This window comes from Limimaricola pyoseonensis (assembly GCF_900102015.1).
In the GTDB taxonomy this organism is placed as follows: Bacteria; Pseudomonadota; Alphaproteobacteria; order Rhodobacterales; family Rhodobacteraceae; genus Limimaricola; species Limimaricola pyoseonensis.
In genome coordinates this window covers 328,269-382,597 of the sequence record NZ_FNAT01000003.1, presented here as the reverse complement: position 1 = coordinate 382,597, position 54,329 = coordinate 328,269, and the positions used below count along the sequence as shown (strand labels likewise).

54 protein-coding genes and 2 tRNA genes (2 of these 56 cut by a window edge) are annotated in these 54,329 nt (G+C 70.9%); 30 read left to right on the top strand and 26 right to left on the bottom strand.

All coding sequences use genetic code 11. The features are described 5' to 3' along the window. A protein-coding gene (zapE, locus tag BLT43_RS09420) for a cell division protein ZapE (protein ID WP_090112215.1) crosses the window boundary here: on the bottom strand, positions 1 to 197 show its 5' portion. Its footprint begins 883 nt before the window's first position; only the first 197 of its 1,080 coding nucleotides appear in the window; the start codon lies at positions 195 to 197; its stop codon lies beyond the left edge, outside the window. Between the two features lie 65 nt (positions 198 to 262). Here zapE and BLT43_RS09415 point away from each other — a divergent pair, with 65 nt between their 5' ends. Next, positions 263 to 757: a GNAT family N-acetyltransferase gene (locus BLT43_RS09415; protein ID WP_090112214.1), complete on the top strand. Its 495-nt coding sequence runs from the start codon at positions 263 to 265 to the stop codon at positions 755 to 757. 96 nt (positions 758 to 853) lie between these two features. After that, the gene (locus BLT43_RS09410; protein ID WP_090112213.1) at positions 854 to 2,092 is read left to right on the top strand and encodes an MFS transporter; all 1,239 of its coding nucleotides are present in this window, start codon (positions 854 to 856) and stop codon (positions 2,090 to 2,092) included. On the opposite strand, the gene BLT43_RS09405 is transcribed toward BLT43_RS09410, so the two are convergent. Beyond that, complete coding sequence (locus BLT43_RS09405) at positions 2,089 to 2,739, bottom strand: YggS family pyridoxal phosphate-dependent enzyme (protein ID WP_090112212.1); 651 nt, start codon at positions 2,737 to 2,739, stop codon at positions 2,089 to 2,091. The genes BLT43_RS09410 and BLT43_RS09405 overlap by 4 nt on opposite strands. Positions 2,740 to 2,918: 179 nt before the next feature. On the opposite strand from BLT43_RS09405, the gene BLT43_RS09400 reads away from it, so the two are divergent. From BLT43_RS09400 to holA, 4 genes are all read left to right on the top strand, one after another. Continuing rightward, positions 2,919 to 4,007, top strand: a complete 1,089-nt coding sequence (locus BLT43_RS09400; RefSeq protein ID WP_090112211.1) for a porin — start codon at positions 2,919 to 2,921, stop codon at positions 4,005 to 4,007. A 163-nt stretch (positions 4,008 to 4,170) separates the two neighbouring features. Continuing rightward, on the top strand, positions 4,171 to 6,729 hold the full coding sequence (gene leuS / locus BLT43_RS09395; RefSeq protein ID WP_090112210.1) for a leucine--tRNA ligase: 2,559 nt from the start codon (positions 4,171 to 4,173) through the stop codon (positions 6,727 to 6,729). Further along, complete coding sequence (gene lptE / locus BLT43_RS09390) at positions 6,716 to 7,204, top strand: LPS assembly lipoprotein LptE (RefSeq protein ID WP_090112208.1); 489 nt, start codon at positions 6,716 to 6,718, stop codon at positions 7,202 to 7,204. The genes leuS and lptE overlap by 14 nt, the downstream gene beginning before the upstream one ends. Next, on the top strand, positions 7,201 to 8,223 hold the full coding sequence (gene holA / locus BLT43_RS09385) for a DNA polymerase III subunit delta (protein WP_090112206.1): 1,023 nt from the start codon (positions 7,201 to 7,203) through the stop codon (positions 8,221 to 8,223). Before lptE ends, holA begins: the two co-directional genes overlap by 4 nt. Before the next feature lie 98 nt (positions 8,224 to 8,321). On the opposite strand, the gene BLT43_RS09380 is transcribed toward holA, so the two are convergent. The 4 genes from BLT43_RS09380 to BLT43_RS09365 all read right to left on the bottom strand — a co-directional run bounded on the left by BLT43_RS09380 (position 8,322) and on the right by BLT43_RS09365 (position 12,700). Further along, positions 8,322 to 8,567: a hypothetical protein gene (locus tag BLT43_RS09380; protein WP_090112204.1), complete on the bottom strand. Its 246-nt coding sequence runs from the start codon at positions 8,565 to 8,567 to the stop codon at positions 8,322 to 8,324. 98 nt (positions 8,568 to 8,665) lie between these two features. Next, a complete protein-coding gene (locus BLT43_RS09375) occupies positions 8,666 to 9,331 on the bottom strand; it encodes a YjbF family lipoprotein (protein WP_165612578.1) in 666 nt (221 codons plus the stop codon). A 2-nt stretch (positions 9,332 to 9,333) separates the two neighbouring features. Further along, positions 9,334 to 11,451, bottom strand: a complete 2,118-nt coding sequence (locus tag BLT43_RS09370) for a YjbH domain-containing protein (protein WP_165612577.1) — start codon at positions 11,449 to 11,451, stop codon at positions 9,334 to 9,336. 73 nt (positions 11,452 to 11,524) lie between these two features. Beyond that, complete coding sequence (locus BLT43_RS09365) at positions 11,525 to 12,700, bottom strand: TIGR03862 family flavoprotein (RefSeq protein ID WP_090112200.1); 1,176 nt, start codon at positions 12,698 to 12,700, stop codon at positions 11,525 to 11,527. Between the two features lie 65 nt (positions 12,701 to 12,765). Between BLT43_RS09365 and BLT43_RS09360 the strand changes: the two genes are divergently transcribed. After that, a complete protein-coding gene (locus tag BLT43_RS09360) occupies positions 12,766 to 13,116 on the top strand; it encodes an HNH endonuclease (RefSeq protein WP_090112198.1) in 351 nt (116 codons plus the stop codon). A gap of 34 nt (positions 13,117 to 13,150) precedes the next feature. Here the strand turns inward: BLT43_RS09360 and BLT43_RS09355 are convergent, their stop codons facing one another. Next, positions 13,151 to 13,894, bottom strand: a complete 744-nt coding sequence (locus BLT43_RS09355; RefSeq protein ID WP_090112195.1) for an SDR family oxidoreductase — start codon at positions 13,892 to 13,894, stop codon at positions 13,151 to 13,153. Between the two features lie 108 nt (positions 13,895 to 14,002). On the opposite strand from BLT43_RS09355, the gene BLT43_RS09350 reads away from it, so the two are divergent. The 6 genes from BLT43_RS09350 to lpxK all read left to right on the top strand — a co-directional run bounded on the left by BLT43_RS09350 (position 14,003) and on the right by lpxK (position 20,242). Next, the gene (locus tag BLT43_RS09350) at positions 14,003 to 15,535 is read left to right on the top strand and encodes a DUF2125 domain-containing protein (protein ID WP_090112194.1); all 1,533 of its coding nucleotides are present in this window, start codon (positions 14,003 to 14,005) and stop codon (positions 15,533 to 15,535) included. Between the two features lie 75 nt (positions 15,536 to 15,610). Continuing rightward, positions 15,611 to 16,957 carry a TldD/PmbA family protein gene (locus BLT43_RS09345; protein WP_090112192.1) on the top strand — a complete coding sequence of 449 codons (1,347 nt, stop codon included), beginning with the start codon at positions 15,611 to 15,613 and terminating at the stop codon, positions 16,955 to 16,957. After that, the gene (locus BLT43_RS09340) at positions 16,944 to 17,744 is read left to right on the top strand and encodes a 3'(2'),5'-bisphosphate nucleotidase CysQ (RefSeq protein ID WP_090112190.1); all 801 of its coding nucleotides are present in this window, start codon (positions 16,944 to 16,946) and stop codon (positions 17,742 to 17,744) included. Before BLT43_RS09345 ends, BLT43_RS09340 begins: the two co-directional genes overlap by 14 nt. Positions 17,745 to 17,850: 106 nt before the next feature. Then, on the top strand, positions 17,851 to 18,096 hold the full coding sequence (locus BLT43_RS09335; RefSeq protein ID WP_090112188.1) for a DUF4170 domain-containing protein: 246 nt from the start codon (positions 17,851 to 17,853) through the stop codon (positions 18,094 to 18,096). Beyond that, the gene (locus tag BLT43_RS09330) at positions 18,093 to 19,229 is read left to right on the top strand and encodes a 3-deoxy-D-manno-octulosonic acid transferase (RefSeq protein WP_090112186.1); all 1,137 of its coding nucleotides are present in this window, start codon (positions 18,093 to 18,095) and stop codon (positions 19,227 to 19,229) included. Before BLT43_RS09335 ends, BLT43_RS09330 begins: the two co-directional genes overlap by 4 nt. Continuing rightward, the gene (gene lpxK / locus BLT43_RS09325; RefSeq protein ID WP_090112184.1) at positions 19,226 to 20,242 is read left to right on the top strand and encodes a tetraacyldisaccharide 4'-kinase; all 1,017 of its coding nucleotides are present in this window, start codon (positions 19,226 to 19,228) and stop codon (positions 20,240 to 20,242) included. Before BLT43_RS09330 ends, lpxK begins: the two co-directional genes overlap by 4 nt. Here lpxK and BLT43_RS09320 read toward each other — a convergent pair. Further along, entirely contained in the window at positions 20,217 to 20,966 is a 750-nt protein-coding gene (locus tag BLT43_RS09320) for a DsbA family protein (RefSeq protein ID WP_090112182.1), read from the bottom strand. The two genes, lpxK and BLT43_RS09320, sit on opposite strands and share 26 nt — an antisense overlap. Positions 20,967 to 20,979: 13 nt before the next feature. Beyond that, positions 20,980 to 21,489 carry a DUF721 domain-containing protein gene (locus tag BLT43_RS09315; protein ID WP_090112180.1) on the bottom strand — a complete coding sequence of 170 codons (510 nt, stop codon included), beginning with the start codon at positions 21,487 to 21,489 and terminating at the stop codon, positions 20,980 to 20,982. 65 nt (positions 21,490 to 21,554) lie between these two features. Here BLT43_RS09315 and mutY point away from each other — a divergent pair, with 65 nt between their 5' ends. Continuing rightward, positions 21,555 to 22,610, top strand: coding sequence for an A/G-specific adenine glycosylase (gene mutY, locus BLT43_RS09310; protein WP_090112374.1), 1,056 nt, complete (start codon positions 21,555 to 21,557; stop codon positions 22,608 to 22,610). Positions 22,611 to 22,620: 10 nt separating this feature from the next. Next, positions 22,621 to 23,787: an alkane 1-monooxygenase gene (locus tag BLT43_RS09305; RefSeq protein ID WP_090112178.1), complete on the top strand. Its 1,167-nt coding sequence runs from the start codon at positions 22,621 to 22,623 to the stop codon at positions 23,785 to 23,787. Here BLT43_RS09305 and BLT43_RS09300 read toward each other — a convergent pair. From BLT43_RS09300 to BLT43_RS09285, 4 genes are all read right to left on the bottom strand, one after another. Next, a complete protein-coding gene (locus BLT43_RS09300; RefSeq protein ID WP_207497481.1) occupies positions 23,780 to 24,226 on the bottom strand; it encodes a DUF6998 domain-containing protein in 447 nt (148 codons plus the stop codon). The two genes, BLT43_RS09305 and BLT43_RS09300, sit on opposite strands and share 8 nt — an antisense overlap. An 84-nt stretch (positions 24,227 to 24,310) precedes the next feature. Continuing rightward, positions 24,311 to 25,420 (bottom strand): site-specific DNA-methyltransferase, encoded by a 1,110-nt coding sequence (locus tag BLT43_RS09295; RefSeq protein ID WP_090112174.1) that lies wholly within the window; start codon positions 25,418 to 25,420, stop codon positions 24,311 to 24,313. Positions 25,421 to 25,512: 92 nt separating this feature from the next. Further along, the gene (locus BLT43_RS09290; RefSeq protein ID WP_090112172.1) at positions 25,513 to 26,142 is read right to left on the bottom strand and encodes a ribonuclease HII; all 630 of its coding nucleotides are present in this window, start codon (positions 26,140 to 26,142) and stop codon (positions 25,513 to 25,515) included. Positions 26,143 to 26,284: 142 nt separating this feature from the next. Continuing rightward, entirely contained in the window at positions 26,285 to 27,202 is a 918-nt protein-coding gene (locus BLT43_RS09285; protein ID WP_090112170.1) for a hypothetical protein, read from the bottom strand. A 178-nt stretch (positions 27,203 to 27,380) separates the two neighbouring features. On the opposite strand from BLT43_RS09285, the gene BLT43_RS09280 reads away from it, so the two are divergent. Both BLT43_RS09280 and BLT43_RS09275 read left to right on the top strand, forming a co-directional pair. After that, positions 27,381 to 27,665, top strand: coding sequence for a hypothetical protein (locus tag BLT43_RS09280; RefSeq protein ID WP_090112168.1), 285 nt, complete (start codon positions 27,381 to 27,383; stop codon positions 27,663 to 27,665). Continuing rightward, positions 27,637 to 28,341 (top strand): winged helix-turn-helix domain-containing protein, encoded by a 705-nt coding sequence (locus BLT43_RS09275; protein WP_207497479.1) that lies wholly within the window; start codon positions 27,637 to 27,639, stop codon positions 28,339 to 28,341. The genes BLT43_RS09280 and BLT43_RS09275 overlap by 29 nt, the downstream gene beginning before the upstream one ends. Positions 28,342 to 28,356: 15 nt before the next feature. Here BLT43_RS09275 and BLT43_RS09270 read toward each other — a convergent pair whose 3' ends face one another. Together BLT43_RS09270 and BLT43_RS09265 are read right to left on the bottom strand one after the other, a co-directional pair. Beyond that, positions 28,357 to 29,136 (bottom strand): Crp/Fnr family transcriptional regulator, encoded by a 780-nt coding sequence (locus BLT43_RS09270; protein WP_242652258.1) that lies wholly within the window; start codon positions 29,134 to 29,136, stop codon positions 28,357 to 28,359. A 93-nt stretch (positions 29,137 to 29,229) separates the two neighbouring features. Then, positions 29,230 to 29,306, bottom strand: a tRNA-Arg gene (locus BLT43_RS09265). A gap of 107 nt (positions 29,307 to 29,413) precedes the next feature. Here BLT43_RS09265 and BLT43_RS09260 point away from each other — a divergent pair. Together BLT43_RS09260 and BLT43_RS09255 are read left to right on the top strand one after the other, a co-directional pair. Beyond that, complete coding sequence (locus BLT43_RS09260) at positions 29,414 to 30,439, top strand: LacI family DNA-binding transcriptional regulator (RefSeq protein ID WP_090112164.1); 1,026 nt, start codon at positions 29,414 to 29,416, stop codon at positions 30,437 to 30,439. A 127-nt stretch (positions 30,440 to 30,566) separates the two neighbouring features. Then, the gene (locus BLT43_RS09255; protein WP_090112162.1) at positions 30,567 to 31,556 is read left to right on the top strand and encodes a sensor histidine kinase; all 990 of its coding nucleotides are present in this window, start codon (positions 30,567 to 30,569) and stop codon (positions 31,554 to 31,556) included. A 253-nt stretch (positions 31,557 to 31,809) separates the two neighbouring features. Here the strand turns inward: BLT43_RS09255 and uxuA are convergent, their stop codons facing one another. The 8 genes from uxuA to BLT43_RS09215 form a co-directional block, all read right to left on the bottom strand. Next, on the bottom strand, positions 31,810 to 33,012 hold the full coding sequence (gene uxuA, locus BLT43_RS09250; RefSeq protein ID WP_090112160.1) for a mannonate dehydratase: 1,203 nt from the start codon (positions 33,010 to 33,012) through the stop codon (positions 31,810 to 31,812). Position 33,013: 1 nt separating this feature from the next. Further along, positions 33,014 to 34,123: an ABC transporter ATP-binding protein gene (locus BLT43_RS09245; protein WP_090112158.1), complete on the bottom strand. Its 1,110-nt coding sequence runs from the start codon at positions 34,121 to 34,123 to the stop codon at positions 33,014 to 33,016. 29 nt (positions 34,124 to 34,152) lie between these two features. After that, positions 34,153 to 35,208, bottom strand: a complete 1,056-nt coding sequence (locus tag BLT43_RS09240; RefSeq protein ID WP_090112156.1) for a carbohydrate ABC transporter permease — start codon at positions 35,206 to 35,208, stop codon at positions 34,153 to 34,155. Continuing rightward, entirely contained in the window at positions 35,201 to 36,169 is a 969-nt protein-coding gene (locus BLT43_RS09235; RefSeq protein ID WP_090112154.1) for a carbohydrate ABC transporter permease, read from the bottom strand. Before BLT43_RS09235 ends, BLT43_RS09240 begins: the two co-directional genes overlap by 8 nt. 65 nt (positions 36,170 to 36,234) lie before the next feature. Next, the gene (locus BLT43_RS09230) at positions 36,235 to 37,506 is read right to left on the bottom strand and encodes an ABC transporter substrate-binding protein (RefSeq protein WP_090112151.1); all 1,272 of its coding nucleotides are present in this window, start codon (positions 37,504 to 37,506) and stop codon (positions 36,235 to 36,237) included. Between the two features lie 72 nt (positions 37,507 to 37,578). After that, a complete protein-coding gene (locus BLT43_RS09225; protein ID WP_090112149.1) occupies positions 37,579 to 38,661 on the bottom strand; it encodes a Gfo/Idh/MocA family protein in 1,083 nt (360 codons plus the stop codon). Beyond that, entirely contained in the window at positions 38,658 to 39,674 is a 1,017-nt protein-coding gene (locus tag BLT43_RS09220) for a Gfo/Idh/MocA family protein (RefSeq protein ID WP_090112147.1), read from the bottom strand. Before BLT43_RS09220 ends, BLT43_RS09225 begins: the two co-directional genes overlap by 4 nt. Then, positions 39,671 to 40,750: a Gfo/Idh/MocA family protein gene (locus BLT43_RS09215; protein WP_242652257.1), complete on the bottom strand. Its 1,080-nt coding sequence runs from the start codon at positions 40,748 to 40,750 to the stop codon at positions 39,671 to 39,673. The genes BLT43_RS09220 and BLT43_RS09215 overlap by 4 nt, the downstream gene beginning before the upstream one ends. Before the next feature lie 119 nt (positions 40,751 to 40,869). Between BLT43_RS09215 and BLT43_RS09210 the strand changes: the two genes are divergently transcribed. The 4 genes from BLT43_RS09210 to BLT43_RS09195 are packed head-to-tail and all read left to right on the top strand — an operon-like array spanning position 40,870 to position 45,305. Continuing rightward, positions 40,870 to 41,586, top strand: coding sequence for a GntR family transcriptional regulator (locus BLT43_RS09210; RefSeq protein ID WP_207497476.1), 717 nt, complete (start codon positions 40,870 to 40,872; stop codon positions 41,584 to 41,586). Then, a complete protein-coding gene (gene uxaC, locus BLT43_RS09205; protein WP_090112143.1) occupies positions 41,583 to 42,995 on the top strand; it encodes a glucuronate isomerase in 1,413 nt (470 codons plus the stop codon). The genes BLT43_RS09210 and uxaC overlap by 4 nt, the downstream gene beginning before the upstream one ends. Before the next feature lies 1 nt (position 42,996). Beyond that, complete coding sequence (locus tag BLT43_RS09200) at positions 42,997 to 44,346, top strand: mannitol dehydrogenase family protein (RefSeq protein WP_090112141.1); 1,350 nt, start codon at positions 42,997 to 42,999, stop codon at positions 44,344 to 44,346. Next, positions 44,343 to 45,305: a sugar kinase gene (locus tag BLT43_RS09195; RefSeq protein WP_090112139.1), complete on the top strand. Its 963-nt coding sequence runs from the start codon at positions 44,343 to 44,345 to the stop codon at positions 45,303 to 45,305. The genes BLT43_RS09200 and BLT43_RS09195 overlap by 4 nt, the downstream gene beginning before the upstream one ends. Positions 45,306 to 45,531: 226 nt before the next feature. Here BLT43_RS09195 and BLT43_RS09190 read toward each other — a convergent pair whose 3' ends face one another. Continuing rightward, positions 45,532 to 46,608, bottom strand: coding sequence for a GlxA family transcriptional regulator (locus BLT43_RS09190; protein ID WP_207497471.1), 1,077 nt, complete (start codon positions 46,606 to 46,608; stop codon positions 45,532 to 45,534). A 119-nt stretch (positions 46,609 to 46,727) separates the two neighbouring features. Between BLT43_RS09190 and BLT43_RS09185 the strand changes: the two genes are divergently transcribed. Genes BLT43_RS09185 through BLT43_RS09170 form a run of 4 tightly spaced genes read left to right on the top strand, consistent with a single transcriptional unit; the run spans position 46,728 to position 50,559 of the window. Further along, positions 46,728 to 47,720, top strand: a complete 993-nt coding sequence (locus BLT43_RS09185; RefSeq protein WP_165612576.1) for a TRAP transporter substrate-binding protein — start codon at positions 46,728 to 46,730, stop codon at positions 47,718 to 47,720. A 21-nt stretch (positions 47,721 to 47,741) separates the two neighbouring features. Continuing rightward, positions 47,742 to 48,236 (top strand): TRAP transporter small permease, encoded by a 495-nt coding sequence (locus BLT43_RS09180; protein WP_090112137.1) that lies wholly within the window; start codon positions 47,742 to 47,744, stop codon positions 48,234 to 48,236. Between the two features lie 4 nt (positions 48,237 to 48,240). Continuing rightward, a complete protein-coding gene (locus BLT43_RS09175) occupies positions 48,241 to 49,521 on the top strand; it encodes a TRAP transporter large permease (protein WP_090112136.1) in 1,281 nt (426 codons plus the stop codon). 21 nt (positions 49,522 to 49,542) lie between these two features. After that, positions 49,543 to 50,559 carry a proline racemase family protein gene (locus BLT43_RS09170; RefSeq protein WP_090112135.1) on the top strand — a complete coding sequence of 339 codons (1,017 nt, stop codon included), beginning with the start codon at positions 49,543 to 49,545 and terminating at the stop codon, positions 50,557 to 50,559. 344 nt (positions 50,560 to 50,903) lie between these two features. Here BLT43_RS09170 and BLT43_RS09165 read toward each other — a convergent pair. After that, a tRNA-Lys gene (locus BLT43_RS09165) sits at positions 50,904 to 50,979 on the bottom strand. Between the two features lie 95 nt (positions 50,980 to 51,074). Here BLT43_RS09165 and dapF point away from each other — a divergent pair. From dapF to BLT43_RS09150, 3 genes are all read left to right on the top strand, one after another. Next, positions 51,075 to 51,911 (top strand): diaminopimelate epimerase, encoded by an 837-nt coding sequence (dapF, locus tag BLT43_RS09160; RefSeq protein ID WP_242652255.1) that lies wholly within the window; start codon positions 51,075 to 51,077, stop codon positions 51,909 to 51,911. Beyond that, the gene (gene mtaB / locus BLT43_RS09155) at positions 51,911 to 53,173 is read left to right on the top strand and encodes a tRNA (N(6)-L-threonylcarbamoyladenosine(37)-C(2))-methylthiotransferase MtaB (protein ID WP_090112134.1); all 1,263 of its coding nucleotides are present in this window, start codon (positions 51,911 to 51,913) and stop codon (positions 53,171 to 53,173) included. Before dapF ends, mtaB begins: the two co-directional genes overlap by 1 nt. 183 nt (positions 53,174 to 53,356) lie before the next feature. Further along, positions 53,357 to 53,965 (top strand): glutathione S-transferase, encoded by a 609-nt coding sequence (locus BLT43_RS09150; RefSeq protein WP_090112133.1) that lies wholly within the window; start codon positions 53,357 to 53,359, stop codon positions 53,963 to 53,965. A 45-nt stretch (positions 53,966 to 54,010) separates the two neighbouring features. Here the strand turns inward: BLT43_RS09150 and BLT43_RS09145 are convergent, their stop codons facing one another. Next, positions 54,011 to 54,329: the final stretch of an outer membrane protein gene (locus BLT43_RS09145; protein ID WP_090112132.1), read on the bottom strand. It continues 329 nt past the right edge of the window; the window shows 319 of its 648 coding nt (coding positions 330-648); the start codon falls outside the window, past its right edge; it ends in the stop codon at positions 54,011 to 54,013.

The following is a 54,329-nucleotide window of genomic DNA, read 5'->3' as shown; positions in this document are numbered from 1 at the left end:
ACCCCGCCCCAGAGGTAGAGCCCCTTCACCGGCTCGGGCGGCTTGGGTTTGCGGAACCAGCCGCCGCGCTGCGGCTCGGGCTGGCGGGCGAGGTCGCGGGCGACGCGGGCGAGCGCGGGCAGCACCGCCTCCTGCGCCGGGTCGGGTTTCAGCGCGCCGGTCTCGATGCGCGCGCGGTAGGCTTGCTCGATGCTCATGGCCCAGCGACATAGCCGGGGCGCCGCGCGTTGCAAAGCCGGCCCGCCCCGGTCAGGGTCGCACCATGGAGATCCGCACCGCCCGCCCCGGCGACGCCACCGCCCTGGCAGAGCTGCACGTGGCCTGCTGGGCCGAGACCTATCCCGGCCTCGTGCCTGCTGAGGAGATCGCGCGCTACGATCGCACATTCCGGCTGCGCCAATGGGAGCAACAGATCGCGAAGGGCACGAGCCGCATAATGATCGCGCCCGGCGCCGGCTTCGCGCAGGTCGGCCCGCAGCGCGAGACGGCCTTGGCCGCGCGCGGATACGTGGCGGAGCTCTACGCGCTCTACCTCACCCGCGCAGCCCAGGGCCGGGGCCTCGGCCGCGCGCTCTTCGCCGCGGCGCTCGGCCCGGCGCCAGGTCGGCTCTCGGCGATGGTGCTGGACGGGAACGACCGCGCCTGCCGATTCTACGAGACCACAGGCGCGCGGCTGGCCGAACGCCGCCCGGAGCGGATCGGAGACGCGGAGATCACGGATCTGCTCTACCTGTGGGACGCGGCACCGGCCCCCTGACCGGCGTCGCTTTTCCCTTCAAAGACGCAAGAGCTGCCCTCTCCGCCTTCGCGGCCGGAGATTGACACTGCCGCCGCGGCAGCGCCTAGATCGCGCATGACCCGCCAGCCGCTCTTCAGCCCCGTCCTGATCGCCGGATGCATCATCGTGATGACCGGTTTCGCGATCCGCGCCTCCTTCGGGGTGTTCCAGATCCCGGTGGCCGAGGAGTTCGGCTGGCCGCGGGCCGAGTTCTCGCTCGCCATCGCGATCCAGAACCTCGCCTGGGGCTTCGGCCAGCCGATCTTCGCGGCGATGGCCGAGAAGATCGGCGACCGGAAGGCGATCGTCGCAGGCGCCGTGGCCTACGCGCTGGGGCTGGTGCTCTCGGCCGGGGCGACCACGCCGCTCGCGCACCAGATGCTCGAGGTGCTGGTGGGCTTCGGCATCGCCGGCACCGGCTTCGGGGTGATCCTCGCGGTGGTCGGCCGCGCGGCCTCGGACGACAACCGCTCGATGGCGCTGGCCGTGGCGACCGCCGCCGGCTCGGCGGGGCAGGTCTTCGGCGCGCCGCTCGCCGAGGCGCTGCTGGCGGTGATGAGCTGGCAGTCGGTCTTCCTGGTCTTCGCCGCGCTGATCCTCGCGACGCTGATGACGCTGCCGATGATGCGCTCGCCCGCCCCGGCCTCGACCGAGGAGCTGCAGGAGAGCATGGCGCAGATCCTCGGCCGCGCGGCGCGCGACCCGTCCTACGCGCTGATCTTCATCGGTTTCTTCTCCTGCGGCTACCAGCTGGCCTTCATCACCGCGCATTTCCCGGCCTTCGTGACCGAGATGTGCGCGCCGATCCTCGGCGGCGGCGTGCTGGCCTCGATGGGCGTCTCGACCACCTCGGCGCTGGGCGCGGTGGCGATCTCGCTGATCGGGCTCGCCAACATCGCCGGCACCATCGCGGCGGGCTGGGCCGGCAAGCGGTTCAGCCGCAAGTACCTGCTGGCCGGGATCTATGCCGGGCGGACGCTGGCGGCGGCGTGGTTCATCCTGACGCCGATGACGCCCGCCACGGTGATCGTCTTCTCGGTGGTGATGGGCAGCCTGTGGCTGGCCACCGTGCCGCTGACCTCCGGCCTCGTCGCGCATCTCTACGGGCTGCGCTACATGGGCACGCTCTACGGCATCGTGTTCTTCTCCCACCAGCTCGGCAGCTTCATGGGCGTCTGGCTCGGCGGCCGGATGTACGACATCTACGGCAGCTACGAGGCGGTCTGGTGGGTCGGCGTCGGGGTCGGCGCGCTCTCGGCTGTCGTGCACCTGCCGATCCGCGAGCGGCGCACGCCGATCGCCGCGGCCGCCTAGGAAGCCCGCGCGCCGAAGATCGCGGAGCCCACGCGCACATGCGTCGCGCCGCGCGCGATCGCCGTCTCGAAATCGCCGCTCATCCCCATCGACAACCCCTTCAGATCATTGCGCGCGGCGATCTCGCGCAGCAGGTCGAAATGCGGCGCCGGGTCTTCCTCGGCGGGCGGGATGCACATCAGCCCCACCACCGGCAGGTCGAGACGGCGGCACTCGGCGACGAAGCCGTCGGCCTCGTCGGGCAGCACGCCGGCCTTCTGCGGCTCAGCGCCGGTGTTGACCTGCACGAAGAGCTCGGGGCAGCGCCCCGTCTCCTGCGCCAGCCGCGCCAGCGTGGTGGCGAGCTTCATGCGGTCGAGCGAATGGATCGCATGTGCCATCTCCATCGCCGCGCGCGCCTTGTTGGTCTGCAGGGGGCCGATGATGTGGATCTCGGTGCCGGCGAAGCGCGGGGCGAGCGCGCCCCAGCGCGACTGCGCCTCCTGCACCCGGTTCTCGCCGAAGACGCGCTGGCCGGCCTCGAGCACCGGCAGCACCCGCTCCTCGGGCTGTTTCTTGGAGACCGCGATCAGCGTGATCTCCTCGGGCGCGCGGCCCGCCTCGCGGGCGGCCTGGGCAATGCGGGCGGTGATCGCGTCGAGCGACATCTGTCCTCCGGGCTTGGCTTTTCCCCTCCCTGCCATCTGTGTGACACCGTTGCATCAATTTTTGCACGGGGGCCCCGCAAAGGGGCCAAATTCCTTGTGTGTGAAGCGTCGCCTGAGCAATGAAACTGCCAATGCTGGTCTGTCTGGCATTCTCGGGAATGCAAACACGAGGGATATCCATGAAACGCATCCTGCTCGCCTCGGCCTCGATCGTGGCCTTCGCCGGCGCCGCCGCCGCCGAAGTGACCTTCGGTGGTGAAGCCACCCTGGGCTACAACGACACCGACACCGCTTCGGACGCCGACGACGATCTCGGCTTCTACTGGGATCTGGAAGTCGGCACCACGCTGACCCAGGAGCTGGACAACGGCATCACCGCCGCCGCCACCTTCGAATTCGACGTGGTCGACAACGACCTCGGCGTCGACCTCGAAGCCGACAGCTTCGTCCTGTCGCTGACCTCGGACGTGGCCGGCCTGTACTTCGGCGACACCGCCCAGGCTGCCGACAGCAAGTGGGTCAGCGCCGGCGACATGGCGCAGGACGGCTTCTCGGAGACCGACGGCGAAGACGTGATCCGCGGCGACTTCGCGGTCTACGGCATCGACACCTCGGTCTCGGCCATCGTCGACAACACCACCGAAGAAGATGACGACGGTGCCTCGGACGACGTGCTCGACCAGTACTCGATCGGCATGGACGGCAACTTCGGCCAGTTCGGCTTCGTCGTGGCCTACCAGTCCGAGGAAGACGACCTGGAAGGCGCCAGCGGCGACTTCAACCCCGAAGAGCTGCTCGGCGTCTCGGTCAGCACCGCCTTCGCCGGCGCCGATGTCCGCCTGGCCTATGCCCGCGACATGACCAACGAAGACGACTCGACCGGCATCGAAGTGGCCTACCCCGTCGGCCCCGTGACCGTCGGCGGCTACTACGTCATCGAGTCGGCTGACGGCGACGACGACACCTGGGGCGTCTCGGCCGACTACACCTCGGGCCCGATCACCGTCGCGACCTTCTACGAGCACGAGCAGGACGGCTCCGAGGACTGGGCCATCGAGGGCTCCTACGACCTCAACAACGGCCTGATCGTTCTGGCCGGCGTGTCGGACGCGGGTGACGACTACTACGTCGCCTCGACCTACGAGCTGGGTGGCGGCGCGCAGCTGCTGGCCTCCTTCGCCGAGGACGACGACGACGACTCCGAGGACGAGATCGGCGATCCGGAGTACCAGGACGGCGCGACCATCGAGGTCTCCTTCGAGTTCTGATCCTTCCCGGATCATCCACTCAGGCAAGGGCGGTCCCTCACGGGGCCGCCCTTCGCTTTTGCGCCCCCCGCCCCCCGCCCGGGTGTGGCGCGTCGCGCCGATGTGCAGTATCACCGCCGGCGGGCCCGTGCGGGGCCGCGAAACGACCATCCGAGGACCGAACATGTCGCGCTACACCGCCGCCGAGATCGAAGCCAAATGGCAGGCCGCCTGGGACGAGGCCGGCCTCTTCACCGCGCGGCGCGACGAGAGCCGCCCGAAATACTACGTGCTCGAGATGTTCCCCTACCCCTCGGGCCGCATCCACATGGGCCACGTGCGCAACTACACGATGGGCGACGTCATCGCGCGGCACCGCATCGCCACCGGCCACAACGTGCTGCACCCGATGGGCTGGGACGCCTTCGGCATGCCGGCCGAGAACGCCGCGATGGCGTCGGGCGGCCACCCGAAGGAATGGACCTACAGCAACATCGCCGACATGCGCGCGCAGATGAAGCCGCTGGGCCTGTCGATCGACTGGAGCCGCGAATTCGCCACCTGCGACCCGGAATATTACGGCCAGCAGCAGGCGCTGTTCATCGACATGCTCGAAAAGGGCCTCGTTTACCGCAAGAACGCGGTGGTGAACTGGGACCCCGTCGACATGACCGTGCTCGCCAACGAGCAGGTGATCGACGGCAAGGGCTGGCGCTCGGGCGCCGAGGTCGAGCGGCGCGAGCTGACGCAGTGGTTCTTCAAGATCTCCGAATACAGCGACGAGCTGCTCTCGGCGCTGGACGGGCTCGACGACTGGCCCGCCAAGGTCAAGCTGATGCAGGCCAACTGGATCGGCCGCTCGCGCGGGCTCGAGATGGCCTTCGGCCTGACCGAGCCGGTGCATGGCCATGACCGGATCGAGGTCTACACCACCCGCCCCGACACGCTCCTAGGCGCGAGCTTCATCGGCATCTCGCCCGACCACCCGCTGGCCCGCGCGCTCGAAAAGGAGCGCGCGGAGGTGGCCGAGTTCTGCGCCGAGGCGCGCAGGGGTGGGACCACCGAGGAGGCGCTGGAGACCGGCGAGAAGCTCGGCTTCGACACCGGCCTCACCGTGCGCCACCCCTTCGACCAGGGCCGCGACCTGCCGGTCTGGATCGCCAACTTCGTGCTGATGGATTACGGCACCGGCGCCATCTTCGGCTGCCCGGCGCATGACGCGCGCGACCTCGACTTCGCGCGCAAATACGGCCTGCCGGTCATTTCCACCTTCGCGCCGGCCAAGGATGACGGACAGCCGCTGGCCGAGGATGGCGGCCCGGCCTTCGTGCCGCCGAAGACCGAGCCCGTGATCTACATCAAGGGCTTCGCCGGCGAGACCGAGCAGACCGGCGAGGCCGCGATCGACGCCGCCATCGACTTCTGCGAGGCCAACGGCGTCGGGCGCGGCGTGACCCGCTTCCGCCTGCGCGACTGGGGCCTGTCGCGGCAGCGCTACTGGGGCTGCCCGATCCCGATCGTGCATTGCGAGAGCTGCGGTGCGGTGCCCGAGAAGAAGGAGAACCTGCCGGTCAGCCTGCCCGACGACGTCAGCTTCGACGTGCCCGGCAACCCGCTCGACCGGCACGCGACGTGGCGCGACGCCCCCTGCCCGCGCTGCGGCAAGCCGGCGCGCCGCGAGACCGACACGATGGACACCTTCGTGGACAGCTCGTGGTACTTCGCGCGCTTCACCAGCCCGCGTGCCGAGACGCCGACCGACATGGCCGAGGCCGAGTACTGGATGAACGTCGACCAGTATATCGGCGGCATCGAGCACGCGATCCTGCACCTGCTCTACTCGCGCTTCTTCGCGCGGGCGATGCAGGTCACGGGCCACCTGCCCGAGGCCGCGATCGAGCCGTTCAACGCGCTCTTCACGCAAGGCATGGTCACGCACGAGATCTACATGACCCGCGACGCGGCCGGCCGGCCGGTCTACCACTTCCCGCAGGACGTGGAGGACGGCAAGCTCAAGGCCACCGGCGAGCCGGTCGAGATCGTGCCCTCGGCCAAGATGTCGAAGTCGAAGAAGAACGTGGTCGATCCCGACGCCATCCTCGCCCAGTACGGCGCCGACACCGCGCGCTGGTTCGTGCTCTCCGACAGCCCGCCCGAGCGCGACGTCGAGTGGACCGCCGCCGGCGCCGAGGCCGCGCACAAGCACCTCGCCCGCGTCTGGCGCATCGCCGACGAGATCGCGCAGGCGACGGAGGGCGACGCGGCTCAGGACGAGGACCTGCTGCGCCAGCTGCACCGCACCATCCGCGACGTGACGCTGGGCGTGGAGAGCTTCGGCTTCAACGCCGCGATCGCCAAGCTCTACGCCTTCACCTCGGTGCTGGCGAAGTCGAAGGCCAGCCTCGAGACGCGGCGCGCGGCCGCGCGCGTGCTGGCGCAGCTGATGGCGCCGATGACGCCGCATTTGTCGGAAGAGATCTGGGCGATGCTCGGCGGCGAGGGCTTCGTCGCCTCCACCCCCTGGCCGGTGACCGAGGAGCGCTTCCTCGTCGAGGACAGCGTCACCCTGCCGATCCAGATCAACGGCAAGCGCCGCTCGGAGATCTCGGTGCCCAAGGAAATGCCGAAATCCGAGATCGAGGCGCTGGTGCTCGAGGACGCGGCGGTGGTGAAGGCGCTCGACGGCGGCAGCCCGAAGAAGCTGATCGTGGTGCCGGGCCGGATCGTCAATGTGGTGGTCTGAGGCCCCGCGCCGGGCGGTCCTGCTCGGCGCGCTGGCGCTCGGCGCCTGCGGCTTCGCCCCGGCCTACGGGCCGGGCGGCGCGGCCGGGGAGCTGCGCGGCGCGGTCACGGTCGAGGCGCCTGCCACCTTCCCCGGCTACGCGCTGCGCGAGCGGCTGCTCGACCGGCTCGGTGCGCCCGGCACGGCGCGCTACCTGCTGGCGGTCGATCCGACCGAGACGGTCGAACAGGCGGCGATCAGCGCCGACGGCGCGGTGACGCGCTACCGCCTGCTGGGCCGCGCCCCGTGGCGGCTCGAGGACGCCGCCAGCGGCGCCGAGATCGCCTCCGGCGTGGCCGAGGGCTTCACCGGCTACTCGGCCACGCTCGGCACCGTGGCCTCCGAGGCGGCCGAGCAGGACGCGCGCGACCGGCTCGCGGTGCTCCTGGCCGACCGGATCGTGACGCGGCTGATCGCGGCCGCGCCGGCGCGATGAAGCTCAACGCCCGCGACGCCGCCGCCTTCTTCCGCAAGCCCGACCCCAAGGCGGCCGGGATCCTGATCTGGGGCGACGACGCGATGCGCGTGGCGCAGCGCCGGCAGGAGGTGATCGCCGCCCTGACCGGCCCGCAGGCCGAGGCCGAGATGCGGCTGACCCGCCTCGCCGCCGCCGAGCTGCGCAAGGAGGCGGCACTCCTGATCGACGCGGTCAAGGCGCAGGGCTTCTTTCCCGGCCCGCGCGCGGTCTTCGTCGAGGGCGCGACCGACGGGCTCGCGCCGCTGTTCGACGCCGCGCTGAAGGACTGGCAGGCGGGCGACGCGCAGATCGTCGCCACCGCGGCGCAGCTCAACGCCAAGTCGGCGCTGCGCAAGCTGTTCGAGGCGAGCCCCAAGGCGGTCTCGATCGGCATCTACGACGACCCGCCGGGGCCGGAGGAGATCGCCGACATGCTGCGCGCGGCGAAGCTGCCCGAACCCGACCATGACGGCCGCGCGCTGCTGCAGGAGCTGTCGCGCGCGCTCGATCCGGGCGCCTTCCGGCAGACGGTGGAGAAGCTCGGCCTCTACAAGCATGGCGACGCCTCCCCCACCACCGCCGCCGACATCGCCGCCGTGGCGCCGCGCTCGACCGAGGCCGAGCTCGACGCGCTGCTTGCCGTGGTGGCCGAGGGGCAGGCGCAGAAGATCGCGGCGCTGCTGCGCCGGCTCTACGCGCAGGGCACGGCGCCGGTGGGGCTGTGCATCGCCGCGCTGCGGCATTTCCGGCAGCTGCACGTCGTCGCCAGCGATCCGGGCGGGCCGGGCTCGGGCATCGCCAAGCTGCGGCCGCCGGTCTGGGGCCCGCGCCGGGACGCGATGACGCGGCAGGCCGGCAACTGGGGCCGCGACCGTCTGGAGAAGGCGGTGATGCTGCTGATCGAGACCGACCTGCAGCTGCGCTCCGCCAGCCGGGCCCCGGCGCAGGCGCTGGTCGAGCGGGCGCTGATCCGGCTGGCGATGATGGCGCGGCGCTGAAGGCGGGGCCGGCCCGCGCCCGTCACGGCGCAAAAGAAAAGGGGCGGACCAACGGCCCGCCCCCTTGTCCGTACCGGGCGAAGCCCGGCGTGGGACGATCAGTCTTCTTCGGTGGTGTCGTCGTCGGAGTCCGACGCGGCAGCCAGGGCCACCAGGCCACCGACGGCCAGCAGCGGCAGCAGGTAGGCAGCGGCACCGCCCAGGGTCGAGGGCGACTCCTGCTCGGGCTCGACCACCACGACCGGCGGCTCGACGATCTCGACGGCCAGGCCACCGGCCAGGGCCGAGGAGGCGGTCATGGTGCCGGCCAGCGCGGCGGCGACGAGGGTTTTGGTGAGGCGCATGTCACTACTCCAGTTAAACAAAGCGTTATTGCGGCTATAGCCAACATACCTGTTTCAGACAAGCTCGTTGACCAGTGGGCGGCTTACCCCAAGGCAAACTAAAGCCGACTGGCTCGCAAATATGCAACAGTCTGGCCGACGAACTGGCGAGAACGGACTATTTCGCCCGCATTGTCGATCCAGTAGGCGTTCTCGAAAGCCAGGCCGCTGCCCTCGCAGCGCTCGACGAAACTGCGGGTCGCGACCTTGCGCAGCCCGAGGTCGATCGTCTCCGTGCCCTCGGGCGTGATCTCGCAGGCGAACTCCGAGCGCGCGACCCGGTCGAGCCCGTCCAGGGACTCGTGCACGCGCCGGGCCGTGCCCCCGCCCTGCCGCAGTGCCCGGCGGGTCTGGCTGGCATCGGCCGCGAGCAGGTCGAAGATCATGCCGCGCGTCGCCACCAGCATGCCGTCGTCGAAGGCCGCGGTGATGCCGCCGGAGGTCGCGAAGGTCTCCCGCGCGCCGTTGTCGGTGACCTTGCGGGCCACCTCGGCCAGCCCGAGGCGGCGCGCCTCGAGACCGAGATAGGCGGCGGGCTCGGCGGCGATCGCCTCGGCCGAGACCCCTTCCGCCGCGACCGCGCCCGAGGCCGAGCGCGGCCCCTCGCCGCGCAGCAGCGAAGCCAGCTGGCCGGCCGTGGCCTGGGCCAGACCGCCACCGCCCGAGCCGGTGCAGCCCGCCACCAGCGTCGCCGCGAGCAGGGCCGTGCCCAGTTTGGTCTTCATGCTCATCTCCAGAACCGTCCCATGCCGTCGCTCAGATCTTCGAGGTGACCGTCGCGCACCTTATCGTAGAGCCGCCCGTCGACGTTGAGGCGCGCCCCGCCATCGCGCGTGAGCGAGGCGATCGAGGTGCTGACGTCGCGCCGCGTCGGCTGCCCGAGCACGTAGTCGATCGGGACGGTCACGCGGATGCCCTTGTCGAAGGAGCCTTCGCCGAACTCGTCGAAGGGCAGGTCGGTCAGGGTGAAGTAGCCGCCGACGCTCCAGCCGTTCTCGAACTCGCGGTCGAGCGCGACGGTGGCGCCCCAGTCGCCCGCCAGGTAGCGGCCGACATCGACCTGGCCGTGGAAGCGGTCGCTGAAGTCGTAGTAGAGCGAGCCGTGGCCGGTGACGATGTCGTAGTCGCGGAAGCCGAAGCCCTGGTCGAAATCGCGCTGGCGGGCGTAGTTCACCTCGACCCCGAAGCCGTAGTCGCGATCCACCGGCTTCCACAGAAGCTCGCCCGAGACGCCGCCATACATCTGCTCGAGATAGCCGACCGTGACGCGCGAATAGACCGCCTCGGCGGGCCGGCCGTAATGGTCGAGGGTCAGACGCTCGATGCCGGTGGTGCCCTCATAGGCGTAGCGCGAGGCGTTGCGGCGCACCGGGAAGGGCCCGTCGCCCTCCTGCTCGAGGATCTCGGGCTCGCCGCGGTTGGCGTAGAGTTCCTGGCGCAGCGCGCCGGAGAGCGAGAAGTTCTCGGAAAACTCGTAGCTGGCCGAGAACTCGAGCCCGGCATTGACCCGGGCCGGGTCGCGGCCGCCGAAGAAGGTGAGGCGCAGATAGGGCCGGATGCCCCAGCCGAAGCGGTCGTCGGTGCGGGGCAGCTCGACCAGCCCCTCGCGCGGGCCGGCCTCCGACAGGTCGAGCTTCTGGGCGATGGCGGACGTGCCGCCGGCCACCGTCTCGTAGGTCTCGATGTCGCTGCGGCTCAGGGTGACGGCCGAGAGCGGCATGCCCTCGCGCATCGGCTCGAGCACGAAGGTCTCGATCGAGGGCGGCAGGCCGACGCTCAGCATCCTCGCGATCCGGCCCATGGCCTGCGCTTCGGCGCGGTAGCGGTTGTTGGTGTAGCGCAGCCGCACGCGGCGGTCGGAGAGCTCGATCGAGTCGAGATCGACGCCCTCGGCGCGCAGCGCCTTCTGCAGCTCGGTTCCGATCTTCGCCTCGGGCAGCGCGGCGCGGTCCCAGCTCTGGGCGGCGCGCGCATCGGCGGCGCGCACCGACACCGGCACCGGGGCCGAATCGAGGCCGGGTCCGAAGGGCCGGTCCTTGGGGTTGATGATGACCGAGCCGGTCAGCGCGAACTCGCTGCCGTAGAGATAGGCGGCGCCGAACTGGAAGTTCGGCACCGGCCGCCATGTCGCCCCGAAATTGAGCGGCGAGTCGTGCTCGATCAGGCCCCTCTCGGTTTCCTCCTCATAGGCGTCGGAGGAGTATTCCGCCTTCAGCGTCACCGTGTCGGTCGGCGCGTATTCGACGCCGCCGAAGAAGGCCACGTCGCCGCGGAACAGCTGGTCGGTCTCGACCTCGCCGCCGAGACCGAAATCGATCCGCTCGCGGTCGAGCCCGAACGGGCTCGAGAAGCCGTTGTAGGAGCCGAGCCGCCCCCAGCCGAGACCGGCGCTCACGCGCAGGGAATCGCCGAAGGTCTTGGTGCCGACGAGGTACTCGGCGCTGTAGATCCCGGTGCCGAGGAAATCCTGCAGGCCCACGGCGAAGGCCGGCATGTAGCGGCCCTCGTCATTGAAGCGGTAGCGCAGGTCGAAGCTGCGATCGGCGTAGTTGCCGTCACCCTCGCCGCCGAAATCCTCGATCCGGGTCAGGCGGAAGGTGCCGGTGAGGTTCGGCAGCACCTGAAAGGTGAAGTTGTTGCGGGTCTGCCCGTCGAAGCTGCCCACCGTCGCGGCGATGGTGCCGTCACGCGCGCTCAGCGCCGAGGGCATCTCGATCAGGCCCGGCGTGCCGTAGAGCGTGTAGCTCACGCCGCGGTCGGACTGGCTCTGGGCGTGGACCGCCCCCGCCGCCAGAAGGGCGGCCACGCTGGCGGCCCCGGCCCGGCGGATCGCTCGGATCGTCATCTCGTGCTGCACTCCCTGCTCGCTCGCGGCACCCTAACCGGATCGTGAGGCGGAATGAAAGCGGCGCCCGGCCTCAACCGGCGGATGCCGCCCATGTCGCCGCCGCACGCCCCGCCATCCGGCCGGTGGCCAGGCAGGCGGTCAGCAGGTAGCCACCGGTCGGCGCCTCCCAGTCGAGCATCTCCCCGGCGGCGAAGACGCCGGGCCGGGCGCGCAGCATCAGGGTCTCGTCCAGCGCGTCGAAGCGCAGACCGCCGGCGGTGGAGATCGCCTCGTCGATCGGGTGCGGCCCCCGCAGCGGCACCGGCAGCGCCTTGACGACAGCGGCGAGCGCCGCCGGATCCTGCGGCAATGGCCGGGCGAACTCCCGCAGCAGCGCCATGCGGACCGGATCGAGCTTCAGCGCCTTGCGCAGATGGTTCGACAGGCTCGCCTTGCCGCGCGGCCGCGACAGGCGGCGGAGCGCCTCCTCCGGGCCGAGATCGGGCACGAGGTCGAGCGCCAGCGCCGCGCCGTCGCGCAGGTCGGCCGAGACGGCGTAGATGCCGCCGCCCTCGACCCCGCGCGCCGAGACCACGAACTCGCCCCGCTCCCGTCGCGCCCCGGCGATCAGCGCCACAGGCTTCACCGCCGCGCCGAAATGCGGGCGCATATGCCCCGACCAGTCGACGCCGAAGCCCATGTTGGCCGGGCGGAAGGGCGCGACGTGATCGGGCAGCGTCGCGGCCCAGGCCCCGTCGGAGCCGAGCCGAGCCCAGCTCGCCCCGCCCGGCGCCAGCACGGTCGCGTCGGCCTCGACCCGCTGCAGGCCGTCCGGCGTGTCGAACACCGCCGCGCCGTCCTCCCAGCCGGTCCAGCGCCAGCGGGTGCGCAGCTCCACCCCCGCCCCGGCCAGCCGCGCGAGCCAACTGCGCAACAGCGGCGAGGCCTTCATCGCTTGCGGAAAGACCCGACCGGTCGAGCCGGTGAACACCGGCTGGCCGAGATCGCGCGCCCAGCCCTGCACGGCATCGGGGCCGAACCCGTCGAGCGCGGCGCGCAGCGCCCCGGGCATCGCGCCATAGGCGGCGGCGAAAGCGTCGGGATCCTCGACCTTGGTCAGGTTCAGCCCCGATTTGCCCGCCATCAGCAGCTTGCGGCCCATGGTCGGCATCTTCTCGGCGACGAGGACGGCATGGCCGGCCGCGGCAAGCTCCTCGGCCGCCATCAGCCCCGCCGGTCCGCCGCCGATCACCAGTGCCCGCGCCATGCGTCCCCTTCTCGCGGCAACCCGCCGCGCTTGCCGGACGCCGCGCCGCGCCCATCTCCTGCCCCATGCCAAGCCGCCGGGAAAAACGCCAGTCCGAGGCCCGCGCCGTCGCCACGCCGCGCGTCGATCCGCTCTGCGCGCTCTGCGGCCGGCCGATCCCGCCCGGCGTGCCGCAAAGCTCGCACCACCTGATCCCCAAGCTCAAGGGCGGCACGCACGGGCCGCAGGTGCTGCTGCACCACATCTGCCACCGCGAGATCCACGCCACGCTGTCGGAGGCCGAGCTGGCGCGCGACTACAACACGCCCGAGGCGCTGCGCGCGCATCCGCGGCTGCAGAAGTTCATCGGATGGGTGTCGAAGCGCCCGCCGGGCTTCAGCTCCAAGGTGCCGGGCAAGCGCCGGACGCGGGACTGAGGGCCCGCGCCCGGCACGGGGCCGTTCAGGCCGCTCAGGCCAGCCCGATCCGCCGGCGGATGGCCTCGTCGCGCAGCGACACCTCCTGGCCGACCTGGTCGTTCGCGTCCGGGCCGCACATCCAGACCAGCGCCTTGGCCGGCCATTCGGGCGGGATATGCGCCGACCAGTCGAGCCGGCTCACCGCGTTGATGCCCGAGGCCTTGATCTCGTGCTGCATCTGCGTGGCGACGGTGCCGGGGCTCAGCCCCATCGCGCGGATGCCGCGGCCGCGATATTCGAGGTCGAGCGAGCGGGTCAGCATCGCCGCGCCCGCCTTCGAGGCGCAATAGGCCGACCAGCCCTCGACCGCGTTGTGCGCCGCGCCAGAGGACACGGTGATGACGGTGCCGCCCCTCTGGTCGAGCATCACCGGCAGCGCCGCGCGCATGCCGTGGAACACGCCCTTGAGGTTGATGTCGATCACCTTTTCCCAGCCGGCGGGGTCGAGATCCCCCATCGCGCCGATCGGCTCGATCGCCCCGGCATTGTTGACCACCACGTCGAGCCGGCCGAACTCCTTGACCGCGGCCTGCACCGCCGCCTCGACCTCCCAGTAGCGGCTGACGTCGCAGGGGATGGCCAGCGCCGCCTCGCCCAGCTCCTTGGAGATGTCCGACAGCGCCTCGGCGCTGCGCGCCAGCAGCGCGACGCGGGCGCCTGCGGCGGCGAATTCCCGCGCGGCGGCGGCGCCGATGCCACGGCTCGCCCCGGTGATCAGAACCGTCTTCCCCTGCATGCGTTCTCCCCCGCGCTTTGATCTTTCGTCCAGCCTACCGGGCGCTTAGGCTGCGGTCCAGACGAGCCGGGCCGTGCCGCCCGCGGCCCCGCATCGAGGAGTTTCCCCATGACCGCACCCATTCGCTTCGCGCCGGCGGCCTGCGCCGCCGCCCTGATCCTGCCCGCCGCCGCGCAGGCCGAGGTCACCGCCGCGCAGGTCTGGCAGGACTGGCAGGCCGGCGCCGCGCTCTGGGGCGAGACCGAGATCACCACCCAATCCGAGGAAATGGCGGGCGACACGCTCACCATCACCGGGCTGGAGCTGGTGACCACCGGCCCCGACGGCCGGCTCGAGGTCAGCCTGCCCGAGCTGCGGCTGACCGAGACCGCCGAGGGCACGGTCGAGGTCGCCCTGTCCGAAAGCTACCCGGTGCGGCTGATCTCGACCGTGCCGGGCGAAGAGGGCGAGGCGCGCCTGCAGGTGCGCCAGCAGGATCTCGAGGTCACGGTCGGCGGCACCCCGGAGGCGATGCGCTACGACTACGCCGCCAGCCGCTACACCATCGCGCTCGAGGAGGTGACGGAGGCCGGCACCGCGATCCCGGCCGAGGCGGCGATCAGCTTCAACGCGATCGACGGCAGCTACCTGACGCAGACGGGCGCGGACGGGCAGCGGATGACCGACTACGACATCGCCGCCGATTCGCTCGACATCTCGGTCGATGCCACCGACATGCCCGGCGAGGCCGGACCGGGCAGCCTGAAGCTGCGCGGCAGCGTCGCCGATTTCGCGCTGACGGCGGCGCTGGCCCTGCCCGAGGGCATGGCGGAGGCGCCCGAGGGCACCATTCCCGAGGGCTTCGAGACCCGGCTCGACTACGCCACCGGCCCGGCCCTGATCGAGTTCGACGTGACCGACCCCGAGGCCCGCGTCGCCGGCACCGCGCGCACCGGCGGCGGCGAGGTGGCCTTCGCGCTCGACCCGGCGCGGATGAGCTACGATTCGCGCACCCGCGCGCTCGATCTGGCGCTGAGCGAAAGCCCCGTGCCCTTCCCGCTGTCGCTGCAGATCGACGAATACGGCGTCGGCCTCGACATGCCGCTGGCCGCGGGCGCGGCGGCGCAGGACTTCTCGGGGCGGGTCACGCTCGACGGCCTCGCGCTCAACGAGGAGGTCTGGCGGCTGTTCGACCCGATGGCGGTGCTGCCGCGCGAGCCCGCCACGCTGATCGCGGAGCTTTCGGGCGCGGCGGTGCTGCCGCAGGACCTGACCGCCCCCGAGACCGCCGAGGCGGTCGATAACGGCGCGGCCATGGCCGAGGCGGCGCCCGAGCTGCAGGCGCTGACGCTCGAGCGGCTGGTGCTGCGGCTGGCCGGGGCCGAGCTGCTGGGCGACGGTGCCTTCACCTTCGACAATTCCGACTTCGAGACCTTCGAGGGCATCCCCCGCCCCGAGGGCCAGATCGACCTGCGGATCAGCGGGCTGAACGGGCTGATGCAGAACCTCTCGACGCTGGGCGTGATCCCGACCGACCAGCTGATGGGCGCGCGGATGATGCTGGGGCTCTTCACCACCCCCGTGGGCGAGGACGAGCTGACCTCGACCATCGAGATCAACGCCGAAGGACAGGTCATCGCCAACGGCCAGCGGCTGCAGTGAGCTTGCGGGGGGCGTCGCTTCCCAGCGGCGCCCCCCTGCGCTAGATGGTCGGGCGACAGACCGAAAGGATGCGCCATGACCGTCTCGCTCGCCGACCTGACCGACCGGATGCTCGCCTGCGCCCGCCGCGCCGGGGCCGAGGCCGCCGACGCGGTGGCGGTGGACGGCACCTCGGTCTCGATCGACGTGCGCGAGGGCCGGCTGGAACAGGCCGAACGCTCGGAGGGCGTCGATATCGGGCTGCGGGTGCTGATCGGCCGGCGGCAGGCGATGGTGTCGTCCTCCGACGCGCGCGACGCCACCATCGAGCAGATGGCCGAGCGCGCCGTGGCCATGGCCCGCGAGGCGCCCGAGGATCCGCATGCCGGCCTCGCCGACCCGGACCAGCTCGCCCGTGACACGGATTCGTCGCGCCTCGAGATGTCCGACCCGACGCCCGAGCCCGACCCGGCGGCGCTCGAGGAGGACGCGCGCCGCGCCGAGGCCGCCGCGCGCGGCGTCGCGGGCGTCACGCAGGTGCAGGGCGCGAGCGCGGGCTACGGCCGCCGCCGCATCCACCTCGCGGCCAGCAACGGCTTCTCGGGCGGCTACGAGCGCTCGGACCGCGCCATTTCCTGCGTCGCGGTCTCGGGCGAAGGCTTGGGCATGGAGCGCGACTGGGACGGCGATGCGCGCATCTTCCAGTCCGACCTGCGCGAGCCCGAGGAGATCGGCCGCACCGCCGGCGAACGCGCCGCCGCGCGGCAGGGCCCGCGCCGGCCGCGCACCGGCAAGTACCCGGTGCTGTTCGACGAGCGCATCTCGTCCTCGCTGATCGGCCACCTGCTGGCCGCCGCCAATGGCGGCGCCATCGCCCGCGGGTCGAGCTGGCTTCTGAACCGCGAGGGCAGCCAGGTGCTGCCCAGGGGTCTCTCGGTGATCGAGGAGCCGCACCGCGCCCGCGCCTCCGGCTCGCGGCTGTTCGACGGCGAAGGGCTGCCGACGCGCGAGCGCGCACTGGTCGATGACGGCGTGCTGACCGGCTGGGTGCTCGACCTCGCCACGGCCCGCAAGCTCGGGCTCGAAAGCACCGGCAACGCCGCGCGCGGCACCTCGGCCCCGCCCTCCCCCGCGATCACCAACATCCGTCTCACCGAGGGCACCGCTACGCGCGACGATCTGATCGCGCAGATGGGCACCGGGCTGCTCGTCACCTCGATGATCGGCTCGACCATCAACCCCAACACGGGCGATTACTCGCGCGGGGCCTCGGGCTTCTGGGTCGAGAAGGGCGAGATCCTGCACCCGGTCAACGAATGCACCATCGCCGGCAACCTGCGCGACATGCTGATGGCGCTGGTGCCGGCCAACGACGCGCGCCAGCACCTCAGCCGCGTGGTGCCGTCGCTCCTGATCGATGGAATGACCATTGCCGGCGACTGAGACCGCCCCGGCCGAGGACCTGGCGCTGCTGGTCGCGGCGGCGCGCGAGGCGGCCCAGATCGCCACCGGCTTCGCCGCGCCCGAGATCTGGGACAAGGCCGACGGCCAGGGCCCGGTGACCGAGGCCGACCTCGCGGTCGACCGGATGCTGCGCGACCGTCTCGGCGCGGCCCGGCCCGGCTATGGCTGGCTGTCCGAGGAGACCTCGGATTCGCCCGACCGCCTCTCGGCGCGGCGCATCTTCATCATCGACCCGATCGACGGCACCCGCGCCTTCATCGAGGGCAGCCGCGACTGGGCGCATTCGCTCGCCGTGGCCGAGGCGGGCCGCGTGATCGCCGCCGCCGTGCTGCTACCGCAGCGCGGGCTGCTCTACACCGCGCATGCGGGCGGCGGCGCGCAGCTCAATGGCCGCGCGATCCGCGCCAGCGCCGAGGCCGACCCGGCCCGCGCCACGCTGCTGGGCCCCCGCCTCGCCATGAGCCCCGAGCATTGGAGCGGCGGCGAGGTGCCGCCGGTGCAGCGCGCCTTCCGCTCCTCGCTCGCGTGGCGGCTCTGCCTGCTGGCCGAGGGGCGCTTCGACGCGATGCTGACGATCCGCCCGACCTGGGAATGGGACGTGGCCGCCGGCACGCTGATCCTGTCGGAGGCGGGCGGCCGCGCCACCGACCGGCGCGGCGCGGCGCTGGCCTTCAACCGCCCGCATCCGCAAAGCGACGGCGTGCTGGCCGGCGGTGCGCTGCACCCGGTGCTGCTGGCGCGGCTGGCCGACCCGCCGCCCGGCTGACGCGCCGTTTCCGCCCCCGCCGTCTTGACCCGGCCCGCTTGACCCGGCACCGCGGGGAGGTAGGTTGCGGCCGGGCGGTCCGGCCTGCCCCAACACGAGGAAACCCATGACCCAGCGCCTGCATCTGGTCTTCGGCGGCGAGCTCGTCGATCCGTCGAAGAACGTGTTCCGCAACACCGACGACATCCACATCGTCGGCATGTATCCCGACTACGCCAGCGCCTACAACGCCTGGAAGACCGAGGCCCAGCGCACCGTCGACAACGCCCACATGCGCTACTTCATCGCGCATATCCACCGGCTGCGCGACGAGGAGAAGGCCGCCTCGCCGACCGAGGAACTCGGCAGCTGAGCCCGGCCGCCGGGGCAAGACCCGCCGGGCCGCTGGTCTGGGTCCATTGCCCCGACCCGGCTCGCAGCGGCGCGGTGGTGGCGCTGGACCGCCGGCTGGCCGACGAGGGCGAGCCGGTCCGGCTGCTGCTGACCGGCCCGCGTCCCGCGGGCGAGACCGGGCGGCTGCTGCACGCCCCCGCGCCGCCCGACAGCCGGCTCGCCGCGCAGGAATTCCTCGCCCGCTGGCAACCCGACATGCTGATCTGGATGCAGGGCGCGCTGCAGCCCGCGCTGCTGGCCGAGGCGGCGCGCGCCGGCCTGCCGGCCGTCCTGGCCGACGCCCAGGCCGAGACCGCGACGCTTTCGGGCGGCGGCTGGCGCCCCGGCGCGCGGCGCCTCGCCTTCCAGCGCTTCGAGCGGCTGCTGGCGGTCGACGGCACCGCCGCGGCGCGGCTGCGCCGGCTCGGGGTCGAGGATGGCCGGATCGAGATCACCGGCGCGCTCGACGAGGACCACCCGCTGCCCGGCTACCACGAGAGCGACCGCGCCGACATGGCGCAGGCGATCGGCGCGCGGCCGGTCTGGCTGGTCGCCGGCGCCACCGGCCGGGAGATCGACGCCGTCTCGGCCGCCCACCGCCAGGCCAGCCGACGCGCCCACCGCCTGCTGATGATCCTCGCCCCGGCCGAGGCGCGCGAGGCCGAGGCTCTCGCCGCGCAGCTGCGCCGGGCGGGGCTGCAGGTCGCCGAGCGCCTGACCGGCGAGGAGCCGGACGAGGCCACCGAGGCCTATGTCGCCGACGGGCCGGACGAGCTGGGCCTGTGGTACAGACTGGCGCCGATGACCCTGATGGGCGGCACGCTCGAGGGCGGCCCCTGCCGCACGCCGTTCGAACCCGCCGCGCTCGGGTCGGCGGTGATCCACGGCGCGCGGTTCGACCATCACCGCCGGGCCTATGAACGACTTGCCGTGGCCGGCGCCTGCCGGCGGGTGCGCAACGCGCAGGAGCTGGGCTTCGCGGTCGAGACGCTGCTGTCGCCCGACCGGGCCGCCGGGCTCGCCCGCGCCGCATGGGACGTGTCGACCGAGGGCGCCGAGGCCTCGAACCGGGTGATCGACCTGATCCGCGACACGCTGGAGCGGCGCGGATGAGGGCGCCCGGCTTCTGGGACGCGGCCCCCGAACGGCCCGGCGCGGCGGCGCGGCTGCTGGCGCCGCTCGGCGCGCTCTACGCCGCCGCCACCGCAAGGCGCGTCGCGCGCGGCGCGCGCTGGCGCGCGCCGGTGCCGGTGATCTGCGCCGGCAACCTCAACGCCGGCGGCACCGGCAAGACGCCGACCACCATCGCGCTGATGCAGCGCCTCGCCGAACGCGGCATCGCGGCCCATGTCGTCAGCCGCGGCCATGGCGGCCGGCTCGAGGGGCCGGTGCGGGTCGAGGAACGCCGCCACACCGCCGCCGATGTCGGCGACGAGCCGCTCCTGATGGCCGCCTTCGGCCCGGTCTGGGTGGCGCGCGACCGCGTCGCGGGCGCAAGGGCGGCGGTCGCGGCGGGGGCGCAGGCGATCCTGCTCGACGACGGTTTCCAGGACCCGGCGCTGGCCAAGGACCTGTCGATCGTCGTGGTCGACGCCGCGAAGGGCTTCGGCAACGGCCGCGCCATCCCGGCAGGGCCGCTGCGCGAGCCGGTGGCCGCCGGTCTGGCGCGGGCCGACATGGTGCTGTCGATCGGCGGCGCGGCGCAGCAGGCGGCCTTCGCGCAAGGCTGGGGCGCGGCGCTGCGCGGGCTGCCGCATCTGACGGGACGGCTGGCGCCGCTGATGACGGGGATGCAGTGGGAGCGGATGCCGGTGCTGGCCTTCGCGGGGATCGGCCACCCGGAGAAGTTCTTCGCCACGCTCAGGGCGCTCGGCGCCGATCTGCGCCGCGCCGAGGCGCTGAGCGACCACCAGCCGCTGACCGAGGCGCTGATGAAGCGGCTGGAGCTGGAGGCCAAGGCCCTGCCCGCGCAGCTCGTCACCACGGAAAAGGACGCGGTGCGCCTGCCCGCGTCCTTCCGGTCCAAGGTGCTGACCCTGCCGGTGCGGCTCGAATGGGGCGATCCCGCCCCGCTCGACGCCGCGCTCGACCGGCTGGGGCTTACTCCTCGATCAGGCCGTCGATGATCTCGGCCATGTCGGCATAGGCCATGTTGGCGTGCTTCTCGCCGTTGATGACGAAGCTCGGGGTCGAGTTGATCCCGTCGGCCTCGGCGTTCTCCTCGAACCACGCCACCAGCGCCTGCGCCTTGTCGCCATCGGTCAGGCAGGCGTCGAGCTGCGCCTCGTCGAGGCCGGCCTTCAGGCCGAGGCGGCGCAGCTTGTCGGCGATCGCCGCCGGGTCGCCGCCGGCGGCCCAGTCGCTCTGCTGCTCGTAGAGCATGTCGGTGATGGCGAAGAACTTCTCCTCGCCGCCGCAGCGCGCGATCATCGAGGCCCAGAGGCCGGGGCGGTCGAAATAGACCTCGCGGTAGACGAAACGCACCTTGCCGGTGTCGATGTAGTCCTCCTTCAGCTGCTCGTAGCTGGTCTCGTGCCAGTTCTGGCAGTGCGGGCAGGTGTAGGAGGCGTATTCGACGATCGTGACCGGCGCGTCCTCGGCGCCCTGCGCCATCTCGACGATGCCGCCCTCGTCGGTCTCGGCCTCCGCCTCCGCCTCGGCGGTCTCGGTCTCGGCGGCGTCGCTCTCGGCGGTCGCCTCGGCCTCGGTCGTGGCCTCGGTTTCGGTCGTGGCTTCGGTCGTCGCGGCCTCGCTCTCGGTGGCCTCCTGCGCCGCGACTGGGCCGGCCAGCGTCAGCCAGCCGCCCAGCGCGGCGGCGGAGAGGGCGAGGAGGGAAGTCGAGATCTGCATCGGAAATCCTGTGTCAGCTTGGGCGTTTGGACAGGACATTGGCGGCCAGAGCCTCGAGCGCAAGTCGCAATTCCGTGTCCGCCACTCCCTCGGCGGTCTTCGCCGCCTTGCGCGTGACCTCCGGATCGGGGCGCGGCTCGGCTTTCGGCGCCGGCGCGAAGGACGCCTGGCCTTCGGCGAATCCCTCGGGCGCGGTCTGCGTCACCCGGACCTTGGAGATGGCGTTGTAGCCGTAGCAGGCGTTCACCCGCTCCCGGATCGCGTCGAGCTGCATCTGCAGCATCGGCGCCTGCGCGCCGGTGGTCAGCAGGGTCAGCGTCGCGCCCAGCCCCTTCTGGCCGTAGCCCACCTTGACCGGCCGCGCGATCGCCGCGGTCTCCGGCCCGACGATCTCGGCCCAGTGGGTGAGCAGCCGCGTCACCGCGAAGCCGCGCGATTCGGACGCGGTGCGGATACGCGATTGCAGCAGGCCCGAGGCCTGCGCAAAACCGCGTGTGGTGGAGGAGCGGCGCTGTTTCATCATGGCCCCTCTCCTACTAGATGGGGGCGGGGTGCGGCCAGAGGGACAATGGTTTGAACGACGCGCAGATGACCGCCGAGCTGCTGGGCTGGTACGACCGCCACGCCCGCACCATGCCGTGGCGCACCGGCCCGGCCGAGAAGGCCGCCGGGGTGCGCCCCGACCCCTACCGGGTGTGGCTGTCGGAGGTGATGCTGCAGCAGACCACCGTCGCCGCCGTGCGCCGCTACCACGAGCGCTTCACCGCGCTCTGGCCCACCGTCGCCGACCTCGCCGCCGCCGAGGATGCCGACGTCATGGCCGAGTGGGCGGGCCTGGGCTACTACGCCCGCGCCCGCAACCTGCTGAAATGCGCCCGCGCCGTGGTGGCCGACCACGGCGGCGTCTTTCCCGACACCCATGCCGGGCTGATCGCGCTGCCCGGCATCGGCCCCTACACCGCCGCCGCCATCGCCGCGATCGCCTTCGACCGGCCCGAGACGGTGGTGGACGGCAATGTCGAGCGCGTCATGTCGCGGCTGTTCGACATCGAAACGCCGCTGCCCGCCGCCAAGCCCGAGCTTACCGCGCTCGCCGCGCGGTTGACGCCCGAGGCGCGCCCCGGCGACCACGCGCAGGCGGTGATGGATCTGGGCGCGACGATCTGCACGCCCAAGAGCCCGGCCTGTGGCATCTGCCCGCTGCGCGAACCCTGCCTCGCCCGGCAGAACGGCACGCAGGCCCAGCGCCCGGTCAAGACCCCGAAGAAGCCCCGCCCGCACCGGCGCGGCTATGCCTATGTCGGGCGGCGCACCGACGGGGCCTGGCTGATGGAGACCCGGCCCGAGAGCGGGATGCTCGGCGGCATGCTGGGCTTTCCCGGCTCGGACTGGTCCGAGACGCCCGACCCCGCGGCCCCCGCCCCGGCCGAGTGGCGCATCGCGGGCGAGGCCACGCATGGCTTCACCCATTTCACCCTGACGCTTACCGTGCTGACCGCGCGGCTCGGGCCGGTGAACCCCGAGCGCGGGCATTTCGTCGCGGCGGAGGCCTTCAGCCCTGGCGCGCTGCCGGCGCTGATGCGCAAGGTCCACGACGTGGCGTCCGCGCAGCCGGAGATTGAGCGGGCCACGGCCGCCGAGTAGGCTCGCGGTCATGACCGCCCTGCCCGCCGGCCCGCGCCGCTCCGCCCTGCTTTCCGCCCTGCCCTACTGGGTGTCGCTGCTGTCGCTGCCGCTCGCCGCGCTGGCGGCCTGGCTCGGCGGCTGGTGGGTGCTGTTGCTGCCGGCCTTCTCGTGGCTGCTGTTCGACATCCTCGACGTGGTGGGTGGCGTCGACCGCTCCAACCCCGACCCCGAGACGCCCGAATCGGAGCTGGTCTGGCACACGCGGCTCACCCGGATCTGGGCGCCGGTGCAGGCGCTGATGACCTTCGGGCTGATCGCCTACGCCACGCGGGCCACCCATCTCGGCGGCTGGGAGAAGTTCGGCCTCGTGGTGGGCCAAGGCATCGTCTCGGGCGCGGTCGGCATCGTCTACGCGCACGAGCTGCTGCACCAGCGCGACCGGGTCGAGCGCTGGCTCGGGGACATCCTGCTCGCCATGGTGCTCTACTCGCATTTCCGCTCGCATCACCTGCGGGTGCATCACCTGCATGTCGGCACCCCCGCCGACGTCGTGACCGCGCGCTACAACGAGGGCTTCCACCGCTATTTCGCCCGCGTGCTCTGGCGCAGCCCGCGCGATGCCTGGCGGGCCGAGAGAAAGCTGCTCGGGCGCGGCGGGCTCACCATGCGCAGCCGCAGGAACCCGTTCTGGCGCTACGCCGCGCTGCAGGCCCTGATGCTGGCGCTGGCCTTCACGCTGGGCGGGGCCGAGGGGCTGCTGCTGTTCACGGGCCAGGCCTTCGTCGCGGTCTGGCAGCTGGAGCTCGTGAACTACATCGAGCATTACGGCCTGACCCGGAAGCATCTGGGCGAGGGCCGCTACGAGCCGGTGCGCCCGCATCATTCCTGGAACGCCGAGCAGCGCGCTTCGAACCGGCTGCTGATCAACCTGCAGCGCCACTCCGACCATCACTTCAAGCCCGAGCGGCGCTACCCGCTGCTGCAGACCTACCCCGAATCGCAGGCGCCGCTGCTGCCGCAGGGCTACCCGGCGATGGGGGTTGCGGCGCTGATCCCGCCGGTCTGGCGGCGGCTGATGAACAAGCGCGTGCGCGCCTGGCGCCGCCTGCACTACCCCGAGATCACCGACTGGACGCCCTACAAGACCGGCGCGCTGCCCTTGCCGCGCGGGGCCAAACCGACTCGGGCTATTTGAGCCTACCAATAGCCAAGCGAGTACCATCTGGCACCATGCTGTCGGCTATGCGAATCTTTTCTGCAGTCAACATGCGTTGCCCAGAAAAGCGTTGCGGCAAATACGAAGTTGCGTAGTGCTCTGGCCCATTAAAAACGACCTCGCCCTGACATTCATCAAAGTTAAGATCAAAGAATATTAAATGATCGGCTTTGGTTTCAATATCACGAAAAGCCGGACCACGTTTCGTACCAGTAGCCTTGACCTGCACGCTACGCCCATCCCGAGCATAACCGTCAACACCGGCATGACCTCTCTTCTCTACCAGTTCGATTTCGAACAGGAGGACTGCCAATGCCTCGCCGATATCCCCAACCAAATTACCGTCTAGAGTGAAATCGAGTCCCGAACTAGAAAAATATTCCCGCAACCGATTTCGAGCGGCCACTAGGTCGGCCACTACCTCGGGCAGCTCGAACTTCCGCGATGGAGCATTTATTTAGAGCGCCTCATGGGTCGAAGTAGTATGGACTACTGGCATCACTCAATCCCCGGCCATCTCGGCGCGGATCTGCTGGCGCAGCATGTCGATCGGCAGGCTCACCCCGTCGCGGCGGAAATGCCAGTAGGTCCAGCCGTTGCAGGAGGGCGCGCCCTCGAGCTGGGCGCCGACCTGGTGGATCGAGCCCTTGATCTCGGTCGCGACCAGCGTGCCGTCGGCGCGCACCTTGGCGCGGTGACGGCCGTTCATGCTCTGCAGCACCTCGCCCGGGCGCAGCATGCCGCGCTCGACCAGCACGCCGAAGGCGACGCGCGGCTCGGCGCGCTTCGAGGTCGAGACCTGCAGCGCCTCGCGGTCATAGGGCCGGACCTGCGCGATCCGCGCGGTCGCCGCCTTGCGGTAGGCCGCCTCGCGCTCGATGCCGATGAAGTCGCGGCCCATCGCCTTGGCCACCGCGCCGGTGGTGCCGGTGCCGAAGAACGGGTCGAGCACCACGTCGCCGGGGTTGGTGGTGCCCAGAAGCACCCGGTGCAGCAGCGATTCGGGCTTCTGGGTCGGATGCGCCTTGGCGCCGGTCTCGTCCTTCAGCCGCTCGTGGCCGGTGCAGATCGGCAGCACCCAGTCCGAGCGCATCTGCACGCCTTCGTTCAGCGCCTTCAGCGCCTCGTAGTTGAAGGTGTATTTCGCGCCTTCCGACTTCGAGGCCCAGATCAGCGTCTCGTGCGCGTTGGTCAGCCGCTTGCCGCGGAAGTTCGGCATCGGGTTGGACTTGCGCCAGACCACGTCGTTGAGGATCCAGAAGCCCTGGTTCTGCAGCTCCGCGCCCAGCCGGTAGACGTTGTGATACGAGCCGATCACCCAGATCGCGCCGCCGGGCTTGAGCACCCGGCGCGCCTGTTTCAGCCAGGCGCGGGTGAACTGGTCGTACTTGCGGAAGCTCTCGAAGCTGTCCCAGTCGTCGTCGACCGCGTCGACCCGGCTGTTGTCGGGCCGGTGCAGGTCGCCCCGGAGCTGCAGGTTGTAGGGCGGGTCGGCGAAGACCAGATCCACGCACGCGTCCGGCAGTTTTCTCATCTGGGCGACGGAATCGCCGGCAAGAATGCTGTTGAGCGGGAGAGCGGTCGCCCCCCGGCTTTCGGTCTTCGTGGTCATGCTGAAACGCCTCTGATCCCCGGCGGTGGCCCGCTTCGTGGTTGTGGATAACTATGATTCAGTGGCGAGTCGGTGTCAAAATCTTTTTCGAATCAGTCGCTTGCGTTTGCGGCTTGATACAAGATGTTGTGGATAGGCCTGAAGCCGCGCCTATGATACGGCGTCACCCCCAGATCTAGCAGCGCCGCGCGGTGCTGGGCCGTTCCATAGCCCGAGTTGCGCTCCCAGCCATAGCCGGGATGCGCCCGGGCCAGCTCGGCCATCACCGCGTCGCGCGCCACCTTGGCGACGATCGAGGCCGCGGCGATCGACAGCGAGCGCCCGTCGCCGCCCACAAGCGTCTCGCAGGGATGGGGAAATCCGCGCGGCGCCATGTTGCCGTCGATCAGCACGTGGCAGGGCGGCGCCTCGAGCCCGGCCACGGCGCGGGTCATCGCCAGATGCGCGGCACGCAGGATGTTGTGGGTCTCGATCTCCTCGACGCTGGCATGGGCGATGCAGACATCGGCCACCGCCATGATCTCGCGCGCCAGCGCGGCGCGGCGCCTGGGGCTGAGCTTCTTGCTGTCGTCGAGCCCCTCGGGGATGCGGTCGGGGTCGAGCACCACGGCGGCGGCGGTGACGGGGCCGGCGAGCGGGCCGCGCCCGACCTCGTCGACGCCGCAGACCCGGCGCAGCCCGCGCGAGAGAGCGGCGGTCTCGTATGTGAAATCGGGTGGCATGGCCGGGTTCTGGCCCGGAGCGGGCGCGCGATCAAGCGTCCCGCGATCACGCCCGCGCAAACAAATAGGGCGGAGGGTCCGACCCTCCGCCCCGGGGGCGATGCGACAACTGGGGCAAGTGCCGCATCTCTGCTCGACCGTGTTACCGGACGGCAATCCTGTAGCCGCGACCGCGCAGGCAGTCGGTGTCGTAGCCCGAGACGATGCGGCCTTGTTCGGTGCCCGCCACGGCGCAGTCGAGCGGCAGCTCGCGCGCCAGCGTCGGGTAGTCGTCGAGGCAGTCGCCATCGACCACCGAGGCACCCTCGAAATCGATCTGGCGGCGGCGCAGGCAGGCGAAGGGGATCTCGCCCGCGACCTTGCTCGACGAGGCGGTCGTGCCGCCCGTCGCCGGCGGGGTCCAGCCGCGCAGGTGGTCGGCGGTGACGTCGCCGCGCGGCACCGGCGGTATGTCCTCGGCGCGGCGGCTGGCCTCGGCGCGGCGCGCGGCATCGGCCTCGCGGGCGCGGGCGATCTCGGCGGCGCGCTCGGATTCGGCGCGGGCGATCTCGGCCTGCCGGCGCGCCTCGGTCGCGCGGCGCTCTTCGGCGGCGCGGCGCTTTTCGGCCTCGGCCTGGCGGAACCGCTCGGCGGTCGCCTCGGCCTCGGCCCGGCGCTGCGCGTCGATCAGCCCGGTACTGCCGCCGATCACGCCCAGGCCCTGGCCCAGCCGGATCACCTCCTCGAGCCGGCCCAGCGCCTCGCGGGCACGGTCCTCGCGGTCGTCGTCGCGATCCTCCCGCTCGTCATCATCATCATCATCGTCGTCGTCATCATCGTCGCGCCCGCGGGCCTGCGCCTTGCGGCGCTCCTTCTCGGCCTTCTTCCGGGCCTTCTCGCGCGCCTTCTTCTCGTCCTTCTCGCGCTCCTTGTGGATCGCCGCGCCGATCACACCGAGGGCGACGAGCCCGCCGATCAACCGACCCATCTTCGCGTCGTCATCCGCGAGCGCGGGCGCCGGGGCCATGCCGGTCAGGGCGATGGACAGCGCCAGCGCTGCGGGAATGAGGCGTCGTGCCATGTCGGTCTCCTTTCTCTCCGGACGGGCCGGACGGTCCCTGCGGCCGGCCATGTCGCGGGGCCGGGTGAGGCAGGTCTTGCGCACAGACCTGAGCCGGACCCCCTCGTCAGACAATATCGTGCCGCCGGAAGCGGGGCGTTATTGAATAGCGACCGCCTCCCGACGCAGTGTGGGCCCCATGAAAGCCCTGCTCCTCACCCTTCCCCTCTGCCTGTTCGCCGCGCAAGCGGCGCAGGCCGCCTGCTACGCCGACTACAAGGCCAAGCGCGACGATCCGCTCAGGCTGCATTACGGCGTTGCCGAAACCGCCGCGCCATGCGACCAACCCGAGGCCGCGGCGCAGGATCTCCGCCCGCGGCTCGCCGCCGATGGCTGGCAGCTTCTCGCTGTCGTCAGCCTGTTCGGCGAAGAGGGTCTGGAGAAAAGGCGGGACAGTGCAGGCGATTACTTCCTCCGCTACTGAAGCACGACTCACGGGAAACAAGATCGTCGCGGCCGGGCTGGGCGCGATCGCGCTGCTCTTGATCGGCGCGGCGATCCTGCTCTTCGTCAACCTGCCCGACGCCAACGCCTTCAACGCCCGGGTCGAGCAGCTCTTCGTCGAGAACGACGACCTGACCGCGCAGGCCGAGATCAAGCTTCTGGAAATCCTCGCGCAATCCGGCACGGCCTTCTCGGAGACCTTGTCGAGCTACCGCTTCGTGATCTTCGTGCTGCTGACCTTCGCGCTCGCGATGCTGGTGGCGGCGGTGGCGTTCCTTCTGATGCTGGTGCAGCTCAACCGCCGCATGGGCCGGATCGAGCGCAAGGGCATCGAGGTCAGCTCGCTGGTGATCAGCCGCGACCAGAACGCGGTCTATCTCAACGATTTCGAGTTCAAGCTGACCCCGGCCGCGATCGAGACCCTCGCGGTGCTGGCCGAGGCGCGGATGGATGACGAGGTGATGTCGGGATCGGAGATCGAGGCGGTGATCTCGGGCCGCTCGGCCGCCGATTGCGACGAGGCCGCAGGCGCCACCCGGATCAAGCGGCTGCGCGACACGCTCGGCAACCAGCTGGTGAGCGAGCTCCTGGTGAAGAACATCGCCCGGCGCGGCTACGTGCTGGCGATCGACAAGGACGTGATCCGGATGGTCTGAGCGGCGCCGCCGCCGTCAGCCGACCAGCCGCCGGTACTCGGCCTCGGGCACGCCGTAGAAGCCGCCCACCATCTCCTCGAGCCCGCGCCGGTCGAGGATCCGGATCAGCCCGCGCGTGGCGCGCAGCAGCCCCTGCCCCTCGAGGATGTGCAGCGACACGGTCACGCCGGCCCGGCGCACGCCCAGCATGATCGACAGGAAATCGTGGGTCAGCGCCACCTCGTCGCCCTCGCTGCGGTCGTGGCACATCAGGAGCCACCGCGCCAGCCGCGCGTCGAGCTTCAGCTTGCCGTTGGCCAGGGCGGTATGCGCGGTCTGCACCGACATCGCCTGCGCATAGCCCAGCAGACGGTCCCGCAGCTCCGGCTGGGCGATCGCCGCCCGCAGCGCCTCGGCCCGGATCCGCAGGCCGTGGCCGGGCACCTGGATCACCGTGCGGTGCGGCGTGCGCCCGTCGCCCAGCACCAGCGAGAGGCCGGTCATGCCCTCGCAGCCGACGAGGCCGATCTCGATCTGCTGGCTGCCATCGCCGCTCACCGCCACCATCGAGGCAACGCCGGTCAGAGGGAAATAGGCATGTTCGAGAGGCTCGCCCGGGATCTCGATCTCGAGGCCCTGCGGCAGCTCGACCGGCTCCAGATCGGCCTTCAGCGCCAGCGCGCTGGCCGGGTCGAGCCCGCTCAGAAGCCAGTTCCGTGCATCCTGCCGCAGCCGCCCGTCATCCATCGCATCCCACCCGTCATAGCGCCGTCGCACCACGATAGCATGGCAACCAGCATCCGTGTCATCCGACATGACCAGCGTGCTATGGTCTGGATGCGACGAAGGCCAGACAGCCGCGGCGATCGGTGCGAATTCGCACCAAGGCACGAAAAGGGGCAGGAAGCATGGCGACCCCGGCAGGACTCGAACCTGCAACCTATCCCTTAGGAGGGGATTGCTCTATCCAGTTGAGCCACGGGGCCATGCCTGCCCGTCATGCCCGGTCTCGGCCGGGCCGTCAACGCCGCTTGGCCCTGCGGGCCTGTGGCTGTATAGCCGCCACCGCCCCCGAACCGACCGGACAGCATTCATGACCATCCCGCCCCGCCGCCCCCTGACCTTGCGCGATGTCTCCGAGGCCTCGGGCGTCAGCGAGATGACCGTGAGCCGCGTGCTGCGCAACAAGGGCGACGTCAGCGAGGCGACCCGCGAGAAGGTCCGCGCCGCCGCCAAGAAGCTGGGCTACGTGCCCAACCGCATCGCGGGCTCGCTGGCCTCGAGCCGGGTGAACCTCGTCGCCGTCATCATCCCCTCGCTGGGCAACATGGTCTTCCCCGAGGTGCTCTCGGGCATCTCCGAGACGCTGGCCGGCACCGGTCTGCAACCGGTGGTGGGCGTCACCGACTACCTGCCCGACACCGAGGAAAAGGTTCTGTTCGAGATGCTGTCCTGGCGGCCCTCGGGCGTCATCATCGCCGGGCTCGAGCACACCGAGGCGAGCCGGGCCATGCTGACCCGGGCCGAGATCCCGGTGGTCGAGATCATGGACACCGACGGCGCGCCGATCGACGCCTGCGTCGGCATCAGCCACCGCCGCGCGGGGCGCGAGATGGCCGAGGCGATCCTGCAGGAGGGCTACCGCAAGATCGGCTTCCTCGGCACCAAGATGCCGGCCGACCACCGCGCCCGCAAACGCTTCGAGGGCTTCACCCGGCACCTCGCCCGCGCCGGGGTCGAGATCATGGACCAGGAGTTCTACTCGGGCGGCTCGGCGCTGAAGAAGGGCCGCGAGATGACCCATTCGATCCTGTCACGCAGCCCCGATCTCGACTTCCTCTACTACTCGAACGACATGATCGGCGCGGGCGGGCTGCTCTACCTGCTCGAGCGCGGCACCGACATTCCCGCCCAGGTCGGGCTCGCGGGCTTCAACGGGGTCGAGCTGCTCGATGGCCTGCCCTGCCAGCTCGCCACCATGGATGCCTGCCGCCGCGAGATCGGCCGCGAGGCGGCGCGAATCATCGCCGCGCGCTGCGCCAACCCCGCCGAGGGCGGCGGCGAGCGGGTCGAGCTGACGCCGCTGATCGCGCGCGGGGACACGCTGCGCCGGCATTGACCGGCCGGTCCGGTCCTTCCGCGCGAAAACTTCGCTTCGCATCGCATCCCGTCTGGCCTAGCATGTTATCCACAGGACGGCCGGGGGAGGGAACCGGCCGGGACGAAGGGACCAAGACGTGACGAGCATGCCGCTGCGCCTGACTTCCAACGAAGTCGACGCGATCGTCAATTTTCTGGATGACGGGTTCTGCATCTGCGAGATGCTCACCGATGCCGAGGGGCGGCCCATTGATTACCGGTTCATCGAGACCAACCGGCATTTCGAGGACATGACCGGGCTGCACGGCGCGAAGGGGCGCACCGCGCTCGAGATGGTGCCCGATCTCGAGCGGTTCTGGATCGAGACCTATGCCCGTGCAGGGCTGGGGCGCGAGGAATTGCGGTTCCAGCAGGGCTCCGAGGCGATGGGGCGCCATTTCGACGTCTACACCGCCCCGCTCGAGCCGATGGGGCGCTTCGCGATCAAGTTCCGCGACATCACCGAGACCCGCCGCGCCGAGCTGGCGCGCGAGACGGCGCTGCGCGAGGCGCAGCAGCTGCTCGACGAGCTGAACCACCGGGTGATGAACAGCCTCGGCACGATCTCGGCGATCATCGCCATGGAATCGCGCGCCCGCAGCGACGGCGAGGGGCGCGAGGCGCTGCGCCGGATCCAGCGCCGGGTGCAGGCGGTGGCCGATCTCTACAAGCGGATCAACGGCTCGGGCTCGATCGACTCGGTCTGCTCGCGCGACTACCTGCAGGCGATCCTCGACGGCCTGCGCGATTCCGTCGGGCGCGAGAGCGTGACCCTGCGCGGCGAGATCGAGCCGATGCGGCTGTCGACGCGGATCGCGGTGCCGCTGGGGCTGGTGGTCAACGAGCTGGTCACCAACAGCCTGAAATACGCCTTCCCCCCGGAGACCCGCGGCAAGGTGACGGTCAGCCTGTCGCGCGACGGCGACCGGCTGCGTCTCGTGGTGGCCGATGACGGGCAGGGCCTCGGCGCGCAGAAGCGCAGCGACAGCGGCATCGGCAACCGCCTCGTGGCCGCCTTCGCCGAACAGCTCGGCGCCCGGCCCGAGACCGAGAGCGGGCCCGACGGCACGAAAGTGACGCTGCGCTGCATCGCCTGAAGGGCGATCGGCCACGCGGTCCGGGTCTTCCCGCCGTCCCTGTCCCCGCCCGGGCGGCGTCTCATCGCCAGCGCCACCGTTGACCGGCCGACGGCACCTGCCGATGCCCGCGACGCGGAATACCAACCTGCGTCGTGGTCACGCGGACCAAGGCACCGGGTCGACCCCCACCGTTCTAAACAATCGGGGACCGATGCCCCCTCCCCTCGAGCGCCCCCTGCCCCGGCGCGTCCGGCGCGGGGCCGGACCTGATCTACAGGCTCTCGAAGGCGGCCATCAGGCCGCGCAGCTCGGCCAGCCCGCGCATCCGGCCGATCAGCGGATAGCCGGGCATCAGCGACCGGTCGTGATCGGACAGGATCGACTGGCCGTGATCGGGCCGCATCGGGATGCGGTGATCCGCCCGGCCCGCCGCGCGGCGCCGCGCCTCCTCCTCGACCAGGGCCCGCACCGTCGCGGCCATGTCGGTGTCGCCCTCGAGATGCGCGGCCTCGTAGAAGCTCGACCGCCCGTCCCGCACCGGGCCGGTCCGGCGCGTGTTGCGCAGGTGCACGAAGTGGATGCGCGAGCCGAGGCGACGGATGAAGCCCGCCGGGTCGAACCCCTCGGCCACGCCGAGCGAGCCGGTGCAGAAGGTGATGCCGCTGGCCGGACTGTCGACCGCCTCCATCAGATGCGCGTAGTCGGCCTCGCTGGAGACCACGCGCGGCAGGCCGAGCAGCGGGAAGGGCGGGTCGTCGGGGTGGCAGCACAGCCTGATCCCCAGCCGCTCTGCGGTCGGCACAACCTCGGAGAGGAACGCCACGAGATGCCGGCGCAGCCGGTCGCCGTCGATCGCCGCGTAGCGGTCGAGATGGGCGCGCACGTCGCCCAGCGTCCAGCTGTCGTTCGCCCCGGGCAGCCCGGCCACGACATTGTCGGCCAGCCGGCGGCGATCGTCGTCGGACATGTCGGCGAAGCGCGCCTGCGCCGCGGCGCGCAGCTCCTCGGGAAAGTCGTCATCCGCGGCCGCGCGCCCCAGGATGTGGCGGTCGAAGACGCAGAAATCGACGAGATCGAAGCGCATCGCCCGCGCGCCGCCCGGCATCGGGGCGGCCAGCTCGGTCCGGGTCCAGTCGAGCACCGGCATGAAGTTGTAGCAGACGGTGCGGATGCCGCAGGCGGCGATGTTGGCCAGGCTCTCGCGGTAGGCGTCGAGATGCGCGGCCACCGGCCCCTCGCGGGTCTTGAGCACCTCCGAGACCGGCAGGCTCTCGACCACGTCCCAGCTCAGCCCGCTCGGCGCCTCCGGGCTGCCGGCGATCTCGTGCTGCCGCTTCCGGATCTCCTCCTGTGACCAGACCTGCCCGGGCGGGACGTGGTGCAGCGCCGAGACCACGCCCTCGGCCCCGGTCTGGACGATTTCGGGGATGGTGATGCCGTCGGCCGGGCCGAACCAGCGCCATGTCTGCTTCATGTCAGGCGCTCTCCAGCTCGGCTTCGGCCTCTTCCTCGAGGCGCAGGCTCACCCCTGTCTCGGTGTCGAACAGGTGCAGCGCCGCGGTGGGGATGTTGAGCGCGATGCCGCTGCCGGGGCGCACCTCGGTCTGGCCGGGGCTGTGCACGGTGATCGGCGCGCCGCCCGAGGTGCGGCCGTAGATGTAGGACTCGCCGCCCAGCTGCTCGACGCTGTCGACGTCGATCGAGATCGCGCCGCCGGCCTCGGGGCGCAGATGCGTCGGCCGGACGCCGATCGTGACCTTCATGCCGCGGCGCTGCCCGAAGCCGCTGCGCGGCAGCTGCACCGTCTCGCCCGAGCCGAGCCGCAGCAGGCCGGGGTCCTGTGCATCGATCTCGCCGGCGATGAAGTTCATCTTCGGCGAGCCGATGAACCCGGCCACGAAGATGTTGGCGGGCCGGTTGTAGAGGTCGAGCGGCCGGCCGAACTGCTCGATCCGGCCGGCCCGCAGCACGGCGATCTTGTCGGCCATGGTCATCGCCTCGACCTGGTCGTGGGTGACGTAGATCATGGTGTTGCCGAGGCGGCGATGCAGCGCCGCGATCTCGCCGCGCATGTCGACCCGAAGCTCGGCGTCGAGGTTGGACAGCGGCTCGTCGAACAGGAACACCCGCGGCTCGCGCACCACCGCGCGGCCGATCGCGACGCGCTGGCGCTGGCCGCCGGACAGGTCCTTGGGCCGGCGGTCGAGCAGCGCGTCGATCTGCAGCATCCGCGAGACCTCCTCGACCTTGCGCGCGATTTCGGCCTTCGGGGTGGAGATGTTCTCCAGCCCGAAGGTGAGGTTCTGGCGCACCGACATGTGCGGGTAGAGCGCGTAGGACTGGAACACCATCGCCAGCCCGCGATCCGCGGCGGCGACGTCGTTGACCACCTGGCCGCCGATCGCGATGTCGCCGCCCGAGATCTCCTCGAGCCCCGAGATCATCCGCAGCAGCGTGGACTTGCCGCAGCCCGAGGGGCCGACGAAGACGCAGAACTCGCCGTGGCGGATATCGAGGTCCACGCCCTTGATCACTTCGACCGCGCCGTAGCTCTTGCGGACGTTCTTCAGCGTTACGTTGGCCATGTCGGCCCTCCTTTCGCGGCGCGCGCCGGTCACTTGCCGCCCGTCGAGGCGATGCCGGTGGCGATGTATTTCTGCAGGAACATGAAGACGCAGGCGATCGGCAGCAGCGTCACCACCGTCATCGCGAGCAGGCTGCTCCAGTCGGTGCTGAGCTGGCCCTGGAAGGTGTTGAGCGCGAGCTGCAGCGTGAAGTTGCGGTTTTCCGACAGCACGATCAGCGGCCACAGGAAGTCGTTCCAGCGCCACATGATGGCGAGGATCGCCAGCACCGCCAGAGCCGGGGCCGACAACGGCAGCACGATGCGCCAGAAGATCTTCCACTCGCTGGCCTTGTCCATCCGCGCCGCGTCGAGGATCTCGTCGGGGATGGTGAGCATGTACTGGCGCAAGAGGAACACGCCGGTCGGCGTCGCCGCGCCGGGGATGATCACCCCCCACAGCGAGTTGTACATGCCGAGCTTGCTGACGATCAGGAACAGCGGCACCAGCACCACCGTCTGCGGGATCATCAGCACGCCGATCACCAGCGCCAGCACCACGCCGCGGCCGCGAAACCGGTACTTCGACAGCGCGAAGGCGGCCATCGCGTTCACCAGGAGCATGATCGCGGTCGCGGTCAGGGTGATGAAGGTGCTGTTCCACAGGTAGCGCATGAAGTCGAACTCGCCGAACAGGCCGGTGTAGTTCTCCCAGGCGAAGCGGATCTCCTCGACCGGCTCGCGCTGCGAGATGTCGATCTTGATGATCTCGTCGGGCGCCTCGGGGCGCACCACCTGCGAGGCCAGCCCGATGCGCCGCACCTGCGCCACCTGCTCGCCCGCGAGCGGGCCGTCGGTGACGACGAACATCGGCAGCGGATCGTCATGGCCCGGCAGGGTCATCATCTCCTGCGCATGCGGCAGCAGCCGCGGCGGGAAGCGGGCCAGCTCGGCCTCGGTCTTGAAGGAGGACAGCAGCAGCCAGACCACCGGTCCGAACATCAGCGCCACGCCGAGCCCGAGATAGGCGTAGCTCGCCCAGTCGGTCCAGTGCAGCCGGCCGCCCCGGCCGCGGGTCCGCGTCAGAAAGCCAAGCACCTTACCCATTGACGTTTCTCCTGTTGGCCCAGAGTTGCAGCGCCGTCAGCGCCACCAGCACCACCGCGACGAGGATCGAAGCCGCGGAGGCCAGCCCGAAGAGCCGCGGCATGCCGCCGAAGCCGGTCTCGTAGATGTACTGGATCATCAGCGTCGTGGCCGAGCCGGGCCCGCCGCCGGTGAAGGCATAGACCTCGTCGAAGGTCTGCACGCCCTTGATCAGCGCCAGCACCAGCACCACCAGCATGGTCGGCATCAGAAGCGGCAGCGTGATCCGGCGGAACATCCGCCAGGGGCTCGCCGCATCCATGCGCGCCGCCTCGTAGACGTCCTGCGGGATCGCCTGCAGGCCGGCCAGCAGGATCAGCGTGTAGAAGCCCATATGCGCCCAGACCGACAGGAAGATCGACCAGCCGAAGGCCCAGTTGGCGTGCAGCAGCCAGTTGAAGGTCTCGAAGCCCAGCGCGTCGAGGCCCGCGTTCAGCACGCCGTCGCGCTGCAGGATCCATTTCCAGACCAGCGCCACCACCACGGGCGAGAGCAGCACCGGGAAGAAGAACACGCTGCGAAAGAAGCCGCGGGCGCGGATGTCGCGGTTCAGGATGATCGCGGTCAGGAGCGAGAAGCCGACCATCAGACCGACCTGCAGCGTGACGAAAATCAGCGTGTTGTGCACCGCCCGCCAGAACAGGTCCTTCTCGCAGCTGTTGGGGTCGAGGTAGTTCTCGCAGCTCGACAGGCGCGCGAAGTTGTCGGCGCCGACGAAGCGGCGGTCCTCGAGCATGATCTGGTCGCCGCCGGTCAGCGCGTAGACCACGTTGAGGATCAGCGGCAGGAAGGCGAAGAGGCCGAACAGCACCAGGTTGGGCAGCAGGAAGGCCCAGGCCACGCCGGTCGTGCCGAGCCGGCGCTGCAGGGCCGAAAGCGGCCAGTCGATCAGCCGCAATGGGCGGGAAATCAGGACGGTCAACACGGGGGACCCTTGCTTTGGGAGCTGGGGGCGGACGCGATGGCCCGCCCCCGGGAAGCCCCGGCCTACTGGCCGGTCGCCACGAGCAGTTCGGCCAGGTCGTCGCGCGCCCGGGCCATCGCGTTCTCGACGCTCAGCTCGCCGACGATGGCCTGCGTCAGCCGCGCCAGCGTGATGTTGAACATCGCGCGGTTGTTGACGTAGCCCTGATAGTCGTAGGCCACCGGCGAGAGCTTGGTCACCTGCTCGCCCCAAGCCTGCAGCGCCGCCTCGCCCTGCTCGGAGGCGTCGGGATAGGCGACGCCCTTCTGCGCCACCGCGAGATGGGCCGGGATGTTCAGGCTGCGCGCGGTGAGCTCGGTGTAGTTGTCCTCCTGCGCCAGGAAGTCGATCAGCTCGGCCACCAGCTCGGGATGCTCGGTGTGCTTGAAGCCGACGATGCCGGCGCCGCCGGGCATGCCGGTGCAGCCGCCGGTGCCGCAGGGCGAGCCGACCACCTGCCAGTCGAAGGCGTCGCCGATGGTCTCGTCGAAGCGCTGCACCTGCCAGCTGCCCGAGTAGTAGTAGACCAGCTGCGCGTTCAGGAACTCGCTGGCGGCATCGGCATAGCTCGAGCCGCCCGAGCCCGCCCAGACGTCGCGGGCGAAGGTGCCGTCGGCGTGCCATTCGACGAACTTGCCGGCGAATTCCTCGAAGCCCTCGTCGATGAGGATCGGCGTGCCGTCCGCGTCGAAGATCTTGGCGCCGGACGAGATCGCCGGGCCGGCGAAGCGGTGCCCGGAGCGGTCGATCGCCATCGGGAACTGGGTGCCGGTGGCCTCGGCCACGGCGCGCGCGGCCGCGACCCACTCCTCCCAGCCGGCATCCTCGGCCGGCACCTCGATGCCCGCCTGATCGAACAGGGTGCGGTTGATGTAGGCGCCGGTGATCGTCATCTGCGAATGCATGCCGTAGATGCCGTCATCCTCGGGGCCCTTGCGGTACCAGCCCAGCGTGTCGCCGAAGCTGGCCTCCCAGTAGTCCCGGTCCACATAGGGCGCGAGGTCGAGGTAATAGGGATTGAGCCCGCCCAGGTCGGTGACCTTGGCGATGTCGGGGCCGCTGCCGGCGGCCAGCTGCACCGGCAGGCTTTCGAGCGTGGTGTTGTGCGCCACGAGGTCGATCACCACGTCGACGCCCGGATGATCGGCCTCGAAGCGCTGGCTCAGCTCCTCGAGCACGTCGCATTCGCTGCCGTCCGAGGCGCACATGAAGCGCAGCTCCTGGGCCGAGGCCTGCAGCCCCGCCCCGCCCGCCAGCAGCGCCAGCGCCGTGGTCGCGAGATAGTTCTTCGTCATTTTCCGTCCTCCCTTTTGATATTCCTCGGGATGCGGCCGGCCCCCCGGCCCCGCCGCACCCCCCCTGTCGCGTCAGCCCGCCGCCCGCGCGTCCTCCGACTCCGGCAGCCAGCCGTGATAGAGCGGGTGTTCGCCGCCGATCGGCAGCCGCACTGCGCGGCCCTCGCGCGCGGCGGCATAGACCGCGGTGACCAGCTCGACCGAGCGGCGCCCGTCCGCCAGCGTCACCGCCCGATCGGGCCGCCCCTCCAGCGCCTCGGCCACCGCCTCGAAGAAGCCCGCGAAGCCGGAGCGCGCGGGCGCCAGATCGGCCAGGACCGCGTCGATCTGCGCCTGCGTCACCGGCGCGCGCGCCGTGAAGGTCCAGGCGTCCTCGACCGGCGCGTAGGGCGCGGTGCCGCTCTCGGCGGTGAAGCCCTCGAAGCACAGCCGCAGCCGCGTGGTGTCGCCCGAGGCGCCCAGCGTGATCGAGCTGGTCGCCACCGCGCCGTTCTCGAGCGCCAACGAGATCGCCGCGCAATCCTCGGTCTCGATCGGGTTCACCCGCGTCGCGGTCACCGCCGAGAGCGAGGCCACCGGCCCCATGAAATGGGTGAGCAGGTCGTGGTTGTGGATCGCGTGGCCCAGCACCGCGCCCCCGGATTCGCCGGCCCATGTGCCGCGCCACGGCACCGCGTAGTAGTCGGCGCCCCTGCTCCAATGGGTCTCGAGGCTGGCGGCATAGGGCCGCCCGCCCAGGCCCGCGGCCAGAAGCGCCTCGATCTGCGCGGTGGCCTGGCCGAAGCGGTACTGGAACACCGGGAAGAGCTGCCGCCCGGCCGCCTCGGCCGCCGCGATCAGCGCGTCGGCATCGGCGAGCGACCGCACCAGCGGCTTTTCGCAGACCACGTGCTTGCCCGCCTCGAGCGCGGCGCGCGCGATGGGGAAATGCAGATGCGGCGGCAGGCAGACATCGACGAGGTCGATGGCCGGGTCGGCCAGCACCGCGTCGATGTCGGAGAGCACGGCGATGTCGCCGTCCTCGCCCACCACCTTGCGGGCCCGCGCGGTGTCGAGGTCGCACAGCGCGCGCACCGTGAAACGCTCCGGCAGGGCGCGGTAGCCCTCGAGATGCTGCGCGCCGATGCCCGCGCCGAGGATCGCCACGCCGATCATTGGCCACGCTCCTCGGCCATCGCCTGCGCGGTGAGCGCGAGGCGCATCACGGTGAAGGCATGGGCCTGCGGCATCGCCGTCTCGGTGCGCTCGCGGATGTCGCGGATCAGCGCCGCGAAATAGGGCAGATCCTCGTCCGGGCAGGCGATCTTCTCGCAGATCTCGCCATTGACGAGGATGACGTGGTCGGTGCCCTCGGCGCCGCCGACATCGACGTATTTGCGCAGCTCGATATAGCCTTCCGTGCCGAGGATGGTCAGCCGGCCATCGCCCCATGTCGGCAGCCCGTCGGGGGTGTACCAGTCGACCCGGATGTAGCCGTGCCCGCGATCGCTGCGCAGCGCCAGCTCGCCGAAATCCTGCAAGCCCGGATCGGCGGGGTTGGCGTAGTTGCCGACCGAGGCCATCGCGATCTCGGCATCCTCGGAGCCGGTGAAGTAGAGGAACTGGTCGATCTGGTGGCTGGCGATGTCGGTCAGGATGCCGCCATAGGCCTCGCGCTCGAAGAACCAGTCGGGCCGGGTCGCGCGGTTGAGCCGATGCGGCCCGAGGCCCACGGTCTGCACGACCTTGCCGATCACGCCCTCGCGCACCAGATGCGCGGCGCGGGTGACAGACGGCACCTCGAACCGCTCCGAGAAGTCGATCGTCCAGATCCGGCCGGTCCGGGCGACCGCCTCTTGGATCTCGTCGAGCTGCGCCAGCGTGGTGCAGCCCGGCTTGTCGACCATGACGTCCTTGCCCGCCTCCATCGCCGCGATCGCCAGCGCCGCGCGGTCGCGCGGGATCGCCGAGATCAGGATCAGGTCGACATCCTCGAGCGCCAGCACCTCCTCGACGCTACCCAGCCGCGGCACCTCCGGGAACCGCTTCTGGAACCCCTCGAGCGGCTCGGGCGTCCCTTCGGTCCACCAGCCGGCGAACTCGGCGCCGGCGGCCTGCATGTTGGCCGCCATGCCGAAGATGTGCCGGTGGTCGATCCCGAGCGCTGCGAACCTCAATTTCCGCGTCATGCCTTGTCTGCCTTCCTGCTGATCACGTCGATCTCCCGCCGTTCGCGCGCCGAGCGCGTGATGGCGTCGATCAGGTCGTGCGACGCCAAGGCGTCGCGCCCCGTCGCCACCGGATCGCGCTTTTCGGCGATCGCGGCGGCGAAATCCTCGATGATGGCTTGGTGCCACTCATGGGTGAACGCCATCGGGTCGGCGCCGCCGCCGGTCCCGGCGGTGGCGCCAAAGGTTTCCCGCGTGCCGTCGCGCCATTCGACCTCGAGCACGCCGGCGCAGAGCCGCAGGCTGGCATGGTCGAAATGCAGCGCGATCTCCTCGGCACCGCCGGGGTGGCTCGCGGTGCTGGCGGTCAGGCTGCCGACCGCGCCATCCGCGAAGCGCAGCCCCGCGCAGGCGAAATCCTCGGCCTCCATCTCGTGGAACCGGGTCGTCGCGGTCATCGCCTGCACACTGCGCACCGGCCCGGCCAGGCTGAGCGCGAGATCGATGGTGTGGATCGCCTGCGAGATCAGCACGCCGCCGCCGTCGCGGGCATAGCTGCCGCGCCCAGGCGCGTCGTAATAGGACTGGTCGCGCCACCACGGCACCTCGATCCGCACCAGCCCGAGCGCGCCGAGCCGGCCCGAGGCCACCAGCCGCGCCGCCTGCCGCGACGCCGCGCGCATCCGGTGCTGGAACACGATGCCGAGCGTGACCCCGGCCGCCTCGCAGATCTCGACCAGCTCGGCGGCCTCGGCCCCGCTGCGCCCGACCGGCTTCTCGAGCAGGATCGGCTTGCCGGCGGCGGCCAGCGGCGCGACCAGCGCCGCCCGCGCATCGGGCGGCGTCGCCACGATCACCATGTCCACCTCCGGGTCGGCCGCGATCTCCTCGGTCGTCGCGTAGATCCGCGGCGCCGCCCCGCCCTCGCGCACCAGCGTCTCGGCGAAGGCGCGCGCGCTTTCCGGGCGGCGCGCGCAGACGCCGTGCAGCACGATGGCCGGCGCCGCCGCGGCGAGCGCGGCGGCATGGGTTCCGGCAACCATGCCGGCCCCGACGAGAACCGCGCGCATCCCTGCTGAATCTGTCTTGCCTGTCATGCCGTCCCTCCGTTGGCGCTACGTCAGCACACCGGTATACCGGTTGTCAACTGCGCTGTATCCCGGTATACCGGATTCATGCGAGGCGCTCGCCGCCAGTTCACAGGAGGAGACGATCCATGAGCGACATGTCCGCCCCGCCGGCGCAGGCCGAGATCGTATTTCCGCCGCTCGACCTCGACCGGCCGGTGGCCGAGCAGATCTTCGAGGCGATCAAGACCGCGATCCTGACCACCGCGCTGCCGCCGGGATGCCTGATCTCGGAGGCCGAGATCGGCGCGCGATTCGGCGCGAGCCGCACACCGGTGCGCGAGGCCTTCACCCAGCTGCGCGACGACGGGCTGATCATCACCCGCCCCAGCCGCGGCAACTACGTCTCCAAGCTGTCCGAGCAGCGCATCCGCGAGGCGCAGTTCGTCCGCGAGGCGCTCGAGACCGCCAACGTGGCGCGGCTGTGCGAAACCGGCCTGCCCGGGGCCATCCACGAGGAGATCGAGGAGGTCCTGACCCAGCAGGCCCGGCACGCGAAGGAGGGCGACGATCTCGGCTTCCAGCGCACCGACGACCAGTTCCACGCGCTTCTGGCCCGCGCCACCGGCTTCGGCCGGGCCGAGACCCTGCTCAACCGCGAGAAGGCGGCGCTCGACCGGCTGCGCGTCTTCGCGCTGACCGAGCGGCACCACAGCGACCGGCTCCTGGGCGAGCACCGGGCGATCCTCGAGGCGATCCTCGCGGGCGACGCCGCGGCGGCCGACAGCGTGCTGCGCGCGCATCTCAGGTCGGTCCTGGCGCTGCTGTCGGGCATGATCGCCGCGCATCGCGACCATTTCGAATGACCCGGAGGAGCGACGCCTTGCTGCCCATCGATCCTGCCGAGGCGCTGCCCGACGACGCGCGCGCCCTCTACGAGACGATCCGGACGATGCCGATCGTCTCGCCCCACGGCCATTGCGACCCGAGCTGGTGGGCGCAGGACACCCCCTTTCCCGACCCGGCCGAGCTGCTGATCGTGCCCGATCACTACGTGTTCCGGATGCTCTACAGCCAAGGCGTTGCCCTGTCCGATCTGGGCGTCGGCGTGCCCCGCGCCGAACGCGACCCGCGCGCGATCTTCCGGCTGTTCGCGAAGCACTGGGACAGCTTCCTCGGCACGCCGAGCCGCGGCTGGCTCGAGCACACGCTCTACCGGACCATCGGGGTCGAGACGCCGCTGGCCGAAGACAGCGCCGACGCGGTGTTCGACGAGATCTCGGCCCGGCTGGCCGAGCCGGGGTTCCGGCCGCGCCGCCTGTTCGAGCGGCTCGGGATCGAGACCCTCGCGACCACGGATGCCGCGCTCGACCCGCTAAAGGCGCATGACGCCATCGCGGCGTCGGGCTGGGGCGGCCACATCATCCCGACCTTCCGCCCCGACGACGTGCTCGACCCGGCGCGGCCGGGCCACCGCGACAACCTGCACCGGCTCGGCGCGATGACCGGCTGCGACATCGGGCGGTATTCGGGCTTCCTCGAGGCGCTGCGCCAGCGCCGCGCGGCCTTCCGCGCCCGCGGCGCGACCGCGACGGACCACGACGTGCCGGTGCTCGCCACGACCTGGCTCGACCCGCAGGAGATCGGCGCGCTCTACGACCGCGCCCTGCAGGGCGGCCTCGACGCGGACGGCGCGCGGCGGTTCTACGGCCACATGCTGGTCGAGATGGCACAGATGTCGGCCGAGGACGGCATGGTCATGCAGATCCATGCCGGCAGCCGCCGCTCGACCAACGCCGCGCTGCGCGCCAGCCACGGCCCCGACATGGGCGCCGACATCCCCGTGGCGATGGACTGGGTCGGCGGGCTCGACGCGCTCTTGAACCGCGTCGGCAACGATCCGGCGCTGCGCGTCGTGCTGTTCACGCTCGACGAGGCGAGCTACGCCCGCGAGCTGGCGCCGATGGCCGGGCACTGGCCCTGCCTGCGCCTCGGCCCGCCCTGGTGGTTCCACGACAGCCCGAACGGCATCCGCCGCTATTTCGACCGGGTGGTGGAGACCGCCGGCTACCGCAACCTCGCGGGCTTCAACGATGACACCCGCGCGGTGCTCTCGATCCCGGCCCGGCACGACATGTGGCGGCGCTGCGTCGGCCTGCACCTGGCCGAACAGGTCCGGGCCGGGCTGTTCGGCCGCGCCGAGGCCGAGCGGCTGGCGGCCTGGCTCGCCTGCGACGCGGCGCGCGACACCTACCGGCTGAAAGGCACTCACTGACATGCCCCGCATCCTGCATCTCGGCTTCGGCAATTTTCACCGCGCCCACCAGGCTTGGTACACCGAGCTGGCGAACCGGCGCGCGGAGGCGGCGGCGCCCTGGCGCATCACCGGCGTCTCGATGCGCCGGCCCGACCTGCGCGACGCGCTGGCCCCCGAGGGCTTCGCCTACACGCTGGCGATCCGCGGCCGCGACGGCCTCGATCTGGAGCGCGTCACGGTGCATGACGAGATCCTCGTCGCGGCCGAGGATCCCGAGGCGGTGCTCCGCCGGATCGCCGACCCCGAGACCCGGATCGTGACGCTGACCGTGACCGAGAAGGGCTACCACCTCGACCCGCGCGACGGCACTCTCGACCTCGCCGACCCGCGGATCCGGGCCGATCTCGAGGCGGAGCGGCCGCAAAGCGCGGTCGGCCTGCTGGCGCATGGTCTGGCCCGGCGGGCCGGGTCCGGCGCGGGCGGTCTGACGGTGATCAGCTGCGACAACATCTCCGGCAACGGCCGCAAGCTGCGGGCGGCCGTCGCGCGCTTCGCGCAGGCCGCCGGGCTGGAGATCGGCGGGACGGCCGGGGACCGCGTGACCTTTCCCGACACGATGGTCGACCGGATCACGCCGGCCACGACGGAGGAGCTGCGCGCTTCCGTGGCGGCCGCGACGGGCCGGCCCGAGGCGGCCCCGGTCCCGACCGAGACCTTCTCGGAATGGATCGTCGAGGACGACTTCGCCTCGGACCGCCCCGCATGGGACCGCGTCGGCGCCGAGATCGTCGCCGATGTCGCCCCGTTCGAGGCGCGCAAGCTGCGCCTTCTCAACGCGTCGCATTCCTTCCTCGCCTATGCGGGGCTGCTGGCGGGGCATCGCTACGTGCAAGACGCCATCGCCGACCCCGCCCTGCGGGCCGGGGTCGAGCGGCTGTTCGACGAGGCGGGCGCGACGCTGGCCGAGGAGATCCGCGACACGCTCCCGGCCTACCGCGCCGCGTTGCTGGCGCGCTTCGACGTGGTCGAGATGAAGCACGAGCTGGCGCAGATCGCCATGGATGGCAGCCAGAAGGTGCCGGTGCGGCTGCTGCCGATCGTCCGCGCGCTGCGCCAGCGCGGCCTGCCCGCCCCGCAGGCCACCACCGCGATCGCGTCCTGGGTGGCCTGGCTCGTCCGCGCCGCCGAAAAGGGCCGGCCCGTGCACGACCCGGCCGCCGACGGCCTGCTGAAGATCGCGGGCAGCCGCACCGGCACGCCGGCGCTGTGCCGGGCCCTGCTCGAGCAGGTCACGCAGGAGCCGCTGCCCGAGGACTGGATCGCCGACCTCGCCGGCCGCACCGACCGGATTCTGGAAGGAAAGGCATGACGCCGCCCCTCCGGCCCGCGCCCATTCGTCCCGCAGACCGGCCCGGCGGCGCGGCCTTTCGCATCGCGTCGATCGGCGAATGCATGATCGAGCTGTCGGGCGTGACGGCGGAGCATGCCGCGATCGGCGTCGCGGGCGACAGCTTCAACACGGCGGTCTATCTCGGCCGGGCGCTCGACCGTTCCGCCGCGCAGGTCTCCTATGTCACGGCGCTCGGCACCGACAGCTTCTCGGACCGCATCGTCGCCTGCGCCCGGGCCGAGGGGATCGACACCCGGCACATGCATCGCGTCGCCGGCGCGCTGCCGGGGCTCTACGCGATCGAGCTCGACCCCGAGGGCGACCGCCGGTTCCAGTTCTGGAGAAGCGCCTCGGCCGCGCGAAGGCTGTTCTCGGACGGCATCGGGCACCTCGACGATCTCGACGCCTTCGACATGGTCTACCTGTCGGCCATCACGCTGGCGATCCTCCCTGCGGAGGTCCGCGAGGCGCTGGTCGCGAAATGCGCCGCCCTGCGCCGCGGCGGGCACCACGTCGTCTTCGACAGCAACTACCGGCCGCAGCTCTGGCCCGATGCCGGGACCGCCCGCGACTGGATCGACAGGATGTGGCGGGCCACGACCATCGCCCTGCCGTCGCGCGACGACGAGGCCAGGCTGCGGCCGGACGAGGCCCCGCAGGCCCTGCTCGAGCGGCTGGCCGCGGCAGGCGTGGCCGAGATCGCGCTGAAGGACGGGGCGGCCGGCCCGTGGCTGTGGCATGAAGGGCCCCTGGCCCGGCAGACCTACCCGGCCGCGCCGCGTGTCGTCGACACGACGGCGGCGGGCGATTCCTTCAATGCCGGGTACCTCGCGGCCCGGATCGCCGGATCGAACCCGATCGACGCCGCCCGCGCGGGGCACGAGCTGGCGATGCAGGTCATCGGCCAGCCCGGCGCGCTGATCCCGCGCCCGGCCTGACCGGGCACGGCGTCCCTGCCCCCGGCCCATGCCGGACGCCGAAACGGCCCGGAGCCGGACGACGCCGGTGACCCCCCCAAGCCCCGGAATGTTTCCCGTGGATCATTGCCGGCCATGAGGGGGCCGGGTCCGGTTCGCGGTCCTGCCCGGCCAGGGACGAAACGAGCGGCCCGGCCACCGCCCGGCGCTCCGGACATGCCCGGCCCGCGCGATGCGGCGCGTCCGGTCAGCGCCCCGATCCGGGGCCTCCCGCCGGGGCCGAGCCCCCCCCGCCCTGTCCGCCGCCGGGCGCCCCGCGCCGCGCGCCGTCCAGCGCCTTGCGGTACCGCGCCGGCGTCGTGCCGTAGACCTGCTTGAACTCCCGCAGGAAATGCGAGGCATCCGAGAACCCGGCCTCGGTCGCGACCTCCGAGACCCGCTCGGTGGAATGCACCAGCCGCCAGGCGCCGTAGCGCACGCGCAGAAAGCGGTAGTAGCGCGAGGGCGACTGGCCGAGGCTCTCGGTGAAGCGCCGCGACAGGTGCCGGGGGCTGATCCCGAGGCGCGATGCCAGGTCCTCGAGGCTGATCGGCGCATCGAGCGTCTGCTCCATGATCAGGATCGCGCGGCGCACGACGCTGTCGCGCAGGCTGCGCGTCTCCTCGGCGAACTGCGCCTGCGGGAAGGAGGCGTCGCGCTGGTTGCTGAGCACCATGTGGCGCAGGCTCTGCTGCGCCCGCTCCGGCCCGCAATGCCGGCCGATCAGGTGCAGCGCGAGGTCCGGGGCCCCGGTCGATCCCGCGCAGGTGATGCGGTCGCCGGCATCGAAGAAGATCCGGTCCGACAGCGCGCGCACGTTCGGAAACTGCGAGCGGAACTCGTCATGGACGTTCCAATGCACGCAGGCCGTCCGCCCCTCCATCAGCCCCGCCCGGGCGATGTTGAAGGTGCCGGTGCACAGCCCCACCAGGCGCACGCCAGCGGCGTCCGCCTGCTGGAGATAGCGGGTCAGCCAGGCCGGCTGCGCCCTCTGCGGGTAGTCGTTGCCGCCCGCGACGGCGATGTAGTCGAACCGCCCCGGATCCATCGGCTCGGCGTCCGGCGTGATCGACAGGCCGCAGCTCGCGCGCACCGGCCCGTGCCCCATGATGACCCAGCCGCATTCGATCTGGCGGCTGCGGCCGCCGGTGTCGGCGGCCAGGCGCAACGCGTCGATGAAGCCCGAGAAGGCGTTCAGCGTGAAGTTGTCGAGCACGAGGATTCCGACCCGCAGCTTCTGCCGCCCCTCGTGGAAGGCATCGAGGCTGGTCTCGGGGCGCTTCATCCGGAATTCCGCATTCGATGGCCGTGCTGTTCAATTCCAAGGCCGATACGTTCTATATCCCTTGCGTTTCCCTGTCTATCGTCTCGGGTCATAAGAATGACAGACACCGGGGAGACCACATGACCAAGCACTGGATTTCCGCCGCGGCCACGCTCGCCGCCACCACTGTCCTCACGACCGCGGCCTCGGCCCAGGAGCACGAGTTCCGCGTGAACATGCCGGGCAACGAGGAGTCGATCGCCTACCTGTCGGTCGAGCGCTTCGACGAGGTGCTGTCCGAGCTGACCGGCGACGCGATCGCGCTGAACCTCTTCGCCAACTCCGCGCTGGGCGACCAGGAAAGCTCGCTCGAGGCGATGCAGACCGGCCTGCTCGACATGGCGACGATCGAGACGCCGATCACCACCGTCGTGCCGGAGCTGGGCGCCACCGCGCTGCCCTACATCTTCTCGGGCCGCGAGCATGTCGCCGCCGCGCTCGGCGGCGCGGCCGGCGAGAAGATCGAGGCGATGCTGGTCGAGAAGGGCCTGCGGCCCGTGGCCTTCCTCGAGGGCGGCTTCCGCCAGATCACCAACAACGTCCGCCCCATCACCACGCCCGAGGATCTCGACGGCGTGAAGATGCGCACGCCGGGCAGCAACCTGCGGATCAAGATCTTCAACCACTACGGCGCGAACGCCTCGCCGCTGCCCTTCTCCGAGCTCTACTCGGCGCTGCAGACCGGCGTCTTCGACGGCCAGGAGAACCCGGTCATCTGGGCCAAGAGCCAGAAGTTCTACGAGGTGCAGGACTACCTGTCGCTCACCAACCACCTCTACACGGTGACCTACCTGCTCATCAGCGAGGACGACTGGCAGGCGCTGAACCCCGAGCAGCAGGACGCGATGATGCAGGCCGGCGAGGCCGCCGAGGCCTATTCGGTCGAGCTCGGCACCCAGGCCGACGAGGAGATCGTCACCTTCCTCGAGGAGCAGGGCATGCAGGTGAACGAGGCCGACGTCGCGGCCTTCACCGGCGCCTCGACCCAGATCTGGGAGGAATGGGCCGCCGAGGAGAGCGCCGACGCGCAGGCGCTGATCGACCTCATCGTCGACGCCCGCCCGGCCGAGTAAGCGACCCGGAGGTCAGGACAGATGATCAACCGCATCCTCGAAGCCCTCATCGCCGCCTTCCTGGTGGCCGCGGTCGGCGTCGCCTTTGCGGCGGTCGTGTACCGATACGCGCTGGGCTCCGCGCTCAGCTGGAGCTTCGAGGTGTCGCTGGCGCTGCTGACCTACATCACCTTCCTCGGCGCCTATCTGGCGCTGAGGAAGGGCGCCCATCTCAGGGTCGACCTTCTCGTCACGCGGCTGCCGCGGCTGCCGCGCGGCCTTGTCTTCGTCGCCAACCAGGTGGTGATCGGCCTGATCGGCTGGATCATGGCCTGGCACGGCGGCCGGCAGGTGCTGCGCTTCGCCGACCAGACGACGACCGTGCTCGAGATCTCGACCACCTGGTACTACGCGGCCGTCCCCGTGGCTGGCGCGCTCATCCTGCTCGACGCCGCGATCTCGGGCCTGCGCGGCCTGATGCGGCTGGCCTCCGGCGAGGAGGCCGACCCGGGCACCGCCGACCCGGTGGAGATCTGATCCAATGACGCTGCTTCTCGTTCTCGCCATCCTGCTCGGGTTGATCGGCTTCGGCCTGCCGATCGCCTTCGCGCTGATCTCGATCGCCGTCGGCATCTTCTACTTCGCCGATGTCGACCAGCTGATCGTCGCGCAGAGGCTCTATCGCGGCGTGCAGAGCTTTCCGCTGCTCGCGGTGCCGCTGTTCATCCTCGCCGGCCAGATCATGAGCCGCTCGGGCATCTCCGGCCACCTGGTCGAGTTCGCCAAGACGCTGGTGGGCCAGATGCGCGGCGGCCTCGCGGCGGTGAACGTCGTGACCTCGATGTTCTTCGCCGGCATGTCCGGCACCTCGATGTCCGACACCGCCGCCGTCGGCGGCATGATCATCGACCCGATGGTCAAGCGCGGCTATTCGCGTGCCTTCACCGGCGCCGTCACCGCCGCCTCCTCGACCATCGGGATCATCATTCCGCCCTCCGTGCCGATGGTCATCCTCGGCGCCTATCTCGGGATCTCGACCGGCGCGCTCTTCGCCGCGGGCCTCATCTCGGGCGTGCTGCTGGGCCTCGCGCTGATCGTCACCGCCTGGCTGATCTCGATCCGCAACGGCTACCCGGTCGAGGCCCCCTTCTCGGCCAGGCGCACCGTGCTGGCCTTCGCCCGCGCCCTGCCGGCGCTGCTGATGCCGGCGATCATCCTCGGCGGCATCCTGGGCGGCATCTTCACGCCGACCGAGGCCTCCTCGGTCGCGGTGATCTACGGCACCGCCATCGGCATGTTCTACTACCGCACGCTGAAGCCGCGGGTGCTCTACCAGACGCTCTGCGAGGCGGCCGTGCTCTCGGGCGCGGTGATGATGGTCACCGCCGCGGCGCATGTGATGGGCTTCGCCTTCACCTACGAGCAGCTGGCCGACAGCATCCTCAAGCCGCTGGCCGAGCTGCAGGTCTCGCCCGTCCTCTTCCTGGTGCTGCTGAGCGTGATCATGATCGTCGCCGGCACCTTCCTCGACGGCATCGCGATGATCTTCATCATCGTGCCGCTGTTCTTCCCCGCGATCGAGCTTCTCGGCATCCACCCGGTGCATTTCGGGATGGTCGTGGTGCTCTGCTGGGGGATCGGCCAGCAGACCCCGCCGGTCGGGGCCGCGCTCTTCATCACGTCGGCCATCGCCAAGGTCGACATGCTCTCGCTCACCCGCGCCAACCTGCCCTTCATCGCCGTGATGCTGCTGGTCCTGGCCGCGGTGATCCTCTTCCCCGAAACCATCGTGCTCTCGGTGCCGACCGCACTGGGGCTGTGAACAGACAAGGCTGATGCGCACATGATGACCCCGAACCGCTTCATCGACGTGATCTACACCCACACCGACGGCGAGCCGACCTGCATCATTCCGGGCGGCATTCCCTACCCGCAGGGTCTCGGGATCGTCGAGAAGCGCGACTTCATCCGCGAGAACTACGACTACGTGCGCACGGGCCTCCTGCGCGAGCCGCGCGGGCACCACGACATGGTCGGCGTCTTCGTCACCCCGCCCTCGAGCCCCGACTTCGACGCCGGCATGCTGTGGTGCGACGGCGACGACTTCATGGAGATGTGCGGCCACGGCACCATCGCGCTGTCGATGGCGATGATCTCGCACGGCATGGTCCACACCGACGCCAAGGACGTCGCCAAGATCCGCTTCGAGACCCCGGCCGGCCCGGTGACCTCAGAGGTCGGCTTCGAGGACGGCCAGGTGGCCTGGACCCGGTTCCAGAACGTGCCGGCCTTCGTGCTGCATGCCGACGTGCCGGTGACGCTGCCCGAGGTGGGCGAGGTGCTGTGCGACATCTGCTTCGGCGGCAACTTCTTCGCCGTGCTGAAATGGCCCTACCCGAACCGCCCGATCGGGCCGGAGAACGGCAAGATGCTGTCGGAGATGGGCGTCGCGGTGAAGGACCAGATCAACGCCAAGATGACCGTCCAGCACCCGACCGAGAGCCACATCCAGGGGCTGAACTTCACCACCTTCTGGCAGGAGCCGGACCACGCCGACAGCCTCTACCGCAACGTCCACGTCTTCTCGGACGGCAAACTCGACCGTTCGCCCGGCGGCACGGGGACCTCGATGATGATGGCCTATTTCGAGCGTCGCGGCGACATGAAGATCGGCGACGTGATCCGCTCCGAGGGCCTGCTGGGCATCGGCCGCTTCGAGGGCCAGCTGCTCGGCGAGACCCGGCTCGGCGACGTGCGCGCGGTGATTCCGACCGTGAAGGGCACCGCCAAGGTCACCGGCTATGCCAAGTGGCTCATCGACGAGACCGATCCGGTCGGCCGCGGCTTCGTCGTCACCTGAGACGAGGCGACATCGCGGATTGGGGGGCGGCCGTCTCGCGCGCAGGTGCGGGGCTGGCGGCCCCCTTCTCGTTTCGCCCCTCGCCCCCGGCCGCCATCGGCAACGCCGCTGCACGACCCCTCTCAGGGACAGGAGACCGGCCTTGCGGGTTTCGGGCCTGCGGCCTGCCCCGGCCGAATCCTTCGGGTTGAGCGTCCATGCGGCGCGCGCGAAGGGTCACTCGCCTTGCAGGCGCCAGCCCCCCGGACGTCTCCGCGCCGGCGGAGCCTGCATCCGGAACGAGTCGTGGCAGGGGTCGGCATGCGCTCCGTCCCCGTCCACGAACTATGATCTAAGGTGATCAGTGGTGAGCCGTGCAGGATTCGAACCTGCGACCCACTGATTAAAAGTCAGTTGCTCTACCAACTGAGCTAACGGCCCACTGGGGGGCTCTCTAAGGGGAGTGCCGGGGGGGGTCAACCGCAAAATTCCCCTTTTGCTGGATAATCTTCGCGACGTTTGGTAAAGCGCGCCGCATGCAGGACAAGACACTCCCCGGCCTGCCGTTCATGAAGATGCACGGCCTTGGCAACGACTTCGTTGTGATCGACGCGCGACGCGGATTGCCGGCCGTGACGCCGGCGCTCGCCATCGCCATGGCCGACCGCCACCGCGGCATCGGCTTCGACCAGCTCGCGGTCATCACGACCGCCCCGGACGCCGATCTCCACCTCACCTTCTGGAACGCCGACGGCTCCACCTCAGGGGCCTGCGGCAACGCCACGCGCTGCGTCGCGGCATGGGAGATGACCCGCACCGGCAAGACGGCGCTGGCGATCACCACCGACCGCGGCCGGCTCGCGGCGCGCGACGCGGGCGAAGGCCTCGTTTCGGTCAACATGGGCCAGCCGCAGACCGACTGGCGCGAGATCCCGCTGGCGCGCGAGATGGACACGCTGACGCTTCCGATCGAGGGCGCGCCCACCGCCACCGGCATGGGCAACCCGCATTGCAGCTTCTTCGTCGAGGACGCCGAATCGGTCGACCTCGACCGCTTCGGCCCGGCGCACGAGTCCCACCCGCTCTTCCCCGAGCGCACCAACGTGCAGGTGGCGCAGGTGACCGGCCCCGACCGGATCCGGATGCGGGTCTGGGAGCGCGGCGCCGGGCTGACGCTGGCCTCCGGCTCGTCCTCCTGCGCGGTCGCGGTGGCGGCAGCGCGGCGCGGGCTGACGGGAAGGAAGGTGACGATCGATCTGGACGGCGGCACGCTGATGGTGGATTGGCGCGCCGACGGGGTCTGGATGACCGGCCCCACCGCGCATGTGTTCGACGGCGTGTGGCGCGCGCCAGACCTGACGGAGCACCGCTGATGGACCGCAAGGCCCCGATCTTCGCCACCATGGGCTGCCGCCTCAACGCCTACGAGACCGAGGCGATGAAGGACCTCGCCACGCGCGCGGGCGTCGAGGACGCCGTGGTGGTCAACACCTGCGCCGTGACGGCCGAGGCCGTCCGCAAGGCCGGACAGGAGATTCGCCGGCTGCGGCGCGAGAACCCGGGTGCGAAGATCATCGTCACCGGCTGCGCCGCGCAGACCGACCCCAAGCGCTTCTCGGACATGGCGGAGGTCGATCTCGTCATCGGCAATACCGAGAAGATGCAGCCCGACACCTGGAAGAACATGGCGCCCGACCTGATCGGCGCGACCGAGCCGGTGCAGGTCGACGACATCATGTCCGTCACCGAAACCGCCGGCCACCTGATCGATGGCTTCGGCAGCCGCTCGCGAGCCTACGTGCAGGTGCAGAACGGCTGCGACCACCGCTGCACCTTCTGCATCATCCCCTATGGCCGCGGCAATTCGCGCTCGGTGCCCGCCGGCGTGGTGGTCGAGCAGATCAAGCGGCTCGTCGATCGCGGCTACGAGGAGGTGGTGCTGACCGGCGTCGACCTGACCTCCTGGGGCGCCGACCTGCCGGCGCAGCCGCGCCTGGGCGATCTGGTCATGCGCATCCTCAAGCTGGTGCCCGACCTGAAGCGGCTGCGGATCTCCTCGATCGATTCGATCGAGGTGGACGAGAACCTGATGCAGGCGATCGCCACCGAGCCACGGCTGATGCCGCATCTCCACCTGAGCCTGCAGCATGGCGACGACCTGATCCTGAAGCGGATGAAGCGCCGCCACCTGCGCGACGACGCGATCGCCTTCGCGCAAGAGGCACGCCGCCTGCGGCCCGACATGACCTTCGGCGCCGACATCATCGCCGGCTTTCCGACCGAGACCGAAGCGGCGTTCGAGAACTCGCTAAAGCTGGTCGAGGAGTGCCACCTGACCTGGCTGCACGTCTTCCCCTACTCGCCCCGCCCCGGTACGCCGGCCGCGAAGATGCCGCAGGTGAACGGAAAGGCGATCAAGGCCCGCGCCGCGCGGCTGCGCGAAAAGGGCGACGCGGCGGTGCAGGCGCATCTCGCCGCGCAGGTCGGCCGCACCCACCGCGTGCTGATGGAAAGCCCGCGCATGGGCCGGACCGAGCATTTCGCCGAGGTGGACTTCGCCACCGACCAGACGGAGGGGCGGATCGTCGAGGCGGTGATCACCGGCATCTCTGGCACCCGGCTGGTCGCGGGCTGAGGCCAAGGCCCGGCGGGTCGCCATGCGTGTTCGGGACGGCAAGGAAGGGCGGAGCATCTCCGCCCTTCCTCGTTTTCCGGCCACGCTGACCCCGACCGTTCGGCCATCGCGCGGACGCCCACGACGCGCTTGCACGCCGTCCGCGCCGCTGCTTGACTGCGCGGGCCAGACGGAGCGCTCCACATGAAACTACTCACTTCCCCCGCCTCGCCCTTCGCGCGCAAGGTGCGCGTCGTGCTGCACGAAACCGGGCAGGCGCAGGAGGTCACCGAGATCGCCGCCGCGACCGACCCGCTGGGCGATCCGGTCGACGTGATCCACGCCAACCCCCTGGGCAAGATCCCGGCGCTGGTGCGCGAGGACGGCCCGGCGCTCTACGACAGCCGGGTGATCACCCGCTACCTCGATGCCCGGGCCGGGGCGCGGCTCTACCCCGAGAACCGCATCTGGGAGGTGCTGACGCTCGAGGCCACCGCCGACGGCATCATGGACGCCGCGCTGGCCATGGTGCTCGAATCGCGGGTCCGGCCCGAGGGCGCGCGCTCGGAGAAATGGGTCGAGGGCCAGTGGCGCAAGGTCGAGCGCGCGCTCGACGCGATCGAGGCGCGCTGGGTCAGCCATCTGGAGGGGCGCATCGACATGGGCCAGATCGCCGTGGCCTGCGCGCTGGCCTATCTCGACCTGCGCCATGCGGCCCGCAACTGGCGCGAGGGCCGGCCGCAGCTAGCCGCCTGGGCGGACCGCTTCGCCAGCCGCGACAGCATGATCGCCACCGCCCCGCCCGCCGCCTGAGGCGGGCAGCCGGCCGGACCCGCCCGCCAACAGGCGGGCGTCCGGTCAGAAGTTGAAGCTGACGCCGAGGTTGAGCGCGTTGGTGACGATGTCCGATTCCAGCGTGCCGCCGCCGTTCAGATCGGCCTCGTTCGCGGAATAGGTGCCCTTGTACTCGCCGAACACCGAGACGCTGTCGGTGATGTCGTAGCTCGCACCCGCCATCAGCGCCACGGCCGGGCCGGTGATCTGGTACTCGTCGGTGCGCGACTCGCCGTCGTCGTACTCGACCCGCGGGATCGCCAGGCCGAGGCCGCCGCCGACATAGGGCGTCAGCCCGTAGGCCGCGTCGGGAAACCGGCGATAGGCGTTCAGCGTCAGGATG

What these genes read in the sequence shown, in the direction of transcription:
- BLT43_RS09315 (WP_090112180.1), bottom strand. Translation starts at nt 21,489, where the DNA reads ATGATGAAACAGCGCCGCTCCTCCACCACACGCGGTTTTGCGCAGGCC.
- BLT43_RS09270 (WP_242652258.1), bottom strand. Translation starts at nt 29,136, where the DNA reads ATGTCGGATGACACGGATGCTGGTTGCCATGCTATCGTGGTGCGACGG.
- BLT43_RS09190 (WP_207497471.1), bottom strand. Translation starts at nt 46,608, where the DNA reads ATGAAGCGCCCCGAGACCAGCCTCGATGCCTTCCACGAGGGGCGGCAG.
- BLT43_RS09215 (WP_242652257.1), bottom strand. Translation starts at nt 40,750, where the DNA reads ATGACAGGCAAGACAGATTCAGCAGGGATGCGCGCGGTTCTCGTCGGG.
- BLT43_RS09285 (WP_090112170.1), bottom strand. Translation starts at nt 27,202, where the DNA reads ATGGCACGACGCCTCATTCCCGCAGCGCTGGCGCTGTCCATCGCCCTG.
- BLT43_RS09375 (WP_165612578.1), bottom strand. Translation starts at nt 9,331, where the DNA reads ATGAAGACCAAACTGGGCACGGCCCTGCTCGCGGCGACGCTGGTGGCG.
- BLT43_RS09230 (WP_090112151.1), bottom strand. Translation starts at nt 37,506, where the DNA reads ATGACGAAGAACTATCTCGCGACCACGGCGCTGGCGCTGCTGGCGGGC.
- BLT43_RS09370 (WP_165612577.1), bottom strand. Translation starts at nt 11,451, where the DNA reads ATGACGATCCGAGCGATCCGCCGGGCCGGGGCCGCCAGCGTGGCCGCC.
- BLT43_RS09405 (WP_090112212.1), bottom strand. Translation starts at nt 2,739, where the DNA reads ATGTCGCTCGACGCGATCACCGCCCGCATTGCCCAGGCCGCCCGCGAG.
- BLT43_RS09380 (WP_090112204.1), bottom strand. Translation starts at nt 8,567, where the DNA reads ATGCGCCTCACCAAAACCCTCGTCGCCGCCGCGCTGGCCGGCACCATG.
- BLT43_RS09195 (WP_090112139.1), top strand. Translation starts at nt 44,343, where the DNA reads ATGACGCCGCCCCTCCGGCCCGCGCCCATTCGTCCCGCAGACCGGCCC.
- BLT43_RS09180 (WP_090112137.1), top strand. Translation starts at nt 47,742, where the DNA reads ATGATCAACCGCATCCTCGAAGCCCTCATCGCCGCCTTCCTGGTGGCC.
- BLT43_RS09295 (WP_090112174.1), bottom strand. Translation starts at nt 25,420, where the DNA reads ATGACCACGAAGACCGAAAGCCGGGGGGCGACCGCTCTCCCGCTCAAC.
- BLT43_RS09220 (WP_090112147.1), bottom strand. Translation starts at nt 39,674, where the DNA reads ATGACGCGGAAATTGAGGTTCGCAGCGCTCGGGATCGACCACCGGCAC.
- BLT43_RS09260 (WP_090112164.1), top strand. Translation starts at nt 29,414, where the DNA reads ATGACCATCCCGCCCCGCCGCCCCCTGACCTTGCGCGATGTCTCCGAG.
- BLT43_RS09210 (WP_207497476.1), top strand. Translation starts at nt 40,870, where the DNA reads ATGAGCGACATGTCCGCCCCGCCGGCGCAGGCCGAGATCGTATTTCCG.
- mtaB (WP_090112134.1), top strand. Translation starts at nt 51,911, where the DNA reads ATGGACCGCAAGGCCCCGATCTTCGCCACCATGGGCTGCCGCCTCAAC.
- BLT43_RS09365 (WP_090112200.1), bottom strand. Translation starts at nt 12,700, where the DNA reads ATGGCGCGGGCACTGGTGATCGGCGGCGGACCGGCGGGGCTGATGGCG.
- BLT43_RS09410 (WP_090112213.1), top strand. Translation starts at nt 854, where the DNA reads ATGACCCGCCAGCCGCTCTTCAGCCCCGTCCTGATCGCCGGATGCATC.
- mutY (WP_090112374.1), top strand. Translation starts at nt 21,555, where the DNA reads ATGACCGCCGAGCTGCTGGGCTGGTACGACCGCCACGCCCGCACCATG.
- BLT43_RS09150 (WP_090112133.1), top strand. Translation starts at nt 53,357, where the DNA reads ATGAAACTACTCACTTCCCCCGCCTCGCCCTTCGCGCGCAAGGTGCGC.
- dapF (WP_242652255.1), top strand. Translation starts at nt 51,075, where the DNA reads ATGCAGGACAAGACACTCCCCGGCCTGCCGTTCATGAAGATGCACGGC.
- BLT43_RS09240 (WP_090112156.1), bottom strand. Translation starts at nt 35,208, where the DNA reads ATGGGTAAGGTGCTTGGCTTTCTGACGCGGACCCGCGGCCGGGGCGGC.
- BLT43_RS09175 (WP_090112136.1), top strand. Translation starts at nt 48,241, where the DNA reads ATGACGCTGCTTCTCGTTCTCGCCATCCTGCTCGGGTTGATCGGCTTC.
- BLT43_RS09185 (WP_165612576.1), top strand. Translation starts at nt 46,728, where the DNA reads ATGACCAAGCACTGGATTTCCGCCGCGGCCACGCTCGCCGCCACCACT.
- holA (WP_090112206.1), top strand. Translation starts at nt 7,201, where the DNA reads ATGAAGCTCAACGCCCGCGACGCCGCCGCCTTCTTCCGCAAGCCCGAC.
- BLT43_RS09400 (WP_090112211.1), top strand. Translation starts at nt 2,919, where the DNA reads ATGAAACGCATCCTGCTCGCCTCGGCCTCGATCGTGGCCTTCGCCGGC.
- BLT43_RS09200 (WP_090112141.1), top strand. Translation starts at nt 42,997, where the DNA reads ATGCCCCGCATCCTGCATCTCGGCTTCGGCAATTTTCACCGCGCCCAC.
- uxaC (WP_090112143.1), top strand. Translation starts at nt 41,583, where the DNA reads ATGACCCGGAGGAGCGACGCCTTGCTGCCCATCGATCCTGCCGAGGCG.
- BLT43_RS09360 (WP_090112198.1), top strand. Translation starts at nt 12,766, where the DNA reads ATGCCAAGCCGCCGGGAAAAACGCCAGTCCGAGGCCCGCGCCGTCGCC.
- BLT43_RS09245 (WP_090112158.1), bottom strand. Translation starts at nt 34,123, where the DNA reads ATGGCCAACGTAACGCTGAAGAACGTCCGCAAGAGCTACGGCGCGGTC.
- BLT43_RS09305 (WP_090112178.1), top strand. Translation starts at nt 22,621, where the DNA reads ATGACCGCCCTGCCCGCCGGCCCGCGCCGCTCCGCCCTGCTTTCCGCC.
- lptE (WP_090112208.1), top strand. Translation starts at nt 6,716, where the DNA reads ATGTGGTGGTCTGAGGCCCCGCGCCGGGCGGTCCTGCTCGGCGCGCTG.
- BLT43_RS09225 (WP_090112149.1), bottom strand. Translation starts at nt 38,661, where the DNA reads ATGATCGGCGTGGCGATCCTCGGCGCGGGCATCGGCGCGCAGCATCTC.
- BLT43_RS09355 (WP_090112195.1), bottom strand. Translation starts at nt 13,894, where the DNA reads ATGCAGGGGAAGACGGTTCTGATCACCGGGGCGAGCCGTGGCATCGGC.
- uxuA (WP_090112160.1), bottom strand. Translation starts at nt 33,012, where the DNA reads ATGAAGCAGACATGGCGCTGGTTCGGCCCGGCCGACGGCATCACCATC.
- BLT43_RS09415 (WP_090112214.1), top strand. Translation starts at nt 263, where the DNA reads ATGGAGATCCGCACCGCCCGCCCCGGCGACGCCACCGCCCTGGCAGAG.
- lpxK (WP_090112184.1), top strand. Translation starts at nt 19,226, where the DNA reads ATGAGGGCGCCCGGCTTCTGGGACGCGGCCCCCGAACGGCCCGGCGCG.
- BLT43_RS09345 (WP_090112192.1), top strand. Translation starts at nt 15,611, where the DNA reads ATGACCGTCTCGCTCGCCGACCTGACCGACCGGATGCTCGCCTGCGCC.
- BLT43_RS09255 (WP_090112162.1), top strand. Translation starts at nt 30,567, where the DNA reads ATGCCGCTGCGCCTGACTTCCAACGAAGTCGACGCGATCGTCAATTTT.
- BLT43_RS09350 (WP_090112194.1), top strand. Translation starts at nt 14,003, where the DNA reads ATGACCGCACCCATTCGCTTCGCGCCGGCGGCCTGCGCCGCCGCCCTG.
- BLT43_RS09320 (WP_090112182.1), bottom strand. Translation starts at nt 20,966, where the DNA reads ATGCAGATCTCGACTTCCCTCCTCGCCCTCTCCGCCGCCGCGCTGGGC.
- BLT43_RS09280 (WP_090112168.1), top strand. Translation starts at nt 27,381, where the DNA reads ATGAAAGCCCTGCTCCTCACCCTTCCCCTCTGCCTGTTCGCCGCGCAA.
- BLT43_RS09170 (WP_090112135.1), top strand. Translation starts at nt 49,543, where the DNA reads ATGATGACCCCGAACCGCTTCATCGACGTGATCTACACCCACACCGAC.
- leuS (WP_090112210.1), top strand. Translation starts at nt 4,171, where the DNA reads ATGTCGCGCTACACCGCCGCCGAGATCGAAGCCAAATGGCAGGCCGCC.
- BLT43_RS09335 (WP_090112188.1), top strand. Translation starts at nt 17,851, where the DNA reads ATGACCCAGCGCCTGCATCTGGTCTTCGGCGGCGAGCTCGTCGATCCG.
- BLT43_RS09290 (WP_090112172.1), bottom strand. Translation starts at nt 26,142, where the DNA reads ATGCCACCCGATTTCACATACGAGACCGCCGCTCTCTCGCGCGGGCTG.